This is a genomic window from Candidatus Izemoplasmatales bacterium (genome assembly GCA_041649275.1).
Lineage (GTDB): Bacteria > Bacillota_I > Bacilli_A > Izemoplasmatales > Hujiaoplasmataceae > UBA12489.
Genome location: JBAZNL010000001.1, coordinates 230008 through 287407 on the forward strand (window position 1 = coordinate 230008; position 57400 = coordinate 287407).

51 protein-coding genes, 3 tRNA genes and 1 other annotated feature (1 of these 55 cut by a window edge) are annotated in these 57400 nt (G+C 62.4%); of the genes, 4 read left to right on the forward strand and 50 right to left on the reverse strand.

The features are described 5' to 3' along the window. Nucleotides 1-128: 128 nt before the first annotated feature. The 11 genes from WC509_01000 to WC509_01050 all read right to left on the reverse strand — a co-directional run bounded on the left by WC509_01000 (nucleotide 129) and on the right by WC509_01050 (nucleotide 7003). The gene (locus tag WC509_01000; GenBank protein ID MFA5006036.1) at nucleotides 129-1166 is read right to left on the reverse strand and encodes an SGNH/GDSL hydrolase family protein; all 1038 of its coding nucleotides are present in this window, start codon (nucleotides 1164-1166) and stop codon (nucleotides 129-131) included. 78 nt (nucleotides 1167-1244) lie between these two features. Beyond that, the gene (locus WC509_01005; protein ID MFA5006037.1) at nucleotides 1245-1979 is read right to left on the reverse strand and encodes a type II CAAX endopeptidase family protein; all 735 of its coding nucleotides are present in this window, start codon (nucleotides 1977-1979) and stop codon (nucleotides 1245-1247) included. Continuing rightward, a complete protein-coding gene (locus tag WC509_01010) occupies nucleotides 1976-2779 on the reverse strand; it encodes an SDR family oxidoreductase (GenBank protein ID MFA5006038.1) in 804 nt (267 codons plus the stop codon). Before WC509_01010 ends, WC509_01005 begins: the two co-directional genes overlap by 4 nt. Before the next feature lie 10 nt (nucleotides 2780-2789). Beyond that, nucleotides 2790-3812 carry an NAD-dependent epimerase/dehydratase family protein gene (locus tag WC509_01015; protein MFA5006039.1) on the reverse strand — a complete coding sequence of 341 codons (1023 nt, stop codon included), beginning with the start codon at nucleotides 3810-3812 and terminating at the stop codon, nucleotides 2790-2792. 157 nt (nucleotides 3813-3969) lie between these two features. Beyond that, nucleotides 3970-4046 (reverse strand) — tRNA-Pro (locus WC509_01020). A gap of 43 nt (nucleotides 4047-4089) precedes the next feature. Beyond that, nucleotides 4090-4178 (reverse strand) — tRNA-Ser (locus WC509_01025). Between the two features lie 97 nt (nucleotides 4179-4275). Next, a tRNA-Gly gene (locus WC509_01030) sits at nucleotides 4276-4349 on the reverse strand. Between the two features lie 63 nt (nucleotides 4350-4412). Continuing rightward, nucleotides 4413-5339, reverse strand: a complete 927-nt coding sequence (rsmH, locus tag WC509_01035; GenBank protein MFA5006040.1) for a 16S rRNA (cytosine(1402)-N(4))-methyltransferase RsmH — start codon at nucleotides 5337-5339, stop codon at nucleotides 4413-4415. Nucleotides 5340-5428: 89 nt separating this feature from the next. After that, the gene (gene rpmF / locus WC509_01040; protein MFA5006041.1) at nucleotides 5429-5635 is read right to left on the reverse strand and encodes a 50S ribosomal protein L32; all 207 of its coding nucleotides are present in this window, start codon (nucleotides 5633-5635) and stop codon (nucleotides 5429-5431) included. A 20-nt stretch (nucleotides 5636-5655) separates the two neighbouring features. Then, nucleotides 5656-6132 (reverse strand): YceD family protein, encoded by a 477-nt coding sequence (locus WC509_01045; protein ID MFA5006042.1) that lies wholly within the window; start codon nucleotides 6130-6132, stop codon nucleotides 5656-5658. A gap of 85 nt (nucleotides 6133-6217) precedes the next feature. Continuing rightward, nucleotides 6218-7003: a PIG-L deacetylase family protein gene (locus WC509_01050; protein ID MFA5006043.1), complete on the reverse strand. Its 786-nt coding sequence runs from the start codon at nucleotides 7001-7003 to the stop codon at nucleotides 6218-6220. Nucleotides 7004-7150: 147 nt separating this feature from the next. Here WC509_01050 and WC509_01055 point away from each other — a divergent pair, with 147 nt between their 5' ends. Next, entirely contained in the window at nucleotides 7151-8152 is a 1002-nt protein-coding gene (locus WC509_01055; GenBank protein MFA5006044.1) for a P-loop NTPase, read from the forward strand. Here WC509_01055 and WC509_01060 read toward each other — a convergent pair. The 7 genes from WC509_01060 to WC509_01090 all read right to left on the reverse strand — a co-directional run bounded on the left by WC509_01060 (nucleotide 8138) and on the right by WC509_01090 (nucleotide 16557). Continuing rightward, a complete protein-coding gene (locus tag WC509_01060) occupies nucleotides 8138-9421 on the reverse strand; it encodes a helix-turn-helix transcriptional regulator (GenBank protein ID MFA5006045.1) in 1284 nt (427 codons plus the stop codon). The two genes, WC509_01055 and WC509_01060, sit on opposite strands and share 15 nt — an antisense overlap. Nucleotides 9422-9667: 246 nt before the next feature. After that, entirely contained in the window at nucleotides 9668-10309 is a 642-nt protein-coding gene (nth, locus tag WC509_01065; protein ID MFA5006046.1) for an endonuclease III, read from the reverse strand. Beyond that, nucleotides 10306-10968: a DnaD domain protein gene (locus WC509_01070; protein MFA5006047.1), complete on the reverse strand. Its 663-nt coding sequence runs from the start codon at nucleotides 10966-10968 to the stop codon at nucleotides 10306-10308. Before WC509_01070 ends, nth begins: the two co-directional genes overlap by 4 nt. A 23-nt stretch (nucleotides 10969-10991) precedes the next feature. Continuing rightward, nucleotides 10992-11696, reverse strand: coding sequence for a ribonuclease III (rnc, locus tag WC509_01075; protein ID MFA5006048.1), 705 nt, complete (start codon nucleotides 11694-11696; stop codon nucleotides 10992-10994). Further along, the gene (plsX, locus tag WC509_01080) at nucleotides 11680-12696 is read right to left on the reverse strand and encodes a phosphate acyltransferase PlsX (GenBank protein ID MFA5006049.1); all 1017 of its coding nucleotides are present in this window, start codon (nucleotides 12694-12696) and stop codon (nucleotides 11680-11682) included. Before plsX ends, rnc begins: the two co-directional genes overlap by 17 nt. A 32-nt stretch (nucleotides 12697-12728) precedes the next feature. Further along, nucleotides 12729-14732: an ATP-dependent DNA helicase RecG gene (gene recG / locus WC509_01085; protein MFA5006050.1), complete on the reverse strand. Its 2004-nt coding sequence runs from the start codon at nucleotides 14730-14732 to the stop codon at nucleotides 12729-12731. A 109-nt stretch (nucleotides 14733-14841) separates the two neighbouring features. Next, nucleotides 14842-16557: a DAK2 domain-containing protein gene (locus WC509_01090; GenBank protein ID MFA5006051.1), complete on the reverse strand. Its 1716-nt coding sequence runs from the start codon at nucleotides 16555-16557 to the stop codon at nucleotides 14842-14844. 236 nt (nucleotides 16558-16793) lie between these two features. On the opposite strand from WC509_01090, the gene rpmB reads away from it, so the two are divergent. Further along, nucleotides 16794-16985, forward strand: a complete 192-nt coding sequence (gene rpmB, locus WC509_01095) for a 50S ribosomal protein L28 (protein MFA5006052.1) — start codon at nucleotides 16794-16796, stop codon at nucleotides 16983-16985. Nucleotides 16986-17086: 101 nt separating this feature from the next. Here rpmB and WC509_01100 read toward each other — a convergent pair whose 3' ends face one another. From WC509_01100 to gmk, 16 genes are all read right to left on the reverse strand, one after another. Beyond that, on the reverse strand, nucleotides 17087-18049 hold the full coding sequence (locus WC509_01100) for a trypsin-like peptidase domain-containing protein (protein ID MFA5006053.1): 963 nt from the start codon (nucleotides 18047-18049) through the stop codon (nucleotides 17087-17089). A 13-nt stretch (nucleotides 18050-18062) separates the two neighbouring features. After that, on the reverse strand, nucleotides 18063-19352 hold the full coding sequence (locus WC509_01105) for a trypsin-like peptidase domain-containing protein (GenBank protein MFA5006054.1): 1290 nt from the start codon (nucleotides 19350-19352) through the stop codon (nucleotides 18063-18065). Nucleotides 19353-19438: 86 nt separating this feature from the next. After that, nucleotides 19439-20071, reverse strand: coding sequence for a thiamine diphosphokinase (locus WC509_01110; protein MFA5006055.1), 633 nt, complete (start codon nucleotides 20069-20071; stop codon nucleotides 19439-19441). Then, nucleotides 20055-20702: a ribulose-phosphate 3-epimerase gene (gene rpe / locus WC509_01115; protein ID MFA5006056.1), complete on the reverse strand. Its 648-nt coding sequence runs from the start codon at nucleotides 20700-20702 to the stop codon at nucleotides 20055-20057. Before rpe ends, WC509_01110 begins: the two co-directional genes overlap by 17 nt. A 10-nt stretch (nucleotides 20703-20712) precedes the next feature. Continuing rightward, nucleotides 20713-21579, reverse strand: a complete 867-nt coding sequence (gene rsgA / locus WC509_01120; protein ID MFA5006057.1) for a ribosome small subunit-dependent GTPase A — start codon at nucleotides 21577-21579, stop codon at nucleotides 20713-20715. Nucleotides 21580-21667: 88 nt separating this feature from the next. Then, entirely contained in the window at nucleotides 21668-22207 is a 540-nt protein-coding gene (locus tag WC509_01125) for a rubrerythrin family protein (GenBank protein ID MFA5006058.1), read from the reverse strand. A gap of 82 nt (nucleotides 22208-22289) precedes the next feature. Continuing rightward, the gene (locus tag WC509_01130; GenBank protein ID MFA5006059.1) at nucleotides 22290-23429 is read right to left on the reverse strand and encodes an ATP-dependent 6-phosphofructokinase; all 1140 of its coding nucleotides are present in this window, start codon (nucleotides 23427-23429) and stop codon (nucleotides 22290-22292) included. 74 nt (nucleotides 23430-23503) lie between these two features. Continuing rightward, nucleotides 23504-24535: a 23S rRNA (adenine(2503)-C(2))-methyltransferase RlmN gene (gene rlmN, locus WC509_01135; protein ID MFA5006060.1), complete on the reverse strand. Its 1032-nt coding sequence runs from the start codon at nucleotides 24533-24535 to the stop codon at nucleotides 23504-23506. 135 nt (nucleotides 24536-24670) lie between these two features. Continuing rightward, nucleotides 24671-25519, reverse strand: coding sequence for an ABC transporter permease (locus WC509_01140; protein ID MFA5006061.1), 849 nt, complete (start codon nucleotides 25517-25519; stop codon nucleotides 24671-24673). Then, nucleotides 25516-26430 (reverse strand): ATP-binding cassette domain-containing protein, encoded by a 915-nt coding sequence (locus WC509_01145; GenBank protein MFA5006062.1) that lies wholly within the window; start codon nucleotides 26428-26430, stop codon nucleotides 25516-25518. Before WC509_01145 ends, WC509_01140 begins: the two co-directional genes overlap by 4 nt. A 102-nt stretch (nucleotides 26431-26532) precedes the next feature. Then, nucleotides 26533-28902, reverse strand: a complete 2370-nt coding sequence (gene pheT / locus WC509_01150) for a phenylalanine--tRNA ligase subunit beta (GenBank protein ID MFA5006063.1) — start codon at nucleotides 28900-28902, stop codon at nucleotides 26533-26535. 13 nt (nucleotides 28903-28915) lie between these two features. Then, nucleotides 28916-29950, reverse strand: a complete 1035-nt coding sequence (gene pheS, locus WC509_01155) for a phenylalanine--tRNA ligase subunit alpha (protein MFA5006064.1) — start codon at nucleotides 29948-29950, stop codon at nucleotides 28916-28918. Nucleotides 29951-30232: 282 nt separating this feature from the next. Then, complete coding sequence (locus WC509_01160) at nucleotides 30233-30925, reverse strand: Bax inhibitor-1/YccA family protein (protein MFA5006065.1); 693 nt, start codon at nucleotides 30923-30925, stop codon at nucleotides 30233-30235. Between the two features lie 82 nt (nucleotides 30926-31007). Next, entirely contained in the window at nucleotides 31008-35474 is a 4467-nt protein-coding gene (locus WC509_01165) for a PolC-type DNA polymerase III (GenBank protein MFA5006066.1), read from the reverse strand. Between the two features lie 88 nt (nucleotides 35475-35562). Then, nucleotides 35563-35775 carry a DNA-directed RNA polymerase subunit omega gene (gene rpoZ, locus WC509_01170; GenBank protein MFA5006067.1) on the reverse strand — a complete coding sequence of 71 codons (213 nt, stop codon included), beginning with the start codon at nucleotides 35773-35775 and terminating at the stop codon, nucleotides 35563-35565. 2 nt (nucleotides 35776-35777) lie between these two features. Further along, the gene (gmk, locus tag WC509_01175) at nucleotides 35778-36401 is read right to left on the reverse strand and encodes a guanylate kinase (protein MFA5006068.1); all 624 of its coding nucleotides are present in this window, start codon (nucleotides 36399-36401) and stop codon (nucleotides 35778-35780) included. A gap of 121 nt (nucleotides 36402-36522) precedes the next feature. On the opposite strand from gmk, the gene WC509_01180 reads away from it, so the two are divergent. Beyond that, nucleotides 36523-38202, forward strand: coding sequence for an NFACT family protein (locus WC509_01180; GenBank protein ID MFA5006069.1), 1680 nt, complete (start codon nucleotides 36523-36525; stop codon nucleotides 38200-38202). Nucleotides 38203-38238: 36 nt separating this feature from the next. Here WC509_01180 and pdxT read toward each other — a convergent pair whose 3' ends face one another. The 14 genes from pdxT to WC509_01250 form a co-directional block, all read right to left on the reverse strand. Beyond that, nucleotides 38239-38811, reverse strand: a complete 573-nt coding sequence (gene pdxT, locus WC509_01185) for a pyridoxal 5'-phosphate synthase glutaminase subunit PdxT (GenBank protein MFA5006070.1) — start codon at nucleotides 38809-38811, stop codon at nucleotides 38239-38241. A gap of 5 nt (nucleotides 38812-38816) precedes the next feature. Continuing rightward, nucleotides 38817-39692, reverse strand: coding sequence for a pyridoxal 5'-phosphate synthase lyase subunit PdxS (gene pdxS / locus WC509_01190; GenBank protein MFA5006071.1), 876 nt, complete (start codon nucleotides 39690-39692; stop codon nucleotides 38817-38819). A gap of 133 nt (nucleotides 39693-39825) precedes the next feature. Next, nucleotides 39826-41733 carry a threonine--tRNA ligase gene (thrS, locus tag WC509_01195; protein ID MFA5006072.1) on the reverse strand — a complete coding sequence of 636 codons (1908 nt, stop codon included), beginning with the start codon at nucleotides 41731-41733 and terminating at the stop codon, nucleotides 39826-39828. Between the two features lie 277 nt (nucleotides 41734-42010). Further along, nucleotides 42011-42913, reverse strand: a complete 903-nt coding sequence (dnaI, locus tag WC509_01200; GenBank protein ID MFA5006073.1) for a primosomal protein DnaI — start codon at nucleotides 42911-42913, stop codon at nucleotides 42011-42013. 13 nt (nucleotides 42914-42926) lie between these two features. Beyond that, entirely contained in the window at nucleotides 42927-44159 is a 1233-nt protein-coding gene (locus tag WC509_01205) for a DnaD domain protein (GenBank protein MFA5006074.1), read from the reverse strand. Nucleotides 44160-44166: 7 nt separating this feature from the next. Beyond that, nucleotides 44167-44532 carry a hypothetical protein gene (locus tag WC509_01210; protein MFA5006075.1) on the reverse strand — a complete coding sequence of 122 codons (366 nt, stop codon included), beginning with the start codon at nucleotides 44530-44532 and terminating at the stop codon, nucleotides 44167-44169. Between the two features lie 4 nt (nucleotides 44533-44536). Continuing rightward, complete coding sequence (mutM, locus tag WC509_01215; protein ID MFA5006076.1) at nucleotides 44537-45964, reverse strand: DNA-formamidopyrimidine glycosylase; 1428 nt, start codon at nucleotides 45962-45964, stop codon at nucleotides 44537-44539. A gap of 1 nt (nucleotide 45965) precedes the next feature. Continuing rightward, nucleotides 45966-48596: a DNA polymerase I gene (polA, locus tag WC509_01220; protein ID MFA5006077.1), complete on the reverse strand. Its 2631-nt coding sequence runs from the start codon at nucleotides 48594-48596 to the stop codon at nucleotides 45966-45968. A gap of 16 nt (nucleotides 48597-48612) precedes the next feature. Continuing rightward, complete coding sequence (locus WC509_01225; GenBank protein ID MFA5006078.1) at nucleotides 48613-49389, reverse strand: type III pantothenate kinase; 777 nt, start codon at nucleotides 49387-49389, stop codon at nucleotides 48613-48615. A 1-nt stretch (nucleotide 49390) separates the two neighbouring features. Further along, nucleotides 49391-50032, reverse strand: coding sequence for an ECF transporter S component (locus tag WC509_01230; GenBank protein ID MFA5006079.1), 642 nt, complete (start codon nucleotides 50030-50032; stop codon nucleotides 49391-49393). A 65-nt stretch (nucleotides 50033-50097) separates the two neighbouring features. Beyond that, entirely contained in the window at nucleotides 50098-51165 is a 1068-nt protein-coding gene (locus tag WC509_01235; GenBank protein MFA5006080.1) for a M42 family metallopeptidase, read from the reverse strand. Continuing rightward, the gene (gene trmB / locus WC509_01240) at nucleotides 51159-51815 is read right to left on the reverse strand and encodes a tRNA (guanosine(46)-N7)-methyltransferase TrmB (GenBank protein MFA5006081.1); all 657 of its coding nucleotides are present in this window, start codon (nucleotides 51813-51815) and stop codon (nucleotides 51159-51161) included. Before trmB ends, WC509_01235 begins: the two co-directional genes overlap by 7 nt. 1 nt (nucleotide 51816) lies before the next feature. After that, nucleotides 51817-52962 (reverse strand): Sapep family Mn(2+)-dependent dipeptidase, encoded by a 1146-nt coding sequence (locus WC509_01245; GenBank protein ID MFA5006082.1) that lies wholly within the window; start codon nucleotides 52960-52962, stop codon nucleotides 51817-51819. Next, on the reverse strand, nucleotides 52923-53174 hold the full coding sequence (locus WC509_01250) for a hypothetical protein (protein ID MFA5006083.1): 252 nt from the start codon (nucleotides 53172-53174) through the stop codon (nucleotides 52923-52925). Before WC509_01250 ends, WC509_01245 begins: the two co-directional genes overlap by 40 nt. Before the next feature lie 211 nt (nucleotides 53175-53385). Here WC509_01250 and WC509_01255 point away from each other — a divergent pair, with 211 nt between their 5' ends. Next, nucleotides 53386-55542: a heavy metal translocating P-type ATPase gene (locus WC509_01255; protein MFA5006084.1), complete on the forward strand. Its 2157-nt coding sequence runs from the start codon at nucleotides 53386-53388 to the stop codon at nucleotides 55540-55542. 30 nt (nucleotides 55543-55572) lie between these two features. Here the strand turns inward: WC509_01255 and tyrS are convergent, their stop codons facing one another. Continuing rightward, a complete protein-coding gene (tyrS, locus tag WC509_01260) occupies nucleotides 55573-56811 on the reverse strand; it encodes a tyrosine--tRNA ligase (GenBank protein ID MFA5006085.1) in 1239 nt (412 codons plus the stop codon). A 51-nt stretch (nucleotides 56812-56862) separates the two neighbouring features. Then, nucleotides 56863-57062: a binding site (T-box leader), on the reverse strand. Next, a protein-coding gene (locus WC509_01265; GenBank protein ID MFA5006086.1) for a LacI family DNA-binding transcriptional regulator crosses the window boundary here: on the reverse strand, nucleotides 57058-57400 show its end. 665 nt of this gene lie beyond the right edge of the window; 343 of the gene's 1008 nt are visible here — the last part of the coding sequence; the start codon falls outside the window, past its right edge; it ends in the stop codon at nucleotides 57058-57060. (Overlaps the previous feature by 5 nt.)

Below are 57400 nucleotides of genomic sequence, written 5' to 3' on the forward strand. Positions count from 1 at the left end.
TATCACGCTTCGCGCATCACTGCAATAGTCTCGGCGAACAATTCAATGATGTTCCCGTTTCCGCAGGAAGTGGACAAGATTGTTCGTTTCTTAAACAAAAGCGCGACCGCAGAGGTCGCGCCATCGATTCATTCCGCACCGAGGAGATGCCGGATCGCCCGTTCGTAGGCGTCGGCGATCCGCGCATGGCCGAGGTCGGAGGGATGGATCCCGTCGACCGTGGCTTCCGCGTCGTTTCCCTCGTAGAAGACCGACCCGTCGAGATAGGCGACGCGGCGGCCGTTTCCTTGTTCCGCTTGGCACCACGTCCGGAACCAGCCGTCGTAGAAGGAGCGATGCCGGATCCGATCGGCGTCGTACTGGTCCATCGCGAACGCAGGACGGGAGACGAGCAGGATCGGCAGCGTCGGATACGCAAGGCGAAACTCCGCGATGAAGTCCGGGAGCCGCTCCGCGAGCAGGTTCGAGGTTCCGGCGTTGGCCTCGGCGTCGATCGCCAAAAGCGAAAGCCCCCGTCGCGACCCGAGGATCGCGGCCGTCGTCCGTTCGCAATACGCCGCGCCGGAGAATCCGAAGTTCAGAAACTCGCGGTCGAACCGCCGCGAGAGGATGTTCGTGAACGCCATCCCCGGCCGGCTGACGCAACCGCCCTGAACGATGCTCGTGCCGTATACGGCGATCCTGCCGTGACGGGAGAACGCGTCGGGGACGATGCGCGCGCCGTCGTCGACGCCGAGGTCGACGTCGACGGCCGCGGCGTACAGCGGCAGGTTCAGCACATAGCGCCGCATCCGGCCGTCCGCAAAGCGGCCGAGGTCGGCTTCGTACGCCGTCGCGGTCCAGGGAACCCCGGCGACGTCGAGCAGACGGAATGTCCGGTCTTCCTCGTCGAAACGGTACAAGTCGACGCCGCCTTGGCCCATGGCGCTCATGGACTCCATCGACGCCGGCGCCTCGAGCGTGACGCGGACGCGGATCGACCGCGCATCGGTCGAGAACTTCGCCTGGATCCCGGCGCTCGACCGCGCATGCCAGGCGGCGTCGCCGTTCTCCCGTTTCAGCCGGTCCCGCTCCGCGATCGACAACCGGCGGAAACCCGCTTCGTCGAGCGCGTCCGAACCGACCAGAAGAAACCGGCCCGTATCCTTCAATGAATGGTATTCCATGGTTTCACCCGCATCGTCGTCGTATTTTGATCGAGATATAGGCTCATCCGCGCCATCGGTTCGACGGACGGACGCCCTTCACGGGCGGTGCGCGCGCACCTTACCCGCGGCGACCGCCTTGACGTCGTTGATGATCGCCATCGCCGCGTGGATGAACAGGGGAATCCACAAGGAGCCGGTGAAATAGGCGACAAGACAGAAGAGCACGCCGAGGAAGAACGCTCCGAACGCTTCCCCGGGACCCTTGAAGATGTGGATCAGACTGTAGATCACGCTGTTGAGGACGACGGCCGGCCAGAGACCGAACGCTTCCAACGAACTGAAGAAGACCATACCGCGGAGGCCGAACTCGTAACCGACCAGATAGAGAACCCAGAAGAAGCCGTTTTTCACGTGGCGTGAGCGCGTCCAATCGGGTTTCCGCACTTCCGGATAATAGGAAACGTCGATCTTTCCCGCCGGCCGCGCGAAACTTCCCGCGATCAAAAGCACGCTCGGAGCCAGAAACCAGAGCCAGGCGTACGGGCCTTCCGGAACGGAAAGACCGTAGTCGACCAGGGGACGGTCGAAGGCGACGGCCACCAGAAGCGCCGGCACCAGCCCGAGGAGGACGAACCCCATCGTCCGGCGAAGATAGACCGACCGTTCCAGTTCCCCGTCGCGTTCCCCGAAGCGGGAGCGCCACTTCTTCATGATACGGAAATCGCTCGCGAAATAATAAAGCAGGTAGAGCAGGACGTACGCGATCAGGGCAAGCGTCGCGTCCTCGAGCCATCCCGACCACACGGTGGCCGTTCCGAAGGTCGACGTCATCGTTTCACGAATCCCTTCACCGCAAAGGTCCTCATCAGGTACCCCGAGAGTCGCGGAAACAGCCGATAGAAGACATCGACGAACTTGCCGGCGGCGGTCAGGACCATGACGCGTTTTCTTTTCGCGACCGCCTTCAGGACGCTTCTGGCGACGCCCTCCTGGGTATCGTCGTTCTTCTCCCGCTGCAACGGGACGAGATTCCCGCGGGCGTCGTAGATCCGCTTGTTCGCGTCGTTTTCGGTGAAGCCCACGTAGACGATCCCGACATGGACGCCGGCGTCGTGGAGTTCCGCCTGCAAGGATTCGCCGAAGCCGGTCAGGGCCATCTTGGCCGCTCCGTAGGGCGCGATGCCCGGAATCCCCCGCAGGGCCGACAGGCTGGAAACGAAGACCACGCTCCCCTTGCTCTCGAGTAGCGAAGGCAGGGCGTACTTCGTCATGTTGACGGCACCGAGGAAATTGACGTCGACGATCTTGCGGAACAGCGACAGATCGGTCTCGGCGAACAGACCCCGCATGCTCGCGCCGGCGTTGTTGACGAGCGCGTCGATGTGCCGATGGCTCAGGTACACTTCGCCGACGATCCGTTCGCAGTCGGCGGGGACGGTCACGTCGCCGACGAGATAGTCGCACGCTCCCCGTTCTTCGCGGATCCGATCGCGGACGGTCGCCAGATCGGTTTCCGTGCGCCCGGTGATCACGACGTGCGCGCCTTCGAGGGCGAACGCCCGGGCGATTTCCCGTCCGATCCCCTTGCCGCCGCCGGTGACGATCACGACCTTGTCCAGAAACCTTCCCATGGGACGCCTCCTATTCGACATAGCCGTGCTCCTGGTACCAAAGGATCGCTTCCCTCAGCGCCGTCGCCACGTCCGTCTTGACGTAACCGAGTTCGGCGATCGCCCTGCGGGACGAATAGTAATGGCCGTCGCCGGAGATCCTCGCCATCGCCCTGGTCAGGAGGGGCTTTTTGCGTCTTGCCCCGGCAGCCCATTCGACCAACGTCGCGAAAAGCATGGCGAGCGGTTTCGAGATGCGGTGCTTCGGCGGTTCGCAGCGGGCGATCTCGCCGATCATCGTGAAGAATTCCCGGTAATTGAGGTTGGTTCCGCCGGCGATGTAGCATTCGCCGACCCGTCCCATTTCAAGAGCGTTCACCGTCGCGGCGGCGACGTCCTTCACGGGGGCGAAGGAGCGTCCGCCGGACGCATAGGCAGGAACCTTCCCCTTCATCACGGAGATGATCATCTCCCCCGGACCGGGCTTGGCATCGTTGTCGCCGATCATGAAGGTCGGGTTGACGATGACGACGGGCAGTCCCGCCTTCGCCTCGGCCAACAGGTAATCCTGCGCGGCCTTCTTGGAATTGATGTAGTCGAGGCCGTACCCGCCGCTGTTGAAGGGCGTGTTTTCGTCCCCGGGAGCGTCCTTCGTCCCGAAACCGAACGAATTCGCGGTCCCGACATGGACGTATCTTCTGACGTTCATGGCCCTGATCCGTCCCGCGAGTCGCCTGACGAGTTCGAAATTGACGGTCCAGGACAGCGGATTGACCGTCGGCCACACGTCGGTGATCGCGGCGGTGTGGATCACGGAGTCGCAGCCGGAAAGCGCCCGATCGACGTCGCGTTCGTTCAGCAGATCGCCTTCGAAGATTTCGCAATCCGATTCCGGGAGCGTGTCCGAGGACGTGCCCTTCAGGACGAATGCCCGGACGGCGTATCCCCTATCCAGCAGGAGTCGGACGATGTGGCAGCCGAGGAATCCGTTGGCTCCCGTCACCAGGACTTTCGGACGAAGGACGGGATTCTCGTGATGGTCGTCGTGGTTCATCGCGCACCTCATCGATTATCATACGCTTATCATACCATCATTCATGGATTTCCGCTCGGTCATCACCGTAAATAGTGCATCTCGACTTGCATTTTTAGGTTCCTCGCCCGAAAAAAATAAAAGGCGTCGTTTCATGCGACGACGCCCGATGAATGACTGGTCGAGATGACGGGATTCGAACCCACGACCTCTTGGTCCCGAACCAAGCGCGCTACCAAACTGCGCTACATCTCGATGTGACGATCTATGCGAAGGGAGGGGGCTCCCGGACTGCAGCTGGCGGAAGAGGTGGGATTCGAACCCACGTGCCCTTGCGGACAACTGCATTTCGAGTGCAGCTCGTTACAACCACTTCGATACTCTTCCAAAACCATAGTTATTATATCATTATTTCCGGGTTTTGCAAGCGCAAGCGACCCGGAAAACAAAACCCCATGGCCAGGCACAGGGTGGGGTGTTCGGATGGAGCAGGTGAAGGGAATCGAACCCTCGTGGTCAGCTTGGAAGGCTGAAGTTCTGCCGTTGAACTACACCTGCGGCGCGGTGCAGAAATATTCTATCACAACGTCCGTGGGGTGTCAAGGAAAGAAACCGCGCCGATCAGGTTTTCTCGACGGCCCGGAGCTTGGCGCTCTTGACGCGCGGATTGGCCTCGAGTTCGGCCTCCGAAGGCAGGACGACATGGTCGTTCACGAGCGCAAACGGCGGCTTCTCCGTCGTCAGGATCGGCAGTCCCCTGGGAATCTCGATCGTCGAGAGCGAGCGGAAATACTGCTTCGCGATCCGATCCTCGAGCGAATGGAAGGTGATCGCCACGATCCGTCCGCCCGGAGACAGCAGTTCCGCCGCCTGCGAAAGCGAGGCGGTGAATGAGTCGAGTTCGTCGTTCACGGCGATCCGGATCGCCTGAAAGGTCTGCTTCGCGGGATGCCCCTTCTTCGCGAGGATCTTCGCGGGCAGGGCGCCCTTGATCACGTCGACGAGTTCGAACGTGGTCCCGATCGGCTTCACCGCGCGCGCCTTGGCGATCGCCTTCGCGATCGGGCGGGCGAACGGCTCCTCGCCGTAGCGGAAGAGGACGTCCGCGATCCGTTCGGGGGACCAGCCGTTGACGAGATCGTAGGCGGAAAAGGACGAATCCCGATCCATCCGCATGTCGAGCGGACTGTCGTGCTGGTAGGAGAATCCGCGTTCGGGGATGTCGAACTGGAAGCTCGAGACGCCGAGGTCGTAGAGGATCCCGTCGATCCGCTCGACGCCGCGCGCGGACAGTTCGGCCTTCAGGGACGCGAAATTGGCGTTCACGAAGACGACGTTCGTGAAACCGGCGAGGCGCTCCCGCGCCTTTTCGATGGCATAGGCGTCCTGGTCGAAGGCGTAGAGGATGCCGCCCTGCAGCTGCTTCAGGATCGCAAGCGAGTGCCCGCCGCCGCCGAGGGTGGCGTCGACGTAGACGCCGTCCGGCCGGACCCGGAGGGCGGCGACGGCTTCTTCCAGGAGCACGCTCTTGTGGATGTATCCGTCCATGTCGATTCCCCCCTTCCGGCGATACGTCCATTATAGCACGGACTCCCGGAAAAGAAAAACGCCGACTTCGTCAGCGCTTCTTTTACGGGTTATTTCTCGTCCTTCTTGTCGGTCTTCTCGGGTTTCGGTTCGACGACCAGCTTGCCCTTGTAGTAGCCGCACTTCTTGCAGACCTGGTGGGAGAGGGTCAGTTCGCCGCAGTTCGGGCAGACGACCATCGTCGGGGCGTTCAGCTTGAAATGCGTTCTTCTCTTCCGTTTCGCGAGCTTGCTTGTTCTTCTGAAAGGAATTGCCATATGTTGTCACCTCCTCGGGTTCAATCGTGGTGTTTCAGCTTGGCGAAGGGATTCGCCTGTTCCGGTGTGTCGTCTTTGGCGAAGGATGCGCGTTCCTCGACGTATCCGTCGTAGGCGTTCGCAGCGAGCACGCGCATCGGCTTTTCGACCAGGATCTCGCCCCAGATGTAGGGGTCGAGGTCGACGGTGATGCCTTCGATCCGGTGCGTGTCGTCGTCTTCAGGCGCTTCCGCGAAGCACAGCTCGGTCGTGAAATCGAGCGGAACCTCGACGTCCGCGAGCGTGATCGCGCACGCCATCATGAGCGTGACCCGCACCCTGACGTCGAAGACGAACTTCTCGGGGTCGCGCAGCACCGTAAACGATCCGAAGATCTCCGCGGGGCCGACGCCGAGGATGTCGTCATCCTCCCTGGGGTACGCGTCGAACGACGCGACGTAGGCGAACTTGTTGCCGGTGGTACGGAGCTTTTTCAGCTCGGGAATCGTCCATTTCATTGGCTCCACCTCGACGCAGCACATCAATTATATATGGAAAGGCGCTCCGTGTCAAGGAAATGTTCCTTCGCGGAGCGCCCTCGGCTCAGTAGTCCTGGACTTCCGGAAAGGCGTGCTGATGGAGCGGTCCGAGGACGCAGAATCCCTCTCCGAAGGGCTTCAGGACGCGCCATCCGAAACGCCGTCCGCGGAGGTCGAGGTACGCCTTCATGAGACGCCGCTCGTCGCCGGCGTCGGCCGGAAACTGGCTTTCGTGGGCTGCCATCGCCATAAGCTTCAGATGATGCGCCGCGGCGTCCATCCCGACGATCCGGTTCGTCCGATGGGTGTAGTAGAAGGCGAGGGTCTTGCGCGGCTCGACCTTCTTCGCGCGGTCGAAGGGGATCCCGTTCCGTTCCATGATGAGCGGGAATCCCGAGAATACGACGGCCGTCTGGACCGCTTCGCCGCACTTCAGATGGTCGGGGTGAATCTCCGACGGGAGCCGGGGATCGGGAGCGAAGACGATGTCGGGCGACACGTCCGCGAACACCTCCGCGAGTTTCTCCGCGAGTTCCCACGAATCGTATTTCCCGCAGTCCGGGAAGCCGAGGAAGCGGACGTCGTCGACGCCGAGGACGGATGCGCCGCGAAGCGCTTCCTCCCGTCGCCGTGTGACGAGCGTCGCCGGATCGACGGCGTCGTCGAAGGCACCGCCCCCGCCGTCCGTGCAGACGACGAAGGTGACCCGCGCGCCCAGGCGGACGAGGGTCGCGGCGGTGCCGCCCGCACCGATCTCGATGTCGTCCGGATGCGGACCGACGAACACGGCGTTCTTGTGCTTCACGATGCGTGGCAACGGCGCCAGCGCCTTCAGGATCGGGACACCCATCATGCATTCCTCCCTACGATTCCACCGCCATTATAACCGTTTCCGAAGGCGATGTAAAGAAAGCCCCGGCGCGTCGAGACGTTTTCGACGCATCCGGAGCCGGTTTCGGTTATAATGGGGACGGAAACACAGAAAGAAGGGAATCCCATGTCCATATCCCATGAAGCCATGAAGGCGGCGCTCGGCGCGATCGTCGACCCCAGCCGCGAAAAGACCCTCGCCGAGACCGGCGCGATCCGCCACTTCGGCGTCGATGAGGACGCTTCGTCCGTCAAGCTGCTGATCGAGGTCGGCGTCAAGGCGCCCGAATTTACGCTCAAGATCACCCGCGCCGCGGCCAAGATCGTCAAACTCGAACACGGATTCAAGAGCCTCGTGATCGAATACGAGGAGAAGCGGGCGGAAACGCCGCTCAAGTCCCGCCGCATCGTCGGGATCGCCTCCGGCAAGGGCGGCGTCGGGAAGTCGTCGGTGACGGCGAACCTGGCCTACGCGCTCACGTCCCTGGGACGCCGCGTCGGCGTGATCGACGCCGACGTCTACGGCGCGAACCTGCCGATCATCTTCGGAATCGAAGGCACCGAACTCGAGGGAACCGAGGACGGGAAGATCTATCCGATCCGGAAGGACGGGATCGAGGTCGTCTCGGCCGCCTTCCTGCTCGAACCGGGCAAGGCGCTGATGTGGCGTGGCCCGATGCTCACGAAGGTCCTCAAGGTCTTCTTCGAGGACACCCTCTGGAATCCGGAACTCGACTATCTCCTGATCGACCTGCCGCCGGGAACCGGAGATGTCGCGATGGACGTGAAGAACTTCGCCCCCGACGCGCGCATGCTGATCGTGACGACGCCCCACGAGAGCGCCTCGCAGGTGGCGATCAAGGCCGGCTATGCCGCCCGCCAGCTCGGTCAGGACCTGATCGGCGTGGTCGAGAACATGGCGTACTTCGAAGCGGACGGGAAGCGTCACTACCTGTTCGGCGAGGACGGCGGGAAAAACGTCGCGGAAAAGCTCGCGATCCCGCTTGTCGCCCGCATTCCGATCGCCCGGCCGACCGGCGGGCACCATTCCGTGTTCGCCGAGACCGATCCGAACGGGATCGTCTACCTCGCGCTCGCGCAGACCGTCATCCGTTCATTCGACCTCTGAGTCGAGGTCGACCGGATCGGCGGCGAACCGTTCCTCGGCGATGCCTTCGGAACGGTTCCGGAACCGCGTCTCCTTCATCTTGTACTGAATCGCGTCCTTGTACCGCTTGCGCCCGATCAGGATTCCCGCGATCGCATCGGTCGCGCGGCGGAGAAGCGGCAGGTCGTTCGTCGTCTCCGCGCAGGGCAAAACCTCGGCGATCAGAAAATCCTTGTATGCGACGTCGTCCCCGGCGCCGGCACGTTCGAGCCACATGGCGTAATCGAGCGTGCCGGCGTCTTTTTCGATCTGCGACAACTCGGTCCGGACGGCTTCGAACCCGCCGGCGTCGCCGATTCCGAGACGATGCATGCCGAGCAGGAAGAGCGCCCGCGGACGGAAGCGGGATCCGGGAGCGACCATCCCGACGGCTTCCGTCGGATCGGAGGCGATCGCGGCGCGCGCGATGTGGTACCGGTCGCGGAACGGTTCGGAGAGCAGCGCCAGGGTGGCATCAGCGATCGGCGGTTCGTCATGTCCCGCCAGGGCGCCGAACTCGTAGCGGATCACGGCGAGTTCCGCCAACCGCCGGAAGTTGCGCGCTTTGACGAAGGCGTGTTCGGCGAGGTGGAGCGCGTCCGCCGCCTTCAGAAGCCGACCCGTCCGGCCGTAGCCGACGGCCTTCAGGTATTCGATCATCGGCCAGAACCGGACGAACGCATACTCCGTCTTGGACAACTCCTCGAGAATCTCGACGGCGTCGCCGGGACGGTCGAGCGCGATCATCCCGGCGGCCGCGTAGAACATGAAGACGCCGAACGCGTAGCCGTCCATCGACTCGAGGAAGCGCGAAAGGTTGTCGATCGTCCGTCGAACCGCCTTCGCGTCGCCGCGCTCGACGTCCCGGATCATCCGGGCGATGTCGGTGAGGATCGCGAACTCGACGTTGCGGACCTCGTATCCGACACGTTCGACCTCCTCGTAGTCGCCCTCCAGATAGGCGTCGAGGGCGCGGTCGAAGAGGACGAGCTGCTCCTCGACGTTCATTCCGAGCGTATACTCGAGGTCCATCCGCTCCATGATCAGATGCAGGCTGTCGTCGTTGACCGCGATCGAGTTGGTCTCCATCTTGGAGACGTAGGTGTTCGAGCAGATGCCCTTGGAGAGGGTTTCCTGCGTCATGTTCAGTTCCTTGCGCCGTTTGCGGATCTGCATCCCCACGGCGGTGAAGAAGAAACGCACACGGTCGTCGCGCCGGCGCGACATGTCCTTCCTGATTCGGGTGATCATCGATGCACACGGTCTCCTTTCGCTTGAGATCGGCTCCGCTTTCGCAACATCCTCGGCGTGGCCTTGATCCCGATCCGGTCTCATCCGGATTTCGTCCGCGTACCATTATATCGTAAACATTCATTAATGCAATCTGTTTTTCGATTGAAAAAATCACCGGAACCGCCAACTTCGCAGAACCTGTCGGAAGAAATACGCGATCGCGTTAAAAAAAAGAAAAAGAGACCGGATTTCCAGTCTCGTTCTTCATTCGTCGGATCGGGGCGTCGGTTGCGGTTCGGTGCAGACGGACAGGAACGGACATCCGTCGCAAAGCGGTTTGCGGGCGTAGCAGCGGTACCGTCCGAAATGGATCATGCGATGGTGCAAGGCGATCCACGTCGAAGGCGCGAACGCCTCCGTCAGCTTCCGTTCGATCTTCGCCGGATCCTCGTCCCTGGCGGCAAAGCCGAGCCGGTAGGAAACGCGCGAAACGTGCGTGTCGACGGCGATCCGCGGTTCGCGGTACCATTCCGCGAGAAAGACGTTGGCGGTCTTCCGGCCGACGCCGGGGAGGCTTTCGAGGAAGGCCTGGTCGTTCGGGATGTCGCCGCCGGCGGCGGCGATCCGCGCGGCCGCGGCGCGGATGTTCTTCGCCTTCGCGCGAAACAGGCCGAGATGGCGGATCAGATCCTCGATCTCGCCCGCGGGGGCGGCGGCGTACGCGGCGGCGTCCGGATACCGCGCGAACAGCGCGGGGGTGACCCGGTTCACCGCGGCGTCGGTCGTCTGCGCCGAAAGCATCACCGCCACGAGCAGGTCGATCTGCCGGCGGTAGTCGAGCTCGCAGGCCGCCTCCGGGAACAGCGTCCCCAGGGTCGCGAAGACGAATTCCGCACGGTCGGTCATTTCTTCGGCCACGTGTCGAAGAAGTTCTTGAGCGCCTCGGGCTGACCGGCGTCGTATTTCACCGGATTCTCGCCCTTGGCGCGCTGGCGGCGCTTGACGAGCAGGGTGTCGACGTAGCTCAGGGTATGTTTGTTGGCCTTGACGGAGTCGAGCACCGCGCGCCGGATCTCGAGCGGTTCGAACCGGTCTTCGCCGACCCACTTGCGGATGATCTCGATCTCGATCGGGGTGAGCTGTTTCTGAAAGCCCGTCTCGAGCATGTCGACGATCTCCTCCTCGGTGGTCGCGTACGCCTTGGGCGGCGTCTCGACCGCGGCGAAGCGGCGTTCGTAGTCGGCGAGGATGCGGACGACGAGGTTGTCGAGATGGAAGGTCTCGGTCTCCTTCCCGCTCGGGGACGTCGCCATCTCGATCTTGAGCAGGCCCGTGCCCATCATCGTCTCGAGGACCGAGGCGACCTGATCGGCGGGAATGCCGAGATCCTTCGAGAGCTTTTCGGGGTTGGGCAGGCGGACGCCCTTCCTGCTCCGCTGGTAGAGGTCGATGGCGATGAAGGCGCCGGTCTCGTTCAGTCCGACCGTCTTGTAGTTGGCGAGCACGAACTTCCCGAAGTCGACGATGCCTTCCTCGATCAGGCGTCGGATCAACGCGTATTCCATGGGGATCGTCTCCTTTCCGGGCATCATTCGCCGTCCGCCGGTTCGGCGGAGGCGAGCAGGTCGAGCGCCGCCTTCGCGGCGTTCTGCTCGGCCAGCTGCTTCTTGGTCCCGCGGCCGCGGCCGAGGACGATGTTCTCGTCGATGAACCGGACGACCGCGACGAATTCGCGCGCATGCGCCGGTCCCGTCTCCGATTCGATGACGTACTCGAGCGTCCGCTTCTCCGACTGCACGAGTTCCTGGAGGGTGCTCTTGTAGTCGGTGTCGGCGGAGAAGAGGTTCTTCTCGATCGCCGGGAAGACGACCTTGTCGAGCACCTTGTAGACTTCCTTGAGGCCCTTGTCGAGGAAGATCGCGCCCAGGAAGGCCTCGAACGCGTCGGCGAGGACCGCCTGGCGGTCCCGCCCGGCGTTCTTCTCCTCGCCCTTGCCGAGGAGGAGATAGTCGCCCAGGCGGAAGCTCCGGGCGAAGTCGGCCAGGCTCGATTCGCAGACTTCCTGCGCGCGTTTCTTGGTCAGGACCCCTTCGTCGTCGGGCAGTTTGTCGAAGAGGAAGCGGCCGACGGCGAGGTCGATCACGGCGTCGCCGAGGAACTCGAGGCGCTGGTTGGACGGCTTGCCGTGCTCGTTGGCGTAGGACGAGTGCGTGAGCGCGCGCTCCAGGAGGCTCTCGTCCTTGAACGACAGTTTGAAATAAGCCTGCAGTTCCAGGCTACTCTTCGCTTCCAAGCTGGACCCCCGCTTCCTTCACGTACGCCGCGACCTTCGGATACACCTGGGCGCGGACCGTGTCCGCGGCCTGGCGGATGCCGTTGTAGAAGCCGTAGGACTTCGAGGCGCCCTGCGCCTTGATCACCGGCGCGTACAGACCGAAGATCATCGCGCCGCCGATCTCCTCGGCGGACATCGCCTGCTTGAAGTTGCCGAGCGCACGCTTCGCGAAGAGCGCGCCGATCTTGCCGAAAAGGCTCGCCTTCAGTTCGCGCTTCAGGAGCTTGCCCATGCCCTTCGCGGTTCCCTCCATCGTCTTCATCACGATGTTCGCGGTGAAGCCGTCGGAAATCAGGATGTCGCACGGTGGATCGAGCACTTCCTTGGGTTCGACGTTGCCGTAGAACCGGAAGAGGCCGCAGGTCTTGAACAGTTCGTGGACCTGCTGGTCGAGTTCGCGTCCCTTGCCCTCCTCGGTGCCGATGTTGATGAGACCGACCGTCGGGTCGGGCCGATTCATGACTTCCTTGGCGTAGACGACGGCGAAATAGGCCTGCTGCAGCATGTGCTCCGGACGGATCTCGAGATTTCCTCCGGCGTCGAGCAGGATCGTGCCCCGGCCGTCGAGCGAGGGGATGATCGGTGCGATCGCGGTCCGCTTGAAGCCCGGCATGCGCCGCACCAGGATGTGCGCCCCGGCGATCAGGGCCTGGGTCGCACCGGAAGAGACGGTCGCGTCGTTCTCGCCCTTACGGAGACTCGCGAGCGCCATCGCCATCGATCCTTCGGGATGCTCCTTGATCGCCTTGATCGGATTGTGCTCTCCCATCGGGATCACGTAGCCGCTCGGGACGACGGTGATGCGTTCCGCATTCGTCAGGTATTTCGCGACCTCGACGGGGTCGCCATAGAGTTTGATTTCGATGTCGGGGATCTTCCGGATCGCCAGCATCGCGCCTTCGATCTGTTCTTTCGGGGCGTAGTCGCCGCCCATCGCGTCGACCGCGAGTCTGATCATGGTTAACACCTCTTCAGTAGTATATCATACATTCAGTCCAAATGGTACGCGTCGATCGCCGCCTCGGCCCTGCGTACGAGTTCGCGCGCCAGTCGGTCGGGATCGGCGAACAGCGTCTCGGCGTCGGCGAAGGCCTGTTCGAGCAGGTCGCGGTCCTCGACCACGTTCGCCGCCTTGAAGGCGGGCAGGCCCGTCTGTTCCTCGCCGAAGACGTCCCCGGGACCGCGGCGCCTCAGATCTTCCTCGCTGATCGCGAAGCCGTCGTGGGTCTCAGCCAGGATCGCGAGGCGTTCGCCACCAAGGTTCTCGACGTCAGTCACGAGATGGCAGTACGACTGTTTTCCGCCGCGGCCGACGCGGCCGCGGAGCTGATGGAGCTGCGAGAGGCCAAAGCGGTCGGCGTTCAGGATCGCCATCACCGTCGCGTTCGGGACGTCGACGCCGACCTCGACGACGGTAGTCGCGACGAGGACGTCGGTCTTCCCCTCGCGGAAGGCGGCGACGGCCGCATCCTTCTCGACCGATTTCATCCGGCCGTGGAGCGAGCCGACGGACACGCCCGCCGGCAGATGCTTCTTCACGAGCGCGACCGCGTCGGGCACGCCATAGGCGTCGGTGGAATCATCGGCGGTCACGAGCGGCGCGATCACGTACGCCTGCCTGCCCGCGGCGATCTCGCGCGCCACGTCGTCCATCAGCCGCGGAAAATCGGCGAAGTCGACGATGTCGGTGACGATCGGGATCCGTCCCGCCGGCATCGTCCGGATCGTCGAGACGTCCATGTCGCCGAAGAGGGCGATCGCGAGCGTGCGCGGAATCGGCGTCGCCGACATCACGAGCACGTCCGGGACGTATCCCTTCTCGCGCAGGATCCGGCGCTGGGCGACGCCGAAGCGATGCTGCTCGTCGATCACGACGAAGCCGAGGCGATGGAAGACGACCGGTTCCTGGATGAGTGCGTGGGTGCCGCAAACGACGTCGACGGAACCGTCCGCGAGACCCGCCAGGACGCGTTCGCGCTCGCCGCCTCGGACCGCCCCGGAAAGGAAGGCGACGCGGACGGAGAAGGGAGACAGAAGCCGTTCGAGGGTGGCGTGGTGCTGGCGCGCGAGGATCTCGGTAGGCGCCATGAAGACGGTCTGCTCACCGGCGGTGTGGATCGCGTAGGCCGCGATCGCGGCGCAGATCGTCTTGCCGGACCCGACGTCGCCCTGGAGCAGGCGGAGCATCCGCCGCGGCTTCTTCAGGTCGGCGAAGATCTCGTTGGTCGCCTGCTTCTGGTCGGCGGTGAGTTCGAAGGGAAGCGTGGCGATGAAGGCGCGGACGCGGTTGATGGCGTAGGCTTTGGGAACCGTCGCCACCGCGTCGTTCTTCCGTTTCTGGACGCGGACCGCGAGACCGAAGGCCAGCAGTTCGCCGTACTTGATGCGTCGCGAGGCGCGGTCGATCTCGGATTCGTCCGTCGGCCGGTGGATGTAGTCGAGGACGGTACCGAGCGGTGCGATCCCGCGTTGTTCGAGCAGTCTGGCCGGAATCGTCTCGAAGGCCGCCTCGGGCGCGAGCGGCCGCGCCGTCAAGACGTACTTCGCCATCATCGCATCGGAGACGCCGTCCAGTCCGTAGACCGGAAGGATGCCCTCGCGGTAGCCGCCGGCGAGAACGATCGCGCTGGCGACGAAGACCCGCCGTCCCGGTTCGAACCGGCCGGTCGCGACCAGCTCGGCGCCGGGGATGAGGGCGGATCGGAGGAATTCGCGGTTGAAGACGGCGATCCGGAAGGCGAAGCCGTCGGCCTCGACGTCGACCGAAAGGCGGGTCAGCTTCCTTCTGATGTAGGCGACCGTCGCCTGTTTCGCGACGACGGCGCGGACGTCCGCCTCGACGCCCTCGGCGACGGATCGGGCCGGGGTCGGGAAGTGACGCTCGTACCGGATCGGAAAGGTGAGGACGAGGTCGCGCGGCGTGCGGATCCCGAGTCGATCGAGTTTCGCCGCGGTCGCGGCGCCGATTCCCTTGACGTCGGTGATGATTGCCATCGGATTCCTCCTTTCCGTCGGAACACCCTCCATTGTATCATACGCCGCCCGCAGGGGGCGGACGGAGATGAAAAAAAGACGCCCCGAAAGGCGTCTTGTAGGCGAGGGGTCATTCGACCGAAACGATGTAGGAATAGATCTCCTGGCCGCCGGCGATCGTCTCGACTTCGGCGGAGGAGAGGTCTTCGATGGCCTTGACGAGCACGTCGACTTCGGCGTCCTGGACGTCGGCGCCGTACATCACGGTGACGATCTCGCTCTTCGGGTCGAGCATCCGCTCCATCATTGCGGTCGCGACCGCGAGGCGGTCCTGCGCGCAGGAGACGATCTCGCCGTCGTGGATTCCGATGAAGTCGTTCTTCCGGATCTGGACGCCGTTGTTCACGGAGTCGCGGATCGCGTAGGTGACCTCGCCGGTCTTCACGTGCATGATGTGGTTCTTCATGTCGGTCAGGTTCTTCTCGGCGTCCTGGGTGGCGTCGAACATCGTGAGCGAGGCGTAGCCTTGGGCGATCGTCTTCGCCGGCAGGACGTAGACCTTCTTGTTCTCGATGATCTTCGCCGCCGTCTCGGCGGAGAGGAGCACGTTCTTGTTGTTGGGGATGATGATGACGGAGTCGGCGTCGATCGCGTCGCAAGCCTGGACGAAGTCCTCGATCGAGGGATTCATCGTCTGGCCGCCTTCGATGATGAAGTCGCAGCCCATCTCGATGAACGTCTCCTTGAGGCCGTCGCCGTTGACGACGGCGACGATCGCGTACTTCTTGTGGACGCGGGGGGTGACGCGGGGGGTATGGTCGTGGCCGCAGTCGCACGGTTCGCCGGAGGTTCCTTCGGCGTGCGTCGGCTCGTGCATCACGACTTCGGTGTGCTGGACGGTCATGTTCTCGATCTTGAGGTTGATGAAGAAGCCGAAGCGCTGGCCGAGGTTCAGGACGTCACCGGGGGTCTCGGTGTGGATATGGACCTTGAGGATGTTGTCGTCCTGGACGCAGACGAGGGAGTTCCCGAGGGGACTGATCATCTCGACGAAATCCTTCTGGGAGAACTCGTCGACCTTGGCGATCTGCATGATGAACTCGGTGCAGTAGCCGTAGTTTCCGTCGTCTTTGAAGGCCTCGTGGTTGAGGACCGACTGCGGCCGGGGAGCCTCGCCCGCGACGTGGCCGGGTGCCTTCTGGGCCGCGTCGACGGCGTCGGCGAGGGTCTTGCCCTTGAGCGCGTCGAGCATCCCGCGGACGATCTCGATGTAGCCGGCTCCGCCGGAGTCGATGACGCCAACCTCCTTCAGGATCGGAAGCAGGTCGGGGGTGCGTTCGAGGGAAGCCTCGAGCTCGACCATGTAGGAATCGAACAGGGTCTCGAAGCGGTTCGTGGTCGGGCAGAGCGAGAGCGCCCGGTCGGCGCCTTCGCGGGCGACCGTGAGCATCGTGCCTTCGACCGGGTTGATGACGGCCGCATAGGCTTGCTCCACGCCGTTGCGCAGCGCGTGGGAAAAGGTACAGGTGTCGGCTTCCGCAAGTCCCTTGAGACCGTTGGCGAGACCGCTGAAGAGCTGCGAAAGGATGACGCCGGAGTTGCCCCGCGCCCCCATCAGCATCCCTCTGGCGATCGCCTTCGCGACGACGCCGATGGCCGCTTCGTCGGAAGCGGCAACGGCCTTGGCGCCGGCGGTCATGGTCGCCGACATGTTGGAGCCGGTGTCACCGTCCGGAACCGGGAAGACGTTCAGTTCGTTGATCCGGTCGATGTTGTTGCGAAGCTGGATCGCACCGTTCGTCACCATTTTCTTGAGCAGACGCCCGTCGATCAGGAATGTGTCCATTGGAACCCTCCATGCGAGTCTAGGATCGTGTATCCGTGAACGGCGTCGCGAGTCGCGAGCCGAAAAAACGCCGAAAAGGCAAAAACATCATATCACATCGATTTCGAAAAAGCAATTACTTTGTGTTTCAAAGCCTCCCCCGGGGACGACTTCGAAAAAAGCAGATTTTGCTTGCATTCCCATCATATTATGATAAAATATAGATTGCTGAATCAAGTAGAAACGGAGTGAAACCCATGCCGAGAGTCTGCGTCATCACCGGAAAGAGCAACATGTCGGGGAACCAGCGTTCCCACTCGATGATCGCCACCCGCAAACAATGGAAGGCCAACCTGCAGAAGGTCCGCATCGTCGACGAGAACGGCAACGTGAAGCGCGTCTACGTTTCCGCCCGTGCCCTCAAGAGCGGAAAGATCACGAGAGCCTGACACATTCGCGAGAAATCGCGCCTCTTCGGAGGCGTTTTTTCTTTCTTCCATTCGACCCGAAATCCATGCAAAAAGAGCGCCGATCGGCGCTCTTTGCATTTTCAGAAACCCGTGTCGAAGATCGCGACGACGGTCTTGACGTCGTTGATCGGAATCGAGAAACCCATGCCTTCGATGTCCGTCGTGGCGTACTTCGAGACGTTGATTCCGACAACCTCGCCGGCGAGATTGAAGAGCGGTCCGCCGGAATTGCCGGAATTGATCGAGGCGTCGTGCTGGATGTAGAGGACGGCGCCGTCCCCGGCCACGTCGCGGCCGGTGCCGGCGACGACGCCCATCGTCATCGAACCGTAGAAGTCGTATCCTTTCGGATGTCCGCTGGCGAGGACGATCATGCCGGTCGCGACGGTGTCCGAATCGCCCAGCGCGGCGGGCACGATCGCGTAGGGAAGGTCGGCTCCGGAGAAGCGGAGGACGGCGATGTCGACGTCGGCGTTCGCCCCGAGCAGTTCGCCGGTGACGTACGAGCCGTCGGAAAAGACGATCCGGTAGTTGTCCCCGCCTTCGACGACGTGTTCGTTCGTGATCAGATAGTATGCGTCGGCGACCGCGTCGTAGCGGTAGACGACGCCGCTGCCGAGGGCGAGCCCGTTGACGCCGGCATAGGTCGAGACGCCGAGCACGGAGGCATCGGCGACGAGCACGACCTCGTCGATGCGGTCCTGCAGTTCGTTCGCGACGACCGCGATCGAACCCGATTCGAGCATGGTTTCGAGATCCGCGACGACCTTCGCGTAGATCTCCTCGTAGAGTTCCTCGCCGATGCCGGCGGCGACGCTGTCGTAGACCTCCTGGTAGATCTCGTCGTAGACGTCCTGGTAGATCTGGTCGATCAGGTCGTCGAGGTCCGAGTAGACGTAGGTGCGTGAGGCTCCCGACGACGTCGTCGTGACGGCCGTGAACGTCGTCGCGGCGGTCGTGGTCTCTCCCGAAATCGAACGGACCGCGAAGCCGCCGAGGACGGAAAGGACGGCAAGCGCCAGGATCACGATGATCTTTTTCATGGAAGGATCCTCCTCAGGGTCGCGGCATCAGTTCGATCGCGTCGAACGTGAGATAGCCGCCGTTCCGGTAGACGGTGACGGAGATGACGTCGCCGACGTGGTACTGCTTGAACTGCTGGACGAAATCGTCGGTGTCGACGATGTCGATCGCGCCGATCCGGGTGACGATGTCGCCCGGCTCGACATAACCGTCGAGGGTCGCGCCGTCGCCGACGGCGAGGACGTAGAAGCCGGCCTCGATGCCCTCCGGAAGCGTGATTCCGTAGAAGGTGAAGTAGTCGGGGTTCTGGGCGATGTCGACGAAGGTGATCCCGAGCACGGGCTTGACCTTCGAGACGCCGAATTCCTCGATGTCGTCGCAGATCGCGGACACGAGGTTCGACGGGATCGCGAAGCCCATCCCCTCGATCTCGGTGGCGGCGATCTTGATCACGTTGATCCCGATCACCTCGCCGTCGAGGTTGAAGAGCGCGCCGCCCGAGTTGCCGGCGTTGATCGAGGCGTCGTGCTGGATGTAGTTCACGAACATGTCCTTGACCTCGTCGTTGTCGATGTCGAAATAGCGGTCGAGTCCGGACACGATCCCCATCGTCATCGACCCGTAGTAGTCGAAGCCGGAGGGGTTCCCGACGGCGAGGACGATCGTGCCCTTCGTGACGAGGTCGGAATCGCCGAACGCGGCGGTGGCGTAATCGGTCGCGGACGTGAAGTAGATCACGGCGACGTCGACGGTCGCGTCGACACCGCGCAGCACGCCGTCGTGATACTCGCCGTCGGGCGTAAGGATCCTGAGGGAAGCGGCGCCTTCGACGACGTGGTTGTTCGTGACCACGTAGTACTGGTCTCCGGTGTGCTTGTAGACAACGCCGGAACCGACCGAAACGCCGTTGCCCTGGGCGTCGTAGTTGGCGACGCCGACGACGGCCTGGGCTTCGCCCATGGCGACCGACCGCACCAGTTCGACGATCGAAAGCGGCGTGACGGTGATCGTGCCGTCGACGATCATGGCGACGACGTCGTCCATGATCTGGGCGTAGATCTCGTCGAAACGATCCTGGGACAGGTCGGCGGCGACTTCGGCGTAGACGGCGTCATAGAGTTCCGCATAGATGCGGTTGTAGACTTCCGACCGGATCAGGTCGATGTCGATCGTGACCTCGGTGGTGGTGACGGATACGGTCGTCGCCGCGGTGGTGACGGCGGTCGTGGAGCGGGTGGTCGTCGAGATCGGGAAGACGAACGTGCAGCCGGCGAAGGCCACGGTCGCGATCAGGGCGAGGAACAGGGCAAGGATTCGTTTCATGTGCGACACCTCGTTGGGAATTGCGTCCATTATAGCACCGCGTCCCGCGCATTGCGTGACGCGTGCGTGTTTTTTTGATGAAATCGCTAGCGCCCGCGCGGTTCCGGGTCGTCGGTCTCGATGACGAGCAGACGGCCTTTCGAAAACGCCACTTCGCCCGCGCCTTCGTTGGAGACGCAGAGCGACTCGTGGGTGGCGAGGTAATGGTCGTCGAGTTCGTAGCGGAATCCCTTGATGGACAGCCGGTAACAGTCCTCGAGCGCGAAGAAGGAGACGTACCGCCGGTCGTTCGCGATCCGGTGGACGCCCTTGCGGAGCACGTACATGCGCGTCCGGCCGTCTTCGAAGGAAAGATCGTAGCGCTTCATCAGGTTGACGTTGGCGATCAGGTGGTCGACCCGTCCGCCGATCCCACCGTAGACGACGATCTCGTCGTAGACATGGTGGTTGTGCACGTAGTCGACGGCGAAGGCGAGGTCGGTCATGTTCTTGTCGGCCGGCAGTTCGACGACGACCTTCGCCGTGGTTCGGACGCGGTCGACGTTTCCCGGATCGATCGAGTCGAAGTCGCCGACGGCGAGATCGATCGGCAGGTTCGCTTCGAGCATGCGGTCCAGTCCTGAATCGACGCCGACGAGCAGATCCCCCTCCTCCTCGCGGTAGAGGCGGGACACGTCGTAATCGTTCGGTCCGGCGAAGATCTTAACCCTGACGGCCATGGGCGAGCTCCGCGATCGCGTTTTCGCGATCGGCACGATTGAAGATGAACGATCCGGCGACGACGACGTCGGCGCCGGCGGCGCGGACGATTTCGGCCGTCTCGGCGTTGATCCCGCCGTCGACCTCGATCAGGAAGTCGAGGCCGCGAGCGCGGCGGATCGCGGCGAGCCGGGCGATCCTGTCCGCCGCCGCGGGCAGGAACCGCTGCCCCCCGCGTCCCGGTTCGACCGACATGACGAGGACGAGGTCGGCGGATCCGAGGTACGGTTCGAGCGCGGCGACGGGCGTCGCGGGCTTGATCGAGACGCCGGCCTTGAGGCCGAGCGCCTTGAGCGCGGAGAGCGCCGCGGCCGGGTCGGCGACCGCCTCGAGGTGGAAGGTGACGGAATCGGCGCCCGCGGCCGCATAGTCGGAAAAGGACGCCTCCGGGGCGACGGTCATCAGATGGCAGTCGAAGAACCGGTCGCTCTTCGGCCGCAGGGCGCGGACCAGTTCGTGGCCGTACGTCGCCGCGGGCACGAACCTTCCGTCCATCACGTCGAAGTGGAGCCAGGCGGCGGATGCGACGGAGGTGATCTCGTTGTCGAGGTCGTTCATGTCGGCGGTCAGGAAGGATGGGGCGACGATCATCGGACTCACCTCAGTATTTCGGCTTCAGGTTCCTGATCTCCTCGCGGATCCTCAGGTAGTTGGCGTGACGTTCGGGCAGGATCGTCCCGGCCGCGACGGCGGCCTTGACGGCGCAGCCGGGCTCGTGGTCGTGGGTGCAGCCGTTGAACCGGCAGCGGTCCGCGACGGCGGTGAAGTCGGGATAGAGGTCCTGCAGGGTGGCGAGCCGGACGCCCTCGAACTCAAGCCGCGAGAAGCCCGGCGTGTCGGCGATCCAGCCGTCGGAGAAGGGGATCAGCTCGACCGTGCGGGTCGTGTGCTTCCCGCGCCCGAGCGCCTGCGAAATCGCGTCGGTGGCGCGGTGCAGGGTGGGGTCGACGGCGTTCAAAAGGCTCGACTTGCCGGCGCCGGTCTGGCCGGCGAGGACGCTCGTCCTGCCCCGGAGATGGGGCTTGAGGGCTTCGGCGCCGTCGGTTTCGAGCGAGTTCACGAACAGCACCGGACAGAACGGCTCGTAGAACGAAAGCTTCCGCCGGAGCGTCGACAGTTTCTCGCTTCCGAGGAGGTCGATCTTCGTGACGACGATCAGCGGCGCAACGCCCGCGGCGCGCACGAGGACGAGGAACTGGTCGAGCAGGAGGAAGGAGAAGTCCGGTTCGCGCGCGGCGTTCACGACGATCGCCTGGTCGACGTTGGCGACGGCCGGTCGGACGAGGTCGTTTCGGCGCGGCCGGATCGCGCGGATCGCGCCGTCCGCGACGACGACGTCGTCGCCGACCCTGGGCGATTCGCCCTGGTGGCGGAAGATGCCCGCGGCGCGCAGGTCGACGGTGTTGCCTTCCTTGTCGACGACGGTGTAGAGTCCCCCCGTCAGCCGGATGATCTTGCCCTCGTTCAAGCCGATTCCCCCTTCGAATGCATACCGTCATTATAACCCAAAAGCCATGAAAAAAGAAGACTCGCGTCTTCTCTCTTCGGTATCCGGTTCAGTAACCCTTGACGCGGCGCTCGAAGTAGGCCTTCGGGTGGTCGCACACCGGGCACTTCTCGGGGGCCTTCTTCCCGACGTGGATGTGTCCGCATTCGCGGCAGATCCAGATCGTCGACTCCTCGGATTCGAACACGCGGGCGTCCTGGACGCTCTTCAGGAGGGCGAGATAGCGCTCCTCGTGCTCCTTCTCGATCTTCGCGACCGCTTCGAAGAGGAAGGCGATCTTCGTGAAGCCTTCCGCGCGGGCGGTCTCGGCGAAGCCCTTGTACATGTCGGTCCATTCGTAGTGCTCGCCCGCGGCGCCGTCCTGGAGGTTCTCCGCCGTCGACGGGATCTCGCCGTCGTGGAGCAGCTTGAACCAGATCTTGGCGTGCGCCTTTTCGTTCTCGGCGGTCTCGAGGAAGAAGGCGGCGATCTGGTTGTAGCCTTCCTTCTGCGCGGCCGACGCGTAGTACGTGTACTTGTTCCTGGCCTGCGATTCGCCGGCAAACGCCGCGCGCAGGTTGGCTTCGGTCTTGCTGCCTTTCAGTTCCATGGAATGTCCTCCCGTATGAGATGTGTCGTCTGGCATCATTGTACCATGTTTCCGATCCGTTGGAAAGCCCCCGCGGGCGTGCTCAGTCGCCGAAGCTGATGCCGATGCACTTGGCCGCGGTGACGAGGTCGCCGCGTGGATTGACGACCTTGGCGCCGCCGTGCGAGGTTTCACCCATCACGCCGGAGCCGACGACGTCGACGATGTCGACGGGGACCATCTTGTTGTTCTTGATCGCGACCATCTTGGCGAAGTCGCCGTTGGCCACCATGTCGACGGCGAACGAACCGTAGCGGGTGGAGAGGACGCGGTCGAAGGCGTTCGTGACGCCGCCGCGCTGGATGTAGCCGAGGTTCGTCGAGCGAACCTCCTGGCCGGTGATCGGCGAGACGAACTTCTCGAGCAGAAGCGCGAGCTGCTCGCCGGCGCCGCCGAAGCGGATTGCGTCGGGGGAATCCTCGACGATCTTCTTGACGGTGACGTCGCCGTCGAACGGGCGGGCGCCCTCGGAGATGCAGATGATCGAGAACTTCGAGCCGCGGTCATAGCGTTCGATGACCTGGGCGGCGACCTTCTTGATGTCGTAGGGGATCTCGGGGATCAGGATCACGTCGGCGGATCCGGCGATGCCGCCTTCAAGGGCGAGCCAGCCGGCGTTGCGGCCCATCACCTCGAGGATCATCACGCGGTCGTGGGAGAAGGCGGTGGTGTGGAGCGCGTCGAGGGCGTCGGTGATGTGGTCGAGGGCGGTGCGGTAGCCGAAGGTGATGTCGGTGGCGGGGACGTCGTTGTCGATCGTCTTCGGAATCCCGACGACGTTCACGCCCTTGCGGCCGAAGTCGCGGGCGGAGGTGAGGGTGCCGTCGCCGCCGATGATGACGAGGGCATCGACGTCGTGCTTCCTCAGGTTGGCGATCGCGACGTCCGAAACGTCCTTCTTGACGAACTTGCCGGTCTCGTCCTTCACCTTGTAGGCGAAGAGGTTGTCCTTGTTGGAATTCTTCAGGATCGTGCCGCCCTGGTGGAAGATGCCGGAGACGGTCTTCAGGTCCATCTCGACATACTGGTCGTTGTAGAGACCGTAGTAGCCGCCGATGAAGCCGATGACCTCGTAGCCGTATTTCAGGATCGCCGTGCGGACGACCGAACGGATCACGGCGTTGAGGCCGGAACAGTCTCCACCGCCGGTGAGAAGCGCGATTTTCTTGATCGGTTTTTCCATGTCATTCATCCTTTTTTCTATAAACTATTATATAGTCTACCATCATTCCATCGTTCCGTCAAACGGGATTTTCTTCATCTTTCGCACTGGTCGGCCTTCATCCGGAGCTGACCGCAGGCGGCGTCGATGTCGCCGCCCTGCTCCTTGCGGAGGACGGCGTTGATCCCGCGCTTGGCGAGCCGGTCGTAGAACCGCATCGCCCGTTCCATGTCGGTGCGGGCATACCGGAACTCCCGCACGTGGTTGTAGGGAATCAGGTTCACGTAGGCGTTCAGGCCGCGGATCAGGTCGGAGAGTTCGTCGGCCTGTTCGACGGCATCGTTGACGCCTGAAAGCAGGATGTATTCGAAGGTGACGCGCCGCCCCGTCTTCTCGAAATAGGCGGCGCACGCGGCGATCACGTCCTTGAGCGGATAGGCGCGGTTGATCTTCATGATCCGCGAACGGAGTTCGTCGTTCGGCGCGTGAAGGCTGATCGCGAGGTTCGAGCGGATCGGTTCCTCGGCGTATTCCAGAATCTTCGGGACGATCCCGCAGGTCGAGACGGTGATGTGGCGCTGCCCGATCGCGAGGCCCTTCGGATGGTTCACGATGCGGATGAATTCGACGACGTTGTCGTAGTTGTCGAAGGGTTCGCCGGTGCCCATCACGACGACGTGGGTGACGGTGATCCCGGCGTAGCGTTCGACGGAGGCGACCTGGTTCACCAGTTCGGCGGGCGTCAGGTCGCGCACCTTCGCCTGCAGCCCGCTCGCGCAGAACGAGCAGCCCATGCTGCATCCGACCTGGCTCGAAACGCAGACGCTCATGCCGTAGTCCTGCATCATCAGGACCGTTTCGACGGCGAGGCAGTCGTCGAGGAGAAAGAGGAACTTGCGCGTCCCGTCGGTGGCGGTCTGCTCGCGCTTCACGGAAAGCGGCGCAAACGAATAGGCGGATTCGAGATGGGCGCGGAGATCCTTCGAAAGGTTGGTCATCTCGGCGAAGGAGGCGACCTTCTTCTGGTAGACCCATTCGAAGACCTGGGTGGCGTTGAACTTCTTGAAGCCGGCGTCGACGAGCCGGGATGCGAGGGCTTCGAGGGTGAAGCCGTAGAGGTCGAGCATGGACGGATCCTTTCCGACGGAACGCGCGCCGCGATCGGCGGCCGGTCCGTGCCAACATCATTATATCACGAGCGTCCGCGACTGACGACGGGACGAACGAAAATCGGCCGTCCGCGGGGACGGCCGATCGGCGGATCAGCTCTTGTGCTTGCGTTGCGACACGACGACGATCGACAGTCCGTAGAAGACGACGACGGTCGCGGCCAGGATGAGGAGGTGGCCCCAGACCGGCATGATCGTCCCGCCGTAGTCGAAGTCGACGCCGAGGAAGGTGCGGATCTCCGCGGGCAGGTCCTGGAGCGGGACCGCCTCGGCGATCATGATCTTGCGGAAGAGGACGGCCGCGTGCGACACCGGGAAGATCCGGATCACGGCCTGGACGGCTTCCGGAAGGACGCCCATCGGGATGTAGGCGCCGGTGAGGAAGCCGACGATCGTCCCGAGGATCGTCGATACCGTCGAAAACGCGTTCGCGGTCTTGAGGAAGGTGGTGACGAAGAAGACGAAGGCGCTCGAGGCGGAGACCGAGAGGACGACGAGTCCGACCAGCCGCAACAGCGCGGACAGCGAGACGAGTTCGCCGCCGTTCACGACGATGTACGTTTCGGCGAGGACGAAGGTGAAGCAGGTCATGACGATGCCGATCACGATCGACGAGAGCACGTAGGCGAGCACGAGCTGCCAGTGGCGGACGGGCGAGACCTCGAAGTCGCGGATCAGCTTCTTCTGGGTATCGTCGACCATCGTGCCGAATGCGCCCATCGCGGTCGTGATCGAGGCCGCCGCGATCACGCCGCCCATGATCCACGAATCCATCATGAAGCGCCCGTTCTCGCCGGCGTACTGGCCGACGTCGGCCATCGTGTTCCCGAGGAACATGAGGTAGAGGCCGATGATGATGATGACGCCGAGCATCGAGAAGAAGACCGAGGCGCGGTCGCGGAAATAGACCCGGAGATTGCGTCGGAGCAGCGAGAGGATCATGCGCGGATCTCCTTTCCGGTGATGCCGATGAAGGCGTCGTCCATCGTGCCGTTCAGCACCTGGAAGCCGGCGACGTTGCCCGCGAGGATCCCGAGGATCGGGAGCGCCTCGACCGTCGCCCGGAGCGTGACCACGATCAGGTCCGCCTGTTCGGTGAAGGCGACGCCGGCGGCCGTCAGATCCGAAAGCGCCTTGGCGCGGTCGACCGGCTTGATCTCGAGGCGGTCGGACGAATGCCTGTCCTTCAGTTCCGCGGGCGTGCCCTTGGCGGCGATGACGCCGTCGTCGATCACGATCACGAAGTCGGCCTTCTCGGCCTCCTCCATGTAGTGGGTCGTGAGGAAGATCGTCATCTTCTCCTCGAGGCGCAGGAGTTCGATCATGTCCCAGACGTTCTTGCGCGTCTGCGGGTCGAGTCCCGTCGTCGGTTCGTCGAGGAAGAGGATGCGCGGGCGATGGACCAGCGCCCGGGCGATGTCGCAGCGGCGCCGCTGGCCGCCGGAAAGCTTGCCGTAGCGGCGGTCGGCGAGGTCCCCGATCGAAGTGACCTTCATCGCCGTGGCGACGTTCTTCTCGAGTTCGTCGCGGCCGAGGCCGTAGATGCTGCCGCGGGTGAGGAGGTTCTCCCTGACCGTCAGGAGCGGATCGAGCACCGACTCCTGGAAGACGATCCCGATCCGGTCCCGGATCTTCTGGTCGTCGCGGCCGACGGCGAGTCCGTCCACGAGAATTTCGCCGGCGTCCATGTCGAGGAGCGTGCAGATGATGTTGATGGTGGTCGTCTTCCCGGCTCCGTTCGGGCCGAGGAAGGCGAACAGTTTTCCCGCCTCGACGTAGAAGTCGATGTTGCGGACGGCCTTCACGGACCCGTAGTTCTTCACGAGGCCCTTGACTTCGATGATCTTGTCCATGGTCACGCTCCCTGTTCGTTTTCGGTTTCCATTATAGCATATCGACATCGCCGAAAGGAGTGAAAAACAAAAATCAGCCGCCCGTCGGACGGCTGATCGATTTCAGGAACGCAGGACGGCGCCGACATCGTTCGCAAGCGCCTTGACGAGGCGCTGGACGAGGGCGTCGATGGCGGCGGTTTCGAGCGTCTTCTCGTAATCCTGGAAGGAGAGCGCGAGCGCGACCGACTTTTTGCCGTCCTCGACCTTGTCGCCTTCGTAGACGTCGAATACGGTCGCGTCGGAAAGCGTCTTCCCGCCGGCCTTGCGGAGGGAGGAGAGGATCGCGGATGCCGGGACCGCGCGGTCGACGACCACCGCGACGTCGCGGCGGACCGCCGGGAACTTCGCGATCTCCCGCATGAGCAGGTCGGGCTTTGCGGCCGCGGCGAGCGCCGCGAGGTCGAGTTCGAACACGAACACGTCGGGAAGATCCCGGGCGGCGGCGAGGTTGGGATGGAGTTTGCCGACGACGCCGATCCGGTTCTCTGCGGCGTCGATTTCGGCCGAGACGCCGGGATGAAGCGCCGCCGGCGCGATCGTCGGCTTGACGAAGAGGACGTCCTTGACCGACAGGGCGGTGAAGAGCGCTTCGAGGATGCCCTTGACGGCGAAGAAGTCGAACGGTTCGTTCTTGCCCTGCCACGCCGATTCCTCGCAGTTTCCCGTCAGTGCGCCGGCGATCAGTTCGGTCTCGCCGGAAAGCGCGTAGCCCTTGCCGAGCTCGAACAGACGGACGTTCTCGGCCTTGCGCTTGAGATTGTATTCGAGGACTTCGAGCAGCGACGGGACGAGCGAATGGCGGAGCGTGCTCCGTTCCTCGCTCATCGGATGAAGGAGTCGGACGACGGGACGCGGTCCGGCATCGAAAGCGGTCGCGGTCGCCGGGGCGACGAGCGAATAGGTGACGACTTCGTCGAGACCGAGCGCGGCGAGGGTGTTGCGGATCAGCCGGCGGCGCTTCTGCGCCTCGGTCAGATGACCGTTGAAGGCGGCCTTGTGGAGCGATGTCGGGATCAGATGATAGCCGCTGATGCGGACGACTTCCTCGATCAGATCCTGATCGGTGCGGACGTCGGGACGTCGGGTCGGGACGTGCACGGCAAACACCCCGTCCTTGAAATCGTAGGCGAATCCGAGTCGGTTCCAGACGTCGGCGACCTCGGCGGCCTCATAGGTCCGTCCGGTGACGGAGGCGAGCTTGCGGAGCGGAAGGTCGACCGTCGACGGAACGAGCGACTGCGTCTCGACGAAGGAGACGCCCGACAGGACGCGGCCGTCGGCGAGAACCGCGAAGAGCTCGGCGGCGCGGTCACAGGCGAGCCGCGTGCGGGCCGGATCGAGACCGCGTTCGAAACGGATCGACGATTCGCTCCGCAAGTCGAGGCGCTTGGAGGTCTTGCGGATCCGGAACCCGTCGAAGACCGCGCTTTCGAGCAGGATGTCCTTCGTCTCGCCGTCGACCTCGGTGTCGAGTCCGCCCATGACGCCCGCCAGAGCGATCGGTCGGATTCCGTCGGTGATGACCAGATCATCCGGTAAAAGGGGGCGCTCCTTGCCGTCGAGGGTCCTGAGGACGGCAGCGTCGCCCGCGGTACGGACGACGATGGCGTTCGTGCCGACCTTGTCGAGATCGAAGGCATGGAGCGGCTGTCCCGTCTCCAGCATGACGTAGTTGGTGATGTCGACGACGTTGGAGATCGGACGGACGCCGGCGGCGATCAGCCGCGCCTTCATCCAGAGCGGGCTCTCGCCGACCTTGACGCCGCGGATGACGCGGGCGTAATAGGACCGGCAGGCGGGCGATTCGACCGTGACCCGGACCGGATTCGGTTCGACGTCCTCGCGGATCCGGGGCGGGGCGAACACGGTCCGCCCGTCCTCCATCGCGGCGACGTCGTGGGCGACGCCCATCATCGAAAGCAGGTCGCCGCGATTCGGCGTGAGGTCGAGTTCGATGACTTCGTCGTCGAAACAGAGGACCTTGAGCGGGTCCGTGCCGGGGACGGCGACGTCGGGAAGGACATGGATGCCGTCCTCCTGATGGTACTTGTGGTCGATGCCCAGTTCGTCGAGCGAGCAGATCATTCCGTTGGACTCGACGCCGCGGATCTTCGAACGGCGGATCCGGAAGTCGCCGGGAAGGACCGCGCCCTCGAGGGCGACGACGACCTTCTGGCCGGCGGCGACGTTCTTCGCGCCGCAGACGATCTGCAGGACCTCGCCGCCGATGTCGACGGTGGTGACGTGGAGATGGTCGGAATCGGGATGGTCGGCGCAGGTGAGCACCGCACCGACGACGAGGCCGGTCGCGGTGGAGAGTTTCTCGTGGGATTCGATCTCGGCGCTCATGAGATTGAAGCGCTTGACGAGCGAAGTTCCTTCGAGCGGGACGTCGACGAGTTCGCGAAGCCAGTTGAGCGATACGCGCATGGAAATCCCCTCCTTACCGGAACTGCCTGACGAAGCGCAGGTCGTTCGTATAGAAATGGCGGATGTCGTCGATGCCGTGCTTCAGGATCGCGATCCGCTCGACGCCCATCCCGAGCGCGAATCCCTGGTAGGCCTTGGAATCGTACCCGGTCGCCTCGAGGACGGCGTTGTTCACCATGCCGGCGCCGAGGATCTCAATCCAGCCGGTGCCCTTGCACATCGGGCATCCCTTGCCGTTGCACTTGTGGCAGGTCACGTCGACCTCGACGGAAGGTTCCGTGAACGGGAAGAACGACGGACGGAGGCGGATCTGGCGATCCTCGCCGAACATCCTGCGGGCGAGGATGAGCAGCGTGCCCTTGAGGTCGGCGAGGGTCACGTCGCGGTCGACGACGAGGGCTTCGATCTGCATGAACTGGTGGCTGTGGGTCATGTCGTCGTCGTCGCGGCGGTAGACCTTGCCGGGGCAGATGATCTTGACCGGCTGGTTCCCGCCCGCCTCGAGGAGCGTCCTGACCTGGACCGGCGAGGTGTGCGTCCGAAGCAGCAGTTCCTCGCTGATGTAGAAGGAATCCTGCATGTCGCGCGCCGGGTGGCCCTTGGGCAGGTTGAGCATCTCGAAGTTGTAGAGGTCCTGCTCGATCTCCGGACCTTCCTTGACGGTGTAGCCCATCCCGACGAAGAGATCCTCGATCTCCTCGATCGTACGCGTCAGGAGATGGCGCGCCCCCGACCGGACGACGCGTCCGGGAAGGGTCACGTCGACGGCTTCGCCGGCGAGCTTGGCATCGACGGCGGCACGCTCGAGTTCCTCGCGCTTTGCCTCGAAGCGGGCCGTCACGTCGTTCTTGGCCTCGTTCACGAGCGCGCCGAAACGCGGCCGCTCTTCGTTCGTAAGCGACTTCATCTGATTCATGAACTCGGCGAAGGGACCCTTCTTGCCGAGGTATTTCGCCTTCAGTTCGGCGAGCTCGACGGCGTTGGTCACGCCCGAAAGCGCCGTTTCGGCCTCCGCGGCGAGGGCCGCGAGCTGTAATCTGACATCCATCTGTAAAACCTCCTGGAAATGAAAAAAGGAACCGTCCGTAAAGGGCGATTCCTCTAGAACCGTGGTACCACCTTCGTTCCGGCGAACCGGCACTCGGCATCGTTAACGCCGATGGACGGGGACGATTGATCCCGCTCGGAAGACGAATTCGCCGGAAACGGTCCGGAACGCTTTCAGCCGCGGCGTTCCTCTCTGGAGGGTCGTTTCAACCCGGTTACTGGTTCTTCCTCAACGCTTTGTGATTACCATCATTATATCCACTTCGGCGCGGAATTACAACCCTTATCGGCGACGCCCCGCGAAAATCGCGAGCAGGCGCAGGATCTCGACGTAGAGCCAGACGAGCGAGACCATCAGTCCGAGGGCGAGGGTCCATCCGACGGAACGGTCGAGTTCCATCGAGACGGCGCGCTGGATGTTCGCGAAGTCGAGGAACAGATACATCGTCGCGATGACCGCGGACAGGATGCAGATCAGGTAGTAGAGCGAGGGCGACTTGGTGAAGACGAGCACGATCGACATCACGATCATCGAGATCAGCGCGACGACCAGGAACTGCGTGAATCCCTGACCGACGCGGACGACGTTCATCGACGTCAGGATCATCATCACCGCGAGGACGATCACCGTCGTCGAGACGGCGGTGAAGACGATGCCCTGGTATTGGGTCTCGAACAGGAACGAGAGCAGTCCCAGGACGAAGCCCTCGGCGACGGCGTAGACGGAGGCGAAGAAGGCCGCCGCGCGCGGGATGAAGATGCCGAGGAGGGAACTGACGAAGGCGACCGGGAGTGCCGCGAAGAACAGCCAGTCGGGAAGCACGTCGACATAGACGACGCCGAGCGTCCCCGCGATCGCCGTGAGCAGGACGAGGAACGCGGTCTTGCCGGCGACGCCGGCGTAGGTGACGGGTTCCGCCGACGCTTCCGTGCGGAAGGCGGCGCGATAGACGGGATTGGAAGTACGCAGAATCATGGTCGAAGACCCCTTTCTGTACACGGACGATGATACCATCCGTTTGTCAAGGCGATGTGATGGATTCGGGGAGATTTCGGGTTCAGAGGTCGAAGAGCGACATCTGCACGTCCTCGACCATGTCCTTGAAGACGCCGAGGTCCTCGAGACGGTCGAAGAGCGTCTTCGAGAGTTTCGTGCGGGTGCGCACGTCCTGCTTGGAGACGAACGGCTTGTCCTTGCGCGCCTCGAGGATCGACGAGGCGACGTTCATTCCGAGCGAATCGACGACCGTGAACGGCATGACGAGCGACTTCCGGTCGTCGCCGATCTGGAAGTTCGACGCGTCGGAGCGGTGGATGTCGATCGGCGCGAAGCGGAAGCCGCGCTTGACCATCTCGAGCGCGAGCTCGAGGACGACGGCCAGATTCTGGTCGCGGTCGGTGGCGTTCTCCGCATCCTTGATCGACTGGAGCCGCGCCTTGATCGCGTATTCGCCGTTCATGAAGGCGTCGACGTCGAAGATCGCGGCGCGCTTCGAGAAGTAGGCGGAATAGAAGTGGATCGGCGAATAGAGCTTGAACCAGGCGATCCGCATCGCCATCAGGACGTAGGCCGTGGCGTGCGCCTTGGGGAACATGTACTTGATCTTGGAACAGGACCAGATGTACCATTCGGGGACCTTCGCCTGCCTCATCTGGTCGGCGTAGGTACCCCATTTCTCGGGATTCGCGGGGGCTTTTCCCTTGCGTACGAACTCCATGATCTCAAACGCCATCGGCGGCTGCATGCCGTAGCCGATGAGGTCGATCATGATGTCGTCGCGGCAGCCGATCAGGTCCTTGAAGTCGATCCGGCCGAATTCCTTTTTGCGGCCGTTGAGCAGGTCCTGGGAGTTGGAGCTCCAGACGTCGGTTCCGTGCGACAGGCCGGAAATCTTGACGAGCTGGGCGAAGTTCTGCGGGCGCGATTCCCGGAGCATCCCGCGGACGAAGTTGGTGCCGAACTCGGGGATGCCGTAGGAGGCGACATCGGACATGATGTCCTCCGGCTGGAGGCCGATCGCCTCGGTGCCGTTCAGGAGCCGGTAGACCGCCGGGTCGTCGACCGGGATGTCCTTCGGATCGGAGAACGGGAAGGACAACGGATCCTTCTTGACGAGGTCCATCAGATAGCGGATCATGGTCGGGTCGTCGTGGCCGAGGACGTCGAGCTTGAAGAGGTTGCTTTCGAAGGAGTGGTATTCGAAATGGGTCGTCTTCCAGGTCGTGTCGGTCGAATCGCCGGGATACTGGATCGGCGTGATGTCGTAGATCTCGCGGTCGTTCGGAACCACGACGATGCCGCCGGGATGCTGCCCGGAGGTGCGCTTCGAGCCTTCGATGCCCTTGGCGAGGCGCTCCATCTCGGCGCGGCGGATGCGGATCGGCGGCTGGTTCGCGGCGGCGCGGGCCTCGTTCTGCTTCTCGTAGAAGTCGCGCACCATCGCGAATGCCGTCTTCGCGGCGCAGGTGCCGATCGTGCCGGCGCGGAAGGCGTAGTTTTCGCCGAAGAGCTTGCGGATGTACTGATGGATCTCCCCCTGGTTGTCGCCGGAGAAGTTGAGGTCGATGTCGGGAACCTTGTCGCCCTTGAAGCCGAGGAAGGTCTCGAACGGGATGTCATGGCCGTCCTTGACGAGGTCGGTCCCGCAGACGGGGCATTTCATCGCCGGCAGGTCCCAGCCGTCGTCGGCGTGGTCGAGGACGCGACGGTGCTTGGCCTCGAAGTCGGTCTCGCCGTTCGTCTGCCGCTCTTCGTCGGTCTTCTTGAAGGCCGCGAACCGGCACTTCGGGCAAAGATAGTGCGGCGGCAGCGGGTTGACTTCGGTGATCCCCATCATCGTCGCCACGAAGCTGGAGCCGACGGATCCGCGGCTGCCGACGAGATAGCCGTCGTCGAGCGACTTCTTGACGAGCAGGTGGGAAATGTAGTAGATCGTGGCGAACTTGTTCTTGATGATGCTCGAGAGTTCCTTGTCGAGCCGTCCCTGGACGATGCCCGGCAGCGGATCGCCATACAGCTTGCGCGTACGTTCCGTCACCATCCGCTCGACCTTCGCGGCGATCGAGGGCACGCCCTGGTCGGCGAGGAAGTCGTCCTTGGGTTCATAGAGGGCTTTGGGGAACACGGCGATGTCGTCGCAGGTGTCGAGGATGAGATTGGTATTGGCGACGACGATCTCGTTCGCCGTCGTCTCGCCGAGAAAGCGGAATTCCGCGAGCATCTCTTCGGTCGTCATGAAATGCTGGCTCGGCTTCTCCGTCTCGGCGTTCAGCTTGTGGAACCCGCCCCCGCCGACGAGCGGCGTGGCGATCATGACCTCGCGGAAGATCCGGTCTTCCGGATCGAGATGGTGGACGTCGCCCGTGGCGACGACCGGAATCGACAGCTCGCGTCCGACCTCGACGATCTTCTTCATCACGTCCTGGATCACGTCGCTCCAGTTTGAAAGCGTCCGCGTCATGTAGGCGAAGGTGGACGGCGGCTGAATCTCGAGATAGTCGAAGAAGCGCGCGGCGGCGCGGAGTTCGTCCTTCGTCTTCGTCATCGCCGTCTCGAAGAACTTCGAGTTGCGGCAGCCCGAGCCGATCAGAAGGCCCTTGCGGTGCTTCTCGACGAAGGACTTCGTGATCTTGGCGTCGCGGTCGAAATAGGTCGTCGACGCCTCCGAAAGGATCTTGTAGAGGTTCTTGAGACCCTCCTGGTTCTTGACGATGAAATTCACGTGATGCGGGTACGGAATCTTGTACAGGTTCGCCCGATCGAGCGCGAGCTCGATGTCGGCGAAGCGGTTCAGACTGCGGTTGCGCAGTTCCTTGAGCATGTGCAGGAACACCTCGGCGGTGGCCTTGGCGTCGTTGATCGCGCGGTGATGTCCGTTCAGGTTGACCTTGAGCAGCTTGCAGAGGCTGTCGAGCGAATAGCGCTGGCGATCGGGCCAGAGCGCCTTTGCGAGCGTCAGGGTATCGACCGAAGCATGCTCCGGCTCGTCGATGCCGTCATGCTTGCGGACGGCGTAGACGTGGCCGAGATCGAAGTCGGCGTTGTGGGCGACCAGGATCGCGTCGCCGGCGAACGTAAGGAACGAGGCGACCGCTTCGGAGGGCTTCGGTTTCCCGCGCACGTCGGTCATCGTGATACCGGTGAGGTCAGTGGTGAACTGGTTGATCGGTCGCTCGGGATCGACGAAGGTCGAAAACTCGCCGACGATCGTGCCGTTCTTGATCTTGACGCCGGCAATCTCGATGAGCGCGTCGTAGACGACCGACAGTCCGGTTGTCTCGATGTCGAAGACGACGTAGGTCGCGTCCGACAACAGCTCCTCAGACCGGCCGCGGGTAATGCGGACGGCCTCGTCGTCGGCGAGCACGAGTTCGAGGCCGTAGAGAGCCTTCATGCCGGAATCCTTGACGAGATGGAAGAGCTCGGGGAACGACTGGACGCTGCCGTGGTCGGTGACGGCGATGCCGCGATGGCCCCAGGCCTTGGCGCGGGCGAAGTACTCCTCCATCGTGTTGACGCCGTCGAGCGCCGACATCTTCGTATGCAGGTGCAGTTCGACGCGTTTGTCGAGGGCGCGGTCGGCGCGGTCCGACTTCGGCATCGGTTCGGCCGACTTGGCGAGGTTGGTGGCGGTCAGGGCGGTCTCGCCGTAATACTTGTCGTACATCACGAAACCGGACGCCGCGAGCATGCATCCGGGCTTCAGGTCGGCCACGAAGGAGTTGTCCTCCGGATTCGAAAGCCGCTTCTTCACGAGCATGGAATCCGATCCGTCGGCCATGATGATGTTGGCTTCGCCGCCGTTGCGGCCGGGACGGGTCTCGATCGAGGCGACGCGTCCCTGGATCGCGAAGTTCGCCTTGCCATGCTTGTTCTTGTATTCCTCGAGCGCGATCTCGTCGATCGGGATCGCCGAAATCTTCGTGAAGTCGCCTCCGATCGGCTTGTCGGCGTAAAGCGGAACGACGTTGAAACGCGGGGAGACGACCTCGGCTTCGCTCTTGCGCACGAAGCCCTGCTCGCTCTTCACGATCTCGTCGACGATCGGTTTCTTCTCTTCGTCGACGTCGATGGCGACGCGGACGGTGAAGCCGTTCTTGGCGAGTTCGGCTTCGATGCCGTTTCTGAACATCACGGCGGAACGGGCGCCGAGTGGCGCCTTGATCCGGAGTTCGCCGCTACGGATGTCGGCGGGGTAGTCCTTCACCGGCGTCACGCGCGGGTCGGCGGCGATCATTTCGTCAAGGACGAAATCGAAGTATTCCATCACGTCGGATTCCTGATAATCGTCCAAAACGGTCTCGTAGGAGACCGATTTCACGCTCGGATAGACGGTTCCGATCCGCTTCAGGCCTTCGATCAGCTGGCGGTACCGGAGGAGCGGCACGGGCTTGGCGAAACGGAAGTGGAAATGCCATTCGTTGGAGACCGGATCGACGTCGATCGCGTCCATGGTTCCGTATTCGGCGAGCATGGGATCGTCGATGGAGAGGGCTTGAAGCAGTTTCGCGAGTCCTTCGGACATCTTGATCAGCCTCCTATTCGGTTCAATTATATCACAGGGGCATGGTCCCGGAGCCCCGGTTCAAAAAAAACGGCCTGACGGCCGTCTTTCAGAATTCCGCTTTGACCTTGCCGGCGAGGATTTCTTCGAGCGCCTGTCCGACCGGTTTGACGCATTTGTTGTCGACGGAGGAGATTCCGTCCTGCTTGATGATCTTCGCGCGTTTCGCCGAGATGTAGGCGAGCTTGTATTTCGAATCGACGACTTCGAGAAGATCGTCGATCGACGGATATCTGAGACCGTCGGTGTTCCTGGTAGCCATGCTTATTCCGTACCCTCCATGAGTTTGTTGTATTTGGTGATCGAACGCTCGGTGCGGGCGTGCTCGGCGCGGATGATCGCGTAGATGCGGTCGGCTGCGTTGTAGACTTCGTCGTTCACGACGATGTAGTCGTACTTGTACGCCAGGTTGTATTCCCTGTTCGCCTTCGTGAGGCGTTCCTGGATCTTCGCGGAATCTTCCGTGCCACGGCTCTTAAGGCGGTCTTCGAGCGCCTTCCGACTCGGCGGAACGATGAAGACGAAGACGGCGTCGGGCATCTTGTCGCGGACCTGGAGCGCGCCCTGGACCTCGATCTCGATGATGACTTCGTTGCCGGCTCCAAGCTGTCTCTCGATGTAATCGAGCGGCGTGCCGTAGTATTCGCCGACGAATTCCGCCCATTCGAGGAACTTGCCCTCTTCGATGTTCTTCTTGAACTGCTCGCGGGAGACGAAGAAATAGTCGACGCCGTCGACTTCGCCCGGACGCGGCTTGCGCGTCGTCATCGAGACGGAATAGACGAAGTTGTTGTCCGGGATGTTAAATAGGGCCTTTCGGATCGTGCCCTTGCCAACTCCGGACGGACCGCTGATGACGACCAGCAATCCCCGTTCGTTCAGTTTCATCGGCGTTCCCCCCGTCGAAGCGGCCTTGCGACCGGCTTATCATTTATGATACCACACTTCCGGTCGGATGTAAATTTTTTCTATGCGCATTTGTATGCTATAATGTGGGAGGTGATCAAGCATGAGCATGGACGGACGCTTCATCGACGCCCTCGCGAAGGAACTGAACCGCGAGCTGGCCGACGCCCGAATCAACAAAATCTACCAGCTGTCGCGCGCCGACTTCCTCTTCAACATCCGCGCTCTCGGCAAGAACAGCGGACTCTACCTGTCGCTTTCGCCACAGGCCGCCCGCCTTCATCTGACGGACGCCGATTTCGACCGACCGGCGGCGCCGTCCGGTTTCTGCATGCTCCTTCGCAAGCATCTCGAGAGCGGCACGATCCGGCGCGTCGAATGCCTGAACAACGACCGCATCATCCGTCTTTCCATCGAGAACAACAACGAGTTCGGCGAACGCGTCCTCGTCGGCGTCGTCGTCGAACTGATGGGCAAGCACGCCAACATGGCCGTCGTCGAACAGGACGGCACGATCATCGACGCCTACAAACGGGTCAGTCCCTTTGAAGAACGTGATCGCACCTTCCTGCGCGGATTCAAGTACGAGATCCCCGAAGACGGGAAGATCGACCCGCTCGATCTGGGTCGCGTCGCCGCCTTCTTCGAAAGTCGTTCCGATCTCGACGCCGCGGCGGTCGTCGCCGCCATCCGCGGCTTCTCCCCCCTCTCCGCCGAATACCTCCTGAAACGGGCGTTCAATCGTCCCGTGATACTTCTCGACGTCTACGGGGAATTTCTCGCCATGCCCGCAGATCCCGTCTCGACAATCGTTTCCGGGAAGCGCCGGTTCTACTGGTTCGACCTCTTCGACGAACCCGAAAAGCGCCATTTCGAGACCCTTTCCGCCCTTATCGACGATTTCTACCTCGAGTCCGGTAGACAGGATCGGACCATCCAGGCGGCAAAACGCGTCTTTCAACTGGTCCGCCGGGAATCCGATCGCGCGAAATCGAAACGCGAGAAGCTCGAGGCCGAACTCGCCTCCGCCCGCGACGCCGGGCGTCACCGTGTCGCCGCCGACCTGATCATCCAGCATTCCCCCGATCTGAAGAAAGGCGACGATCGTCTCGAGGCCGTCTCCTACGACGACGGTTCCACGATGACCATTCCGCTCGATCGGCTGCTCGAACCGATGGAAAACGCCGAAGCCTATTTCCGCAAGTACAAGAAGGCGAAGCAGGCGGTCGCCCACATCGAATCCCAGCTCGACCTCACGGACATGGAGATCCGTTACTTCGACCTGCTTTCCACGCAGCTCGAGACCGCCACCCTCGCCGACCTCGTCGAAATCGCCGAGGAACTGAAGGCCAACGGCTATCTCCGCGAGAAACCCGCGAAGACGAAACAACCTGCGACCCCCGCCTACGAGACGTTCCGCTCGCCGGACGGCATCGAGATCGTCGTCGGGAAGAACAACATCCAGAACGACTACGTCACGAACCGATTGGCGAAACCGGCGGAATGGTGGTTCCACGTCAAGGACATCCCCGGCGGCCACGTGCTCGTCCGTGCGCCCGGGCCGCTGTCGGAAGCGACGATCCGCTGCGCCGCCAATCTCGCGGCTTATCATTCGCAGGCGCGCCATTCCTCGAGCGTTCCCGTCGACTACACCCTCGTCCGTAACGTCAGGAAGATCCCCGGCATGCTCGGATCGTTCGTGACGATCACGGGACAGAGGACGATCTACATCGACCCTGACGGCGCGGCCGTCGAATCGTGCCGCATCGGTAAAAAACGCTGAAATCAAAACAGCACCCCTCGAAGGGATGCTGTTTTTTTAGTGTGCGGATTGGTGGACCATATCCAGAAAATAGCGATGCACGGAGGGGTCGTCGGTCAACTCCGGATGGAATGCCGTACCCAGCTGGACACCTTCGCGGACGGCGACGATCTTTCCGTCCACACGTGCGAGAACGCGCGTACCGCCGTCGAACTCTTCAACATAGGGGGCGCGGATGAACACCATCGGGATCGTCCCGACCTCCGCCATCGTGTCGACCGTCTTGAAACTTCCGAGCTGGCGTCCGTAGGCGTTGCGGACGATCGTCACGTCCATCGTCGCGAAATGGGCGCGGGCGTCGTTGTCGATCTTCTTCGCGAGCAGGATCAGGCCGGCGCATGTCCCGAAGGTCGGGAGCCCGCCCGCGATCAGATCGCGGAGCGGTTCGAACAGCCCCTCTTCACGCAGCAGTTTGCCCATCGTCGTCGATTCGCCGCCGGGTAGGATCAGACCGTCCATCGGCCTCAGGTCCTTCAAGTTGCGGATTTCGAAATGCTCCACTTCAAGGCGGTCGAGCATCTGCGCATGCTCGAGAAAGGCGCCCTGGAGCGCCAAAATGCCGATCAGCATGGGCCTTATTTACCCCGCTCCGCCATCAGAAGGTCGATTTCGCCCTCGTTGATGCCGACCATCGCGCCGCCGAGATCCTCGGAGACCGCGGCCAGAACCTTGGAGTCGTTGTAGTTCGTGACGGCCTTGACGATCGCCGCCGCGCGTTTCGCCGGATTGCCGGACTTGAAGATGCCGGAACCGACGAACACGCCTTCGGCACCGAGCTGCATCATCAGCGCCGCGTCGGCGGGCGTGGCGACACCGCCGGCGGCGAAGTTCACGACCGGGAGCTTCCCGTCGTCGTGGACACGCTTCACGAGTTCGTACGGAACCATCCATTCCTTCGCGGCCTGGTAGAGTTCGTCCTCGCGCATCGACAGCAACCTCCGGATCTCGCTTTGGATGAGCCGCATGTGGCGGACCGCCTGAACGATGTCGCCGGTGCCCGGTTCGCCCTTCGTACGGAGCATCGATGCTCCCTCCTGAATGCGGCGGAGCGCTTCGCCGAGGTCGCGGCAGCCGCAGACGAACGGGACGTTGAACTTCGTCTTGTCGATGTGGAACTTGTCGTCCGCGGGCGAGAGCACCTCGCTCTCGTCGATGTAGTCGATCTCGAGCGCCTCGAGGATCTGGGCTTCGACGAAATGGCCGATGCGGACCTTCGCCATCACCGGGATCGAAACGGCCGCCTGGATTTCCTTGATCAGCTTGGGATCGCTCATGCGCGACACCCCGCCGGCGGCGCGGATGTCGGCCGGAATGCGTTCGAGCGCCATCACGGCGCAGGCGCCGGCCGCTTCGGCGATCCGGGCCTGTTCGGCGGTGGTGACGTCCATGATGACGCCGCCCTTGAGCATCTGGGCCAGCTGCTTGTTCAGTTCGTAACGTTCGTTCATGATGAGCCTCCGATCGATGTCTTCCGTACCATGATTATATACGTTTTCTGGTCATATTGGAATACCCACATGATGATCATTCAACCATACCAGAAAGAAAAAGGAAAGAGGGAGCGTCGCCGCTCCCTCCTGGTTTTCACTTGCTTTTCGGCTTCTCCGACTTGACGAGCGCGATGAATGCATCGAGCGGAAGGGTCGTCTGTTCCTGTTCGCCGTAACGGCGATAGGTGACGGTCCGGTCCGCGACCTCCTTGTCGCCGAGGACGAGCTGGAACGGGACCTTCTGGGTCTGCGCCTCGCGGATCTTGTATCCGAGTTTTTCTTCGCGATCGTCGATCTCGGCGCGCAGGTCGTTGTCGACGAGACGGCGGAAGACCTCCTTGCCGTAGTCGGCGTGGAAGGCGTTGTTCACGGGGATGACCTTGACCTGCACGGGGGCGAGCCAGGTCGGGAAGGCGCCGGCGTAGTGTTCGATCAGGATGCCGATGAAGCGTTCGATTGACCCGAACAGGGCGCGGTGGAGCATGACCGGCCGCTTCTTCTCGCCGTTTTGGTCGATGTAGGTGAGATCGAACCGTTCCGGGAGGTTCATGTCGAGCTGGATCGTGCCGCACTGCCAGATGCGGTTCATCGAGTCGCGCAGCTTGAAGTCGAGCTTCGGGCCGTAGAAGGCGCCGTCGCCGGGATTGATCTTGAAGGGCTTTCCGATCGCGTTCAGGGCGTCGGCGAGGGCCTTCTCGGCGCGATCCCAGGTGGCGATGTCGCCGATGTACTTCTCGAGCGGACGGGTGGAGAGCTCGATGTGGTAGGAGAGTCCGAAGACGGAGTACATGTACTCATAGAGCCGGACCAGTTCCTGGATTTCATGGACGATCATGTCCTCGGTCATGAAGATGTGGGCGTCGTCCTGGGTGAAGTTGCGGACCCGGAAGAGCCCGTTGAGGGCACCCGAGGCCTCATGACGGTGAACCAGCCCGAGTTCTCCGACCTTGAGCGGGAAATCCTTATAGGAATGGATGTCGCGCTTGTACACGAGCATCCCGCCGGGGCAGTTCATCGGCTTGATCGCGAACTCCATGTCGTCGATCGACGACGTGTACATGTTCTCGCGATAGTTCATCCAGTGGCCGGAGATGACCCACAGGTCCTTGTTCAGCATGATCGGCGTCTGAATCAGCTGGTATCCTTCCTTGAGGTGGACCTTGTACCAGAAGTTCTCGAGCTCCCGACGCACGATCATGCCCTTCGGCAGCCAGAACGGGAAGCCGGGACCGTATTCGGAAAGCATGAACAGGTCGAGCTCCTTGCCGAGCTTGCGATGGTCGCGCTTCTTGCGTTCCTCGACCATGAAGAGAAAGTCGGCCAGTTCCTTCTCGCCGTAGAAAGCGGTGCCGTAGACGCGCGTGAGCTGCTTGTTCTTCGAATCGCCGCGCCAGTAGGCGCCGGCGAGGCTCGTCAGCTTGAAGTGGCGGAGCCATTTCGCGCTCGGCAGGTGCGGGCCGCGGCAGAGGTCGGTGAAGTCGCCCTGCGTGTAGATCGTGATGACCTCGCCCTCGGGCAGGGCGGAGATGAGCTCGGTCTTGTAGGGGTCGGCCGCGAAGAGGGCGAGCGCCTCGGCCTTCGAGACCTCGCGGCGGACGACCGGCTTGTTCTCGGCCGCGAGCTTCTGCATCGCCGCCTCGATCTTCGGAAGGTCGCTCTCGGTGAGGACGGCCTCGCCGAGATCGATGTCGTAGTAGAATCCCTCCTCGATCGCGGGGCCGACGCCGAACTTGGCGTCCGGATTAATCTTGCGGACCGCCTCGGCGAGCAGGTGGGCGGCGGAATGGCGCAGGATCTCGAGCGCTTCGGGATCGCTCTCGGTGACGAGCACGACCGCCGCGTCGCGAACGATCGGTCGGTTCAGGTCGAGGAGTTCGCCGTCGACCTTGACGGCGACGCACTTCTTGGCGAGGGACGGGGACAGCGACTGCGCGATCGCCAGTCCGGAGACCGGTGCTTCGTACGAACGCGAGGAGCCGTCGGGAAACACGATGTTGATCATGATGAAACCTCCTTGGAAAATAAAAACCGCCCCTCTGACGAAGGGCGATCTGACGACCGTGGTGCCACCTTGATTCCGGAACGAGTCCGGCGCTCTTGGCCGATAACGCGGGCCGCGGGTCTTTTCGAAGACCGGCTCGGAGGCGGTAATCCCTGGCGTTTGGCAAGACGGCTTCCACCGGTTCCGTCCTCGCTTGTGCATCCCGCCGGGATGTTGTCCCCTTCATTGCCTGATGGGCGCTTTCTTACAACTTATTATATACCATGTCGCCGCGATGTCAAGCGCGGCGCGCCGGTTTTTCCGTCAATTCGAATTCGACCGCGAGTTCGCGGATCCGTTCGTAGATGCGGACCGCCTTCGAACGTTCGACGTCGCCGGTATTCATCATCATCGCCTCGATCAGCGACCGCATCTTCAGGTTCGAGGAGAAGAACGTCGGGAGTTCGTCGAGGACGCGATGCTGCAGGATCGGTCCCAGGACCTCGTCGCGGATGAACGGCGAGACGGTCTCACCGCCGATGTCGTCGAGGAAGAGTGCGTCGACGGTCTTGAGCTGACGGATCCGTTCCTCGAGCCCGCCCTCGCCGATCGACGATTTCAGTTCGCGCACCAGGTCGGGATAATAGACGAAGACGCTCCGGTAGCCCTTCTTGGCGAGTTCGTTGGCCATGCAGGCGAGGATGTAGGTCTTCCCGCTGCCGAACAGACCCGACAGGAACATCCCCTTCATCGGGTTCTTGCGCGTGTAGCGGTTGAGGAAGTCGACCATGTACTTGTGAACTTCCTTGCGAGCCGTGCCGAGCATGTCGAAATCGGTGATGTCGGCCGCAAAGACCTTGCGCGGCACGTACAGGGCGTCGATCCGCTCGGCCGCCGGGTCGGAAGCGTTGTAGCGGCACTTCCCGTAGGCGATCTGGATCTCCCTGCCGTAGAGCGAGAGCATCGGCGTCATCCCCTCGGTCGCCAGCTTGCACTCGTAGAGGCCGCGACAGACGGCGCAGACGTCCTTCGCCTCCTTGAAGACGAGGATGTCGTTGATCCCGCGCACGATCTGGTCGTGGGTCAGGTCGTTCTTCAACACGAAGGCGTTGATCACCGGGTCCTCGAGCAGACGGTCGATCGTATCGTCGGCCCCCGCCGGGGGCGCGATGCCGCCCAGGAATTCATTCAGTTTCTTCATCGCGGGATCCTCCTCACTGGATGGATTTCATGTACTCGTCGAGCCAGTCGATCTTGACGTCCGGCTTCTCGTCCTTGCCGTAGCGACCCGCCCTGCGGGCGGCGCCGGTTTCCTGCTTCTTCTCGTATTCGGCGTTGAGGTGCGTCACATAGTCGACGGCGACGCCGACCGAATCGACGCGGTTGCGCTTCCAGGAAAGGCCGATCTTCTCGAAGTATTCGTAGGAGGGCATGTCGCCGTGGTTGTTCTTGAGCACGTACGCGAGCATCACGTTGACGACGCCCTTGTCGAGTCCGATCTCGTTCAGGAGCCGCTCGACGATCCGAAGATCGGCGATTGCGACCTTTCCGCCCGACATCGTGCCGAGCAGTTCCTTCGGGCTCACGGCACTGAAATAGACCACGGGATCGCCGGTCTCGACGGGATGCGTCGGCGCCGCCTCCGCTTCGATCGGTTCCGGGGAGGTCCGCGCGGACAGCTTGTAGGCGTCGCGCGCATAGGAGGCGAGCTTGGCGAAATCGACCGGTTTGGTCTTGTCGACGGCCTTGACCCAGACGTCCTTCATCGCCAGCTCGTCGAGTCCGTAGACGTATGCGAGGTTGTCGATCTTGTCGCGGACGACGTCCGTGAGCTGCGCGGGATCGAAGAACTCGGGGTTCATGCTCTCGGCAAAGAGCCGGAAATCGAAGGTCGAATGGCGGATTCTGACCGACTTCGAGCGCACCCGTCCGGGAAGATCCTCTTCCGATGCGCCGTCCTCGGCAGGCAGCGCCGGGAAGACCTCGTCGAACGCCTTCGTGACGTCGACGTACCCGTCGCGCGTCACCTTGGCGGTCTTGAAGAGCTTGACGATCCGGGTGTATCGTTCCTCGGTAATGGCGCCGCGGAGGTACTGCCCGAGGACGCCGTCGTTCACGAAACTCGACGGCGTCATCGGCAGGGCGAGTTCATAAAGGAAGCAGTCGCTCTTGAAGGCGGTCGTCAGAAGCCCGACGGCTTCGAGTCTGAACCGCGCCTCCTCGAGCGTCTCGAGTTTGACGTCGAGGATGCTTTCGAGGTCGGCGTGGAGGTACTTCTCGCTTACCAGCGTCGACCGGTTCAGAAGCGAGAACAGCGTCAGATAGAGGGAGAACGCCGAAACGCCGACGAGCGGCTGGTAGAAGAGCGAAAGCGTCTGAAAGTCGGCAGTCGAGAGCATCGTCCTGGCATGGACGAAGAACAGGTCGTTTCTCCGGACGCGTTCCATCATGGCCTCAGGGGTGGAGCGCGACGCCCTTGAACTTCAGGAACGAGTCGAGTTTCTTGTAGAGCGCGACGGCCTTCGCCTTCGGTCGACCGAACCCCGCGAATCCGAAGTAGTTGATCTTGAAGTCGATCCCCGACTCGATCGGCGTGATCTGCGAGACCGTCGCGATCACGTCGAACCCGTTGGCGAGCAGATAGATCTCGCCGTGCGTCTGGTTCACGTCGCGGAGGTCGTACTGCTCCTCCTGGGCGATCCGCTCGAACGCCGCCACGACGTCCTTGAAGGAATTGCGGTAGTAGCGGGTGCGAAGCTGGGCGTCGGCGTGGAGCTCGCGCGTTTCGCAGGTGGATGAGAAAAAGCTGGCGAGGGACATGGTTTCAACTCCTTATGAGCGCGAGCGTCGTCGTGAACGACTCGGCGAGGGCCTTGCGTCCGTCCGCGTTGTCGATCGTATGCGTCGCCCTTAGGCTTTTCTGCTTGAGGGGCATCTGCGCACCGATGCGGCGAAGCGCGTCGGCACGGGAAAGACCGTTTCGTTTCATGAGGCGTTCGAGCTGGATCCGCGGCGGGCACCAGACGGCGACGGTGACGTCGCAGAAGGAGTCGAACCCGGCCTCGAAGAGGAGCGGGACGCTGGCGACGATGATCTCGTCGCCCCCGGCCTTGCGCGCGTCGATCCATGCGAGCATGGCGGTCCGCACCGCCGGATGGGAGAGCGCGTTCAGGCGTTCGCGCGCCGCGGCATCGGCGAAGACGACCGCGCCGAGCTTCGCCCGGTCGATCGATCCGTCCGCGGCGAGGATTCCTTCGCCGAATGCGCCGATGATGTCATTATACAATACATTTCCAGGTTTGGACAGGTCTTTGTAGACGACGTCGGCGTCGAGGACGGCGATTCCCGCTTTCCGAAAGAGACGCCCGACGGTCGACTTGCCCGAGGCGATCCCGCCCGTAAGGCCGACGACAAGGCCCTTGCCGGGCTTGACGACCTGACAGCGCGGACAGAGGTAGGTGCCGCGGCCGCCGACGACGGTCTTCACGATCGGGGTTCCGCACGCGTGACAGGGAAGGCCTTTGCGCATGTGGACGACCAACTCGGTCTGGAACCGACCGGTGACGCCGAGACTCGAGACGTAGCTTCGAATCGTCGTTCCGCCGTCTTCGACGGCCTGGGCGACGACCGCCTTCGCGGCGGCGGCGACGGCGTTCCATTCGGACCTGATCAGATGCCTGGCGAGCGTCTCGGGGTGGATTCGCGAACGACCGAGGGTTTCGTCGACGTAGATGTTCCCGAGTCCGGAAACGATCCGCTGGTCGAGCAGAAACGACTTGACGGGACGGGCGGAAGCACCGCCCTTGCGGGCGAGGTATGCGCCCGAGAAGGCGGGGGAGGCGGGTTCCGGGCCCATGGCCTCGATCGCCCTCAGGTGTTTCTCTGTTCCCTTCGGAACGATTTCCATCGTCCCGAACTTCCGGGTATCGTGGTAGCGGAGCGAACCGCCGTCGGTGAAGTCGAAGACGACGTGCTCGTGCTTCTCATATGGATCCGCAGCCGGTTTCAGGAAGTATTTTCCCTCCATCCGGAGATGCGAAACGAGGGTGATGTCGTCGAGCGTGAAGAAGAGATATTTGCCGAACCGGCCGAGCGCGCGCACCGTCTGCCCCTGCAGGCGGGCGGCGAACTCGGCGGGCGTCGCCCCGTGGACGATCCGGTCGCAGCGGACGGTGACGGACGCGATCGTGCGGCCGACGAGGGCCGGCGCGAGGGTTCTTTTGATGGTTTCCACTTCGGGCAGTTCGGGCATCTCACTTCACCTCGTACAGGTTCGTGCCGAAATCGCCCTCGACCTTGAGCGGGACGGCGAAGGGCACGGCGTGCTCCATCGCGGCGACGACGACTTCGGCAACGGTCGCGCGTTCGGAAACCGGTACGTCGAAAACGAGTTCGTCATGGATCTGGAGGATGATCCGGGCCTTGAGCCCGCGGCTTGCGAACTCGTCCCTGATCCGCACCATCGCGATCTTGAGGATGTCGGCGGCGGTGCCCTGGATCGGCGCGTTCATCGCCATCCGCTTCCCGACCTCGCGGACCATGTAGTTGTCGGCGGTCGCCTCGGGGATGTAGCGGCGGCGGTGGAACAGGGTCGTGACGTATCCCTTGGTCTTCGCGTCGGCGATCGAGGCGTCCATGAAGGTGCGAATCTCGGAAAGCTTGGCGAAGTAGTCGGCGATGAAGGTCTCGGCCTGCTTCGGCGAGATCTTCAGATCCTCGGCGAGACCCCATGCGGTTTTCCCGTAGATGAGGCCGAAGTTGACCGCCTTCGCCTGACGGCGTTCGTCGGCGGTGACCTCGGCCTTGCTGAAGACGAGGCGGGCGGTATGGGCATGGATGTCCTCGCCGCGGCAGAACGCCTCGATCAGGCTCTTCACCCCCGCCATCTCGGCGAGGATGCGGAGTTCGATCTGCGAGTAGTCGCAGGAAAAGAGCAGATGCTCGGAATCGGACGGAATGAAGACGCGGCGGAGCTCCTTGCCCTCCTCGGTCCGGACCGGGATGTTCTGCAGGTTCGGCTCGATCGACGAGAGTCTGCCCGTCTGCGTCAGGGTCTGCTTGTAGATGGTGTGGACGCGGCCGTCGTTCTTGACCGCGATCGCCGCCTTCAGTCCCTCGTAGTAGGTCGAGTGCAGTTTCGTCGCCGAGCGGAATTCGGTGATCTTGTCGACGATCGGGTGGAAGCCGGCGAGCTGGTCGAGGACCGACGAATCGGTCGAATAACCGGATTTCGTCTTCTTGTAGTAGGGCAGCTGCAGCTTCTCGAACAGGATCGTCCCGAGCTGTTTCGGACTCTGGATGTTGAACTCCTCGCCGGCGAGGGCATAGATCTCCTTCTCGAGGGTCGAGGCGCGTGCGGAAAGATCGGCGCCGAACGCTTCGAGCGCGCGTTCGTCGATCCGGATGCCGGCGTATTCCATCTCCGCGAGCGTCTCCGCGAGCGGGATCTCGATCTTCTCGAGCAGGTCGGTCTGCCCATACTCGGCATTGACGGCGAGGATCTTCGCCTTCAGCGAACGGACCGCGACCGCCTTGTCGGCGGCATGACGCCGATAGAGCCCTGGGTCGTCCGGGAGGGCGTACTTGGCGCCGCGGCCGAAGACCTCCTCGTCGTACGCGACGGCATCACAGCCGAAGTGGGCGACGACGGAACGGAAGTCGTCGCGGGTGAGGTTGGGATTGGTGAGATAGCTCGCAAGCATCAGGTCGAAACGGAATCCGGCGGTCTCGTATCCCGCCCACTTGAGCGCGACCTTCATCTGCTTCAGATCGTACGTGTCCTTCGAAACGGCCGGATCGCCCATCCAGCGGATCAGGGCGGGGGCGTTTCTGAACGTCTCGAAATCCACGAAATAAGCGCCGGATTCGTTGGCGATGCCGAATCCGAGGATCCTGGCGGCGTGATAGTTGGCGCCGAAGAGCTCGATGCAGACGGCCGCCCCTCCGGAGAGGACGGGTTCGAGCTCGTCGGCCGACAGGAGCCGGTAGGGTGCCGCGGCGGCCGCGGATTTCGGACGTTCGATCTCGATCTTCTTCAGAAGCGAGTGGAATTCCATCCGTCGCATGAAGTCGCGGATCCGTTCGGGATCGCCGCCGCGGTATTCGAGCTTCGACGACGACAAGGAGTTCGAAAATTCGGTGACGATCGTCGCCAGCCGCTTGGAAAAGCGCGCCACCTCGACGTTCGCCGCAATCTTCTCCTTCAGTTTTCCGGAGATGCCGTCGACCTTGTCGAGGACGTTCTCGAGGGTTCCGTACTCATTCAGTAGTTTGACGGCGGTCTTGTCGCCGACGCCCGGGATGCCGGGAATGTTGTCGCTCGCGTCGCCGACCATGCCCTTGTAGTCGGGAATCTGCGAAGGGCCGATGCCGAGTTTCTCCTTCATCGAGGACGGGGTGAAGACCTCGACTTCGGTCAGTCCCTTCTTCGAGACGATCTGCGACACGTTGTCGGAAAGCAACTGCATCAGGTCGTGGTCGTTCGAGTAGATCTCGATCGCGTCGAACTCGCCTCGATAATGGGTGGCGCAGTAGCCGATGATGTCGTCGGCCTCATAGAGGTCCTGTTCGTAGCGCGGCACGCCGACGGCGTCGAGGTATTCGCGTACGAGCGGCATCTGCGAGATCAGTTCCTCGGGAACGTCGGGGCGGGTTCCCTTGTATTCGGAGAATTCGAGGTGGCGATGGGTCGGTCCCTTCGGGTCCCAGGCGACGAGGATATGGGTGAAATCCGTCTTCAGGAGCTGCTGCATGGTCGAGGCGAAGCCGAAAACGGCGTTCGTATAGACGCCCTGGCTGTTCTTCATCAGGTTCCCCATCGCGGCGGTCGCGAAGTAGGAACGGAAGAGGAGGTTGTTGCCGTCGATCAGGAGCAGCTTCTTCATCATCGCACCTCGTGGGTCATTCCGCCCGGGCGGGCTTCTGCGCGTTCTTCTGGTGGATCAGGAGGAGTCCCTTGAGGATCAGCCGTTCGTCGCAGACCATCGGCTGTTCGCAGAGGGGGTGGATCAGACGGGCGTGGCCGCCGGTCAGGATGACCTTGAGATCGGGGTTGCCGAGATGCTTCTTGACACGTCCGATCATGCCGTCGATCATCGAGGCGTGACCGTACACCAGCCCCGACTTGATGCTTTCCGTCGAGGTCGTCCCGATCAGCTTGTTGGGCAGGTCGATCTCGACCTGAGGCAACAGCGAGGTCTTCGAGATCAGGGCGTTCCGGCTGGTCGACAGACCGGGGGTGATGATGACGCCCTTGAGCCCCATGTTCTCGACGTAGGTGAAGGTGGTGGCGGTTCCGAGATCGACGACGAGACAGGTCTTGGCGTAGAGCTCGGTCGCTGCGACGACGTTGGCGATCAGGTCCGAACCGACCTCGCGGGGATTGTCGGAAAGCACCTTGATGCCCGTCTTGAGACCCTGGCCGAGGAAGAGCGGGGTGACCTCGAACCAGTCCTGAAAGTAATCGCGAAAGACGTCGTTCAGTTCGGGAACGACGGAGGAGACGATCACATTCGTGACGGGCAGGTCCTTGAACAGGATGTTCAGCGTCACGGCGTATTCGTCGCTCGATTTGTTCTTCTCGGTGTTGACCTTGTAGACCTTGTCGTCGAGCGTGAGGTGATTGCGCGACAGGCCGATCCCGACGGTGGTGTTCCCGATGTCGATCAGGACGAGCATGTCAGTCCTCCGGAGACTCTTCGGCGCGGTTGTCGAGATAGGCCCTCAGACGGACCGCGACGACGGCGCCGACGACGGCTGCGATCCCGGCCTCGATCGCGGCGGATACCGGAACGAGCACGTAGACGAGCCATGCGAGATAGGGAAGGAACGATTCGAACAGCCCCATATCCATATAAATGGCGAACGAGGTCCAGAGCATCGAAAGCACCAGAAGGGTGTGGATGACGGTCAGCACGAGGAAACTGACGCCATAGGCAAGATGCCTGTTCTTGATGATGCGGAGGAAAAACCGCGTGACGTCATAGATCAGAAACCCGAACGCCAGACGCGGCAGGACCGACACCCACGGGTAGACGAACAGCGGGCTGGAATAGATGAAGGCGGCGATGAGCGAGACGACGCCGAACGCGAGGCCGAGATAGATCGACATCTTGCGTCCGAGCAGCGCCCCGCCGATCAGGACGGGGATGTGGATGATGGTCGCCTCGATGTTCGGGGCGATGCGGATGAACCCGAGCGACGACGATCCCAGTCCGAAGGACGGGACCAGTCCGAGGACGGCGATGATGGCGATGAAGATCGCGAGCAGCGTCAGTTCCCGGATGCGTTCCTTGTTGCTTCTAACCACGTTCGTTTGCATGTTCTTCTCTCCTTTTTAGGCCGCTTTCCGCGGTCCCGTAAGTCGGATTCGCATTGTGATTCCGTTCAGACGTTCGCCTTGATTTCGGCGATCTTGGCGTCGTCGAGTTCCTGAAGCATCGCCAGAATGACCGCCTTGACGGCTTCGTAGTCGTCGAGGTGGATCATCGAGGTGGTCGAATGGATGTAGCGCGCCGGCATGCCGATGGTGCAGACCAGGACGCCGTCCTCGGACAACTGCACCTGGGCCGCGTCGGTCCCGCCGAGCGACTTGTAGTACTGGTACTTGACGCCGTGCTTCGTCGCCGTCTCCTCGACGAACTTGCGCATGCCCTGATGCATGATGCAGCGCGGATCGTAGAAACGGATCATGAAGCCGCCGCCGAGCATCCCGCCGACTTCGGATTCCTCGAAGGTGTCGGCACAGGGCGAGCAGTCGACGGCGATGAAGATGTCGGGCTTGATCATGAAGGAGGACGTCTGGGCGCCGCGCAGGCCGACTTCCTCCTGGACGTTGGCACCGCAATAGAGACGGCACGGAAGCGCCTTCGGATCGACGGACTGGAGGATGTCGATCGCCATCGCGGTGCCGAAGCGGTCGTCCCAGGCTTTCGAGAAGATCTTCTTTCCGTCCTTCGTGACGGTATAGTTGTTGTGCGGAACGACCTGTTGGCCGATCTTGACGCCGAGTTGCTTCGCGTGTTCCTTCGAGTCCGCGCCGATGTCGAGGACGAAGTCATCGAAGTCGGTCACCTGCTTCGAGGTGCCGTCGCGGAGCAGATGCGGCGGTTTCGCGCCGATGACGCCGGGCACGAACGAGCCGTCGTCGAGGACGACGTCGAGATGTTGCGAGAGCATGATCGGCGCGCTGATCGAACCGATCGGGATGAGTCTGACGTACCCTTTGTCGGTGATTCCCGAAACCATCGCCCCGACCTCGTCCATGTGCCCGGCGATCATGACCTTCGGGCCCTTCGCGGCGAGGTTGACGCCGGCGAAGATCGATCCGAGCTTGTCCTGGTAGATTTCTTCCGCCAGTGGTTCGATGAGCGCCCTGACATGGGCGCGAACGACCTTTTCATGGGCGGACACGCCCGGCAGTTCGACGAGTTCGCGATAATGCGGCTTCAACATGGAAATCCCCCTCCTAGATGGAATGCGATGTGGTAGATCGGCTGCCCGAGCTGGACGAAACGGCTCTCGAACTCGGTCTCGACGTTGTCTTCGTGCGCTTCCGCGTGCAGGTCGAGCGAAATCCGGTCGATGGTCCATCCCGTGTCGACGAGCGTCGTCATGGTGTAGCGGAAAAAGGCGAAATTATCGGTCTTGTACAAAACGGCCGCGCGCGGTTTCATGACCGCTTCGTAGCGGGCGAGGAACAGCGGACTGGTCAGCCGCCGTTTCGCCTGGTATGTTTTCGGCCACGGATCGGAGAAGTTCAGGTAGAGCAGGTCGATTTCTCCCGGGGCGAAGACGAGCGGGAGGTCGGCGGCATCCATATGGACGAGCCGGACGTTGGCGAGCGGTTCCTCCACCAGTTTCTCCATCGCACGCAAGATCACCGAATCGAACTTCTCGATGCCGATGAAGTTGACGTCGGGATGCCGTTTTGCGACGTCGATCAGAAACCGTCCCTTGCCGATGCCGATTTCGAGCCGGATCGGCCGCGAGCGATCGGGAAAGAGAGCGTTCCAGACGCCGCGATGGGACACGGGAACGGAAACCATGATCTCGGGATGGCGGGCGAGCCGCTCGGCCGCGTCCCGAACCTTCCTGAGCCGCATCCTAGATGGAAGCGCCGGCGAGCCGCTCGATGCTTTCGGCGTAGATCGCGGCGGCGAGGAGCATGTCGCGGATGATCACGTACTCGTTCGGCTGGTGGGCCATCTCGATGTCGCCGGGCATGCACGGACCGAAGGCGACCCCCTTCTGCAATTCACGGGCGTAGGTACCGCCGCCGATCGTGAAGATCGGATTCGTCGTGTCGCCGGTGTACTTGCGGTAGGCGGCTTCCAGCGTCTTGATGAGCGGGTCGGACGGGGAGACGTAGTGGGGTTCGGATTTGTGCAGCGGGCGATAGACGAATCCGAAGGACTCCGCCGCTTCCTTGATCCTCGCGGTCTTCTTCGCAAACTCGAAGTTCCGCGGGAAACGGATGTTGCATCCGACCCTGAACTCGCCGTCGGCGTAGCGGACGATGGCGGTGTTGTTCGTCAGTTCCTTCATCTCCGGATCGACCGTGTCGATGCCGAGCTTGGCACCGAAGTGGTCGTGGGTGAGATATCGGTCGAGAAAGCGGACGAACGGCGAAGCGGAGACCGTCTTGAGGAAGTCGGCCATCAGGAAGATCGCGTTCAGACCGGCCATCGGCCAGGCGCCGTGGGCGTTCTTGCCGTAGACGGTATAGCGGTTTCCTTCCACCTTCCCCTGTCGGCCTTCCTTCGCGAGCCATGCGGCGAACGCGCCGGAGACGTCCTTCTTGAGGACGGCGACGCACTCGTCGGGAACGACGTTGTAGCGCTCCCCGGCTTCGATCGAGGCGATCAGCGGATCATCCTCCGTTCCGGTCACGTCGAAGCTGAAGTTGCCTTTTTCGGCGTAGATCAGCGGGAATTCGGCGTCGGGAGAGAATCCGACGGACGGCAGATCTTCGTACTCCTTGTATTTGCGGATGCAACGCATCCCCGACTCCTCGTCGCAACCGATGATCAGACGAACCCGCTTGTCGAGCCTGATGCCCTGATCGCGGACCATCTTGAGGGCGATGTAGGAGGCCATCGTCGGTCCCTTGTCGTCGATCGCTCCACGGGCGAAGATCTTGCCGTCCTTGACGACGGCGCCGAACGGGTCGGTATCCCACTTCCCGCCGGTCGGAACGACGTCGATGTGCGTCAGGATCCCGACGATCTCCTTGCCTTCGCCGATCTCGATGTGGCCGCATGGTTCATCACGTTCTTCGTCTTGAAACCGTCGATCTCGGCCATGGTCAGCACGAAGTCGAGCGCGCGTTTGATGTCCGGTCCGAAGGGCGCGTCGAGATTGTTCGGTTCGTACTTCTCGAGAACGGTGGGGATGCGAAGCAGGGCTTGCGTCTTTTCGATGTATTCCTTTTCGTAGGTCAGGGCGATTTTCAGCCAATCCATGTCGTTCACCTCAATGATACCATTCTACCATAACGCGCCCGTTTTGCCAACAAGCGAGGCCGATTCGCGGACGTGAATCCGATGCCGGGAAGTGCCCGGAATGCCGGTATACATTGACAAAAGGACGATTCTTCGTATAATGAAAGTAATCGAAGAATGACTATGCAAGAACGGAGACCGGCGGATTCACTGATCCGTCCGGGAGGGCACCATGATAAAGAAGATCGTGATGAAGAATCTCACTTGCGCCAGCTGCATCTCGAAGATCGAACGCCGTGTCGGCCGTCTTTCGTATGTCAACAGCGCAAGCTTCAACTATACGAACCAGATCCTCCTCGTCGACTTCAAGGACGGGTTCGACGAAAGCGTCGCCCTGAAGGAGATCAAGGGCATCGTCGACGTCCTCGAGGACAACATCGACACCCACTATCTCGACCGTCGCACCGAAACGCCGAAACCGCGTTTCGTCGACGAGTATCGTTTCCCGCTGATCGGAGCGGTCATCATCGCGGTCGTCTTCGCGCTCTTCCGCTTCCCGGACTACATCAACTTCGTCTTCAAGACGAACTTCGCGCCCCTCATCCAGGATCCCTACCGCGGCATCGGCTATGCGGTCGGCTACCTGTTCCTCGTCTCGCGCATCTTCCTGATGATGCTGAAAGGCTTCAAGAACCACAGTTTCTTCGACGAGCACACGCTCATGTTCATCGCCACCGCCGCCGGCATGGCGCTTGGCAAGTACGAAGAGAGCATCGCCGTCATCATCCTCTACTCGATCGGTGAAGTGCTTCAGGCCCGCGCCGTCATGCGGTCGAAGGACGAGATCACGGCGCTGATGGACATCAAGGTGGAATATGCCAACGTCGTGGTGAACGACGCCATCGTCGTTCGCGACCCGCTTCAGATCAAGGTCGGCGACATCCTAATGGTCAAGCACGGCGAACGCGTCCCTGTGGACGGGATCGTCACGGAAGGCACGAGTTCGATGAACACCTCCGAACTGACCGGCGAGGTCAAGCTGATGCGCGTCGAGCCGGGCACGCCCCTGCTGTCCGGGAACATCAACGTCGGCGACGTGATCCGGATGAGGGCGGAGAAGGAATACAGCGATTCCACGCTCGCGAAGATCATCGACCTGATCGAGAACTCCACCAACAACAAGTCCAGAACCGAGATGTTCATCACGAAGTTCTCGCGCGTCTACACCCCGATCGTCGTCGCGCTCGCCTTCCTGATGGTGATGTACGGCCTCCTCTTCGCTCCGGGTCCCTTCATCGATCCGGCCCACCTCGAGGAAAGCTACCTGTACCGCGCCGCGACCTTCCTCGTGATCTCCTGCCCCTGCTCGCTCGTCCTCTCGGTTCCCCTCTCCTACTTCGCCGGCATCGGCGTCGCGGCGAAGAACGGGATTCTCTTCAAGGGATCGACCTTCCTCCATACCCTGACCGACGTCAAGACGATCGCACTCGACAAGACCGGCACGCTCACCTACGGATCCTTCTTCGTGTCGAGTTATACGGATGAGGAAACCCTCCGGCTCGCCGCATCCCTCGAACGGTATTCGAACCACCCGATCGCGCAGGCGATCGCCGCCTACTACACGAAACCCGTCTACGAACTCTCGGACGTGAGGGAGATTCCGGGATTCGGCATCCGCGGCGCGCTCGATGGCGAACAGGTCCTCGCCGGCAGCCGTCGCTTTCTGATTCAGAACGGCATCGAACTTCCCGCGGACAAGCTTCCTGTCGGCTCCTACACCTTCATCGCCCGGGGCGGCAGATACCTCGGCAACGTCGTCGCCAAGGACGAACTCAAGGAAACCTCGATGGAGACCGTGCGCAAGTTCACGAAGCGCTACGACACGGTGATGCTGACGGGCGACAACGAGGCCTCCGCGGCCGACATCGCGATGAAGCTCGGCGGCATCGAGTACTACGCCGACCTCCTCCCCGAACAGAAACTCGAACGCTTCAACGCGATCCGCACCAAATCCGTCTCGCTCTATGTCGGTGACGGCATCAACGACGCCCCCCTCCTCAGGAACGCCGACATCGGCGTCTCGATGGGTTCGGCTTCCGATCTCGCGATCGAGGTCTCCGACATCATCATCATCAACAACGACGTCCGTCTCCTCGACAAGGCGATCCGGATCGCTCTGCGCACGCGCCTGACGGCGGCCGAGAACATCATCTTCTCGTTGGCGGTCAAGGTCCTGTTCCTCACCCTCTCCGCCTTCGGCGTGATGTGGATGTGGCTGTCGATCTTCGCCGACGTCGGCGTCACCCTTCTCTGCGTCCTGAACGCCCTCCGGATCATCTACGTTCAGCGCTATCTCCACGTCGAACAGAAGGAACGCAAACGGACATGAAAAACGGAATCCTCGACGGATTCCGTTTTTTTATGAATGCCTGACCAGAACGTATTTCTTCTTGCCCTTGCGGACGATCGAGTAGAGGCCGCCGATCGCGTCCGCGCGGGCGACGGTCGCGTCGAGCGACTGGACCTTGCGCCCGTTCACCGTGACGGCGCCGCTTGCGACCAGTTCGCGCGCCTCGCGCTTCGAGCTTGCGAGTCCGGTCGAGACGAGCGCGTCGAGGACGAGCGGATCCGCCGTGACGTCGAGCCGGGGAAGGTCCTTGAAGCCGATCCCGATCTCCTCGGCGGTGAGGCTTTCGACGTCGCCGGAGAAGAGCGCCTCGGAGATCCTGACCGCTTCCTTCCAGGCGTCCTCCCCATGGACCAGGACGGTGAGTTCTCCCGCGAGCGCTTTCTGGGCGGAGCGACGTTCCGGATGGGTCCTGACCTCGTCGGCGAACGCCTCGATCTCTTCCTTCGCGAGGAACGTGAACTGCTTCAGACGCATCACGACGTCGTCGTCGGCGGTGTTGATCCAGTACTGGTAGAACTCATAGGGCGTCGTCTTGAGCGGGTCGAGCCAGACCGCGCCCGATTCGGATTTCCCGAACTTGGTGCCGTCGGCCTTCGTCACGAGCGGGAAGGTGAAGCCGTACGCCTTGGCGTCGGCGCCGTGGACCTTGCGGATCAGCTCGAGGCCGGAGGTGATGTTGCCCCACTGGTCCTGACCGCCGATCTGGATCCGGCAGTCCTTCGACGCGAAGAGGTGCTCGAAGTCCCATGCCTGGATGATCTGGTAGCTGAACTCCGTGAAGGATATGCCGCTCTCGATGCGCGACTTCACCGAATCCTTGCTCATCATGTAGGCGACGTTGAAGTTCTTCCCGATGTCGCGGAGGAACTCGATCGCGTTCAGCGAAGACAACCAGTCGTAGTTGTTCACGACGACCGCGTGCGGAAGCAGGCGGCGCACCTGGGATGCGATCCCGGCGGCGTTCTTGAGCGACGTCTCGATTGTGAGCAACGGCCGTTCGGCGTTCTTGAAGCTCGGGTCGCCGATCAGACCCGTGCCGCCGCCGATCACCAGGATCGGACTGTGGCCGGCGTTCTCGAGCCGCTTGGCGACGAGATATGCGAGCAGATGGCCGACGTGCAGGCTGTCCGCCGTCGGGTCCGCGCCGAGATAGAACGTGGATGCGCCCGCGTTCAGAACCTGTTCGAGTTCGGGATCGGTCATGTCGTAGACCAGTCCCCGCCATTTCAGATCTTCCATCAGTTTCATGTGTTTCAACCCCGTTTCATATGTGTTTTGGAAATAAAAATCGCCCTTGCATGCAAGGACGATTTGGACAAACCGCGGTACCACCCTGATTCACTCGAAAGTGCGCTCGGGAAGATAACGGATTCACCGTCTGCGGGCTTCGCAGAGACTCCCAAGCGTATTTCGCGGATTGCGGTCGCCCCGGCTCGCACCTGCCGCCGGGTCTCTTGAAGCGATGTCGCAACGCTACTGGACTTGTTCCTCGTCTTATTTCGTCGTCTGCCGGGTGATGATGTTGTGCGGCAGGACGTTGAACTTGACTTCGTTCACTTCGCCGTCGATCTCGCGCTTGAGCAATCCCATCGCCTTCGCCCCGATCTCGTTGATCGGGATGTCGACGCAGGAAAGCTTCGGCCGGGAGAGGGTGGCGTACTTCGTGTTCTGGAATCCGTAGACGCTGATGTCTTCGGGAATCCGCTTGCCCTTCTCGATCATCGTGTTGATGAAGGAGACGGCGATCGAGTCGCGGACCGCGACGATGCCGTCGACGACGTTCGCGTCGGTCTTGAAGAGTTCGTTGAAGTGGACGGTGTTGATCGAGATGTCGCCG

Bases quoted from the DNA above. Each gene is read 5' to 3' on its own strand.
- WC509_01250 (MFA5006083.1), bottom strand. From the start codon at position 53,174: ATGGATTGGCTGAAAATCGCCCTGACCTACGAAAAGGAATACATCGAA.
- rpmF (MFA5006041.1), bottom strand. From the start codon at position 5,635: ATGGCAATTCCTTTCAGAAGAACAAGCAAGCTCGCGAAACGGAAGAGA.
- pdxT (MFA5006070.1), bottom strand. From the start codon at position 38,811: ATGCTGATCGGCATTTTGGCGCTCCAGGGCGCCTTTCTCGAGCATGCG.
- WC509_01010 (MFA5006038.1), bottom strand. From the start codon at position 2,779: ATGGGAAGGTTTCTGGACAAGGTCGTGATCGTCACCGGCGGCGGCAAG.
- rpe (MFA5006056.1), bottom strand. From the start codon at position 20,702: ATGATCGTCGCCCCATCCTTCCTGACCGCCGACATGAACGACCTCGAC.
- WC509_01045 (MFA5006042.1), bottom strand. From the start codon at position 6,132: ATGAAATGGACGATTCCCGAGCTGAAAAAGCTCCGTACCACCGGCAAC.
- WC509_01210 (MFA5006075.1), bottom strand. From the start codon at position 44,532: ATGTCCCTCGCCAGCTTTTTCTCATCCACCTGCGAAACGCGCGAGCTC.
- gmk (MFA5006068.1), bottom strand. From the start codon at position 36,401: ATGAAACTGAACGAACGGGGATTGCTGGTCGTCATCAGCGGTCCGTCC.
- WC509_01060 (MFA5006045.1), bottom strand. From the start codon at position 9,421: ATGATCACCCGAATCAGGAAGGACATGTCGCGCCGGCGCGACGACCGT.
- WC509_01230 (MFA5006079.1), bottom strand. From the start codon at position 50,032: ATGCAAACGAACGTGGTTAGAAGCAACAAGGAACGCATCCGGGAACTG.
- WC509_01140 (MFA5006061.1), bottom strand. From the start codon at position 25,519: ATGATCCTCTCGCTGCTCCGACGCAATCTCCGGGTCTATTTCCGCGAC.
- WC509_01130 (MFA5006059.1), bottom strand. From the start codon at position 23,429: ATGGAAAAACCGATCAAGAAAATCGCGCTTCTCACCGGCGGTGGAGAC.
- WC509_01070 (MFA5006047.1), bottom strand. From the start codon at position 10,968: ATGGAATACGCGTTGATCCGACGCCTGATCGAGGAAGGCATCGTCGAC.
- WC509_01160 (MFA5006065.1), bottom strand. From the start codon at position 30,925: ATGATTCTGCGTACTTCCAATCCCGTCTATCGCGCCGCCTTCCGCACG.
- polA (MFA5006077.1), bottom strand. From the start codon at position 48,596: ATGAAGAAGCTGCTCCTGATCGACGGCAACAACCTCCTCTTCCGTTCC.
- plsX (MFA5006049.1), bottom strand. From the start codon at position 12,696: ATGATCAGACTCGCGGTCGACGCGATGGGCGGCGACTACGCCCCGAAA.
- WC509_01100 (MFA5006053.1), bottom strand. From the start codon at position 18,049: ATGAAAAAGATCATCGTGATCCTGGCGCTTGCCGTCCTTTCCGTCCTC.
- WC509_01145 (MFA5006062.1), bottom strand. From the start codon at position 26,430: ATGGACAAGATCATCGAAGTCAAGGGCCTCGTGAAGAACTACGGGTCC.
- WC509_01000 (MFA5006036.1), bottom strand. From the start codon at position 1,166: ATGGAATACCATTCATTGAAGGATACGGGCCGGTTTCTTCTGGTCGGT.
- WC509_01125 (MFA5006058.1), bottom strand. From the start codon at position 22,207: ATGGAACTGAAAGGCAGCAAGACCGAAGCCAACCTGCGCGCGGCGTTT.
- WC509_01255 (MFA5006084.1), top strand. From the start codon at position 53,386: ATGATAAAGAAGATCGTGATGAAGAATCTCACTTGCGCCAGCTGCATC.
- rpmB (MFA5006052.1), top strand. From the start codon at position 16,794: ATGCCGAGAGTCTGCGTCATCACCGGAAAGAGCAACATGTCGGGGAAC.
- WC509_01235 (MFA5006080.1), bottom strand. From the start codon at position 51,165: ATGTTGAAGCCGCATTATCGCGAACTCGTCGAACTGCCGGGCGTGTCC.
- pheS (MFA5006064.1), bottom strand. From the start codon at position 29,950: ATGGATGTCAGATTACAGCTCGCGGCCCTCGCCGCGGAGGCCGAAACG.
- rpoZ (MFA5006067.1), bottom strand. From the start codon at position 35,775: ATGGCTACCAGGAACACCGACGGTCTCAGATATCCGTCGATCGACGAT.
- WC509_01015 (MFA5006039.1), bottom strand. From the start codon at position 3,812: ATGAACCACGACGACCATCACGAGAATCCCGTCCTTCGTCCGAAAGTC.
- WC509_01205 (MFA5006074.1), bottom strand. From the start codon at position 44,159: ATGGAACGCGTCCGGAGAAACGACCTGTTCTTCGTCCATGCCAGGACG.
- WC509_01005 (MFA5006037.1), bottom strand. From the start codon at position 1,979: ATGACGTCGACCTTCGGAACGGCCACCGTGTGGTCGGGATGGCTCGAG.
- WC509_01225 (MFA5006078.1), bottom strand. From the start codon at position 49,389: ATGCTCGTCCTGATCGACATCGGGAACACCACCGTCGGGATCGGCCTG.
- rsmH (MFA5006040.1), bottom strand. From the start codon at position 5,339: ATGGACGGATACATCCACAAGAGCGTGCTCCTGGAAGAAGCCGTCGCC.
- WC509_01165 (MFA5006066.1), bottom strand. From the start codon at position 35,474: ATGTCCGAAGGACTCGCGAAACTGCTTCAAGCCCTCTCCATCGACGAT.
- WC509_01105 (MFA5006054.1), bottom strand. From the start codon at position 19,352: ATGAAACGAATCCTTGCCCTGTTCCTCGCCCTGATCGCGACCGTGGCC.
- tyrS (MFA5006085.1), bottom strand. From the start codon at position 56,811: ATGAAACTGATGGAAGATCTGAAATGGCGGGGACTGGTCTACGACATG.
- trmB (MFA5006081.1), bottom strand. From the start codon at position 51,815: ATGCGGCTCAGGAAGGTTCGGGACGCGGCCGAGCGGCTCGCCCGCCAT.
- nth (MFA5006046.1), bottom strand. From the start codon at position 10,309: ATGACCGACCGTGCGGAATTCGTCTTCGCGACCCTGGGGACGCTGTTC.
- rlmN (MFA5006060.1), bottom strand. From the start codon at position 24,535: ATGCTCGACCTCTACGGCTTCACCCTCGAAGCCCTCGCATCCCGGCTC.
- WC509_01050 (MFA5006043.1), bottom strand. From the start codon at position 7,003: ATGGGTGTCCCGATCCTGAAGGCGCTGGCGCCGTTGCCACGCATCGTG.
- WC509_01180 (MFA5006069.1), top strand. From the start codon at position 36,523: ATGAGCATGGACGGACGCTTCATCGACGCCCTCGCGAAGGAACTGAAC.
- thrS (MFA5006072.1), bottom strand. From the start codon at position 41,733: ATGATCAACATCGTGTTTCCCGACGGCTCCTCGCGTTCGTACGAAGCA.
- WC509_01090 (MFA5006051.1), bottom strand. From the start codon at position 16,557: ATGGACACATTCCTGATCGACGGGCGTCTGCTCAAGAAAATGGTGACG.
- mutM (MFA5006076.1), bottom strand. From the start codon at position 45,964: ATGCCCGAACTGCCCGAAGTGGAAACCATCAAAAGAACCCTCGCGCCG.
- recG (MFA5006050.1), bottom strand. From the start codon at position 14,732: ATGGCAATCATCACCGACGTCAAGGGAATCGGCGCCGCGACCGCGGCG.
- dnaI (MFA5006073.1), bottom strand. From the start codon at position 42,913: ATGAAGAAACTGAATGAATTCCTGGGCGGCATCGCGCCCCCGGCGGGG.
- pheT (MFA5006063.1), bottom strand. From the start codon at position 28,902: ATGCGCGTATCGCTCAACTGGCTTCGCGAACTCGTCGACGTCCCGCTC.
- WC509_01055 (MFA5006044.1), top strand. From the start codon at position 7,151: ATGTCCATATCCCATGAAGCCATGAAGGCGGCGCTCGGCGCGATCGTC.
- WC509_01110 (MFA5006055.1), bottom strand. From the start codon at position 20,071: ATGGCCGTCAGGGTTAAGATCTTCGCCGGACCGAACGATTACGACGTG.